Below are 56,910 nucleotides of genomic sequence, written 5' to 3' on the forward strand. Positions count from 1 at the left end.
CAACAACATCTGGTGGCCCCAACGCAGCCTAAAAACGTAGGTGTCAAACAAATTTCGGCACTATCAAGCCATTTCATCCAAACAGGCACTTGGGCCGACAACAAGCGCGAATCCCTAGCAAGGACGACCTGGCCATCGCGGCTTTTATGCGCAGCTGACAACAGCTGTCACTCGATCGTCGAGTCGACGTCAACTCGGCCGCATCGCCCGAATTAACTTGGCAAGAAACGATTCCGGAAACACGCTAGACCGACAGACGACGTCGGCTCTTCACATGCCGGTGATGGTGGTCGATGTACTTCATGAAACGCTGCGCGCCTTACGTGCCCTGCCAATACCGGCCGTCTCATTCATGCGCGGTGCTCGCGTTGACGACCATCCGGGCCTCACTGTGTCCGCTGATATCGTCCCAGTCTCGGTGCAAGCCTGGGCTGCTCCGATTGGAATGGGATAAACAGCCGACCGCGCCGCGCTACGATGGCCCCGTGTCGACGTCGCGGAATAACGGTGACAAACTGCTGGAAGGCGCTCTTTCCTGTCTGCAAGAGCGCGGCTACGCCAACATCACATCCCGTGATATTGCGCGCGCTGCCGGAGTCAACATCGCATCGATCAACTACCACTTCGGCAGCAAAGACGCGCTGATGGACGAGGCACTCACCAAATGCTTCTCGAACTGGAGCGCCCAGGTTCAGCTGGCCTTCGACCAGGCGGCCGCCACCAACCCGCGCGACCAGATCCAAGCCCTGTTCCACGCCACGATTGACTCATTCGATCGAATCCGTCCCACCGTCTACGCCTGCATCGAGTTCCACGCTCCCGCGATGAGATCTGACAAACTCCGTGAGCGACTCGCTTCCTGCTACGCCGGCATGCGTGATCACGCCGTCGATCTGGCACGAACCGCCATGTTGGCCCACGGATTTGAGCCGCCTGAGTCGCTTCACACGGCCGTTTCACTTCTGATGGCGTTGATCGAGGGCTTGATGCTGCAATGGGCCGCCGACCCCTCCGCAGTGCCCGACTCCACGCAGATCACCGACGGACTCGCCGCGCTAGGAGCACTGGCCGTTACTGCAGGCTCGGACTAGCGACGCCTACTCGTCGAGCCCGTGTTCGATGGCGTATCTCGTCAGCTCGACACGATTGCCCAGCTGCAGCTTGCGCAGTGTCGACTGCACATGGTTCTCCACCGTCCGGTGACTGAGTGAGAGCCGAGTGGCGATCTGCTTGGCGCTTAGCCCCTTAGCGACCAGCCGCAGCACTTCGGTTTCCCGGTCGGAGAGCCGTGGCGTGTCGTCCGAGGCGCGCGCTGAATCGCTTGAAATACGCCGAAACTCTCCCAGCACCAGGCCCGCCAGGCCCGGCGTGAACACCGCCTGCCCCTTGGCCGTGGCCTTGACGGCGTCAATGAGCTCGGCGGCGGACGCGCTCTTGACCAGGTATCCGGTGGCACCGGCCTTGACCGCTTCCAGCACGTCCTCGCGTTCGGCGGAGGCCGACAACACCAGGATGTGGCTATGCGGGGACACCGCTAACACCGCGGCGGTGGCTTGCGCGCCATCGCCATCGGTCAGCTGCATATCCATCAGCACCACATCGGGTTTCACCGTCGCGGCGATCCGACCGGCCGAGGCAACGCCGTCGGCCGTCGCGATCACCCACAGCCCGGCCGCCTGCAGGTCACGGGAGACCCCATCCCGCCACATCGGGTGGTCGTCGACCACCATCACCGAAATCTGTTGCAGCTCTTCCGTCATACCCCGACCTCCTGAGATTTGGGCACCGTAATCTCCCATTCGGTCCCTGCGCCGGGCGCCGTCTCCAGCAGGACCGCCCCGCCCAGATCGGCCACCCGCCCCAGAATCGATCGAGACACCCCCATGCGTCCTTCGCGTTCGGCCTGATCCAGCCTGCCATCGGCAATACCGCTACCGTCATCGCGCACCGTGACGACCACCGAGTCTGCCAGATCCTCGATGAGCACGTATGCATGCACTTGCGGTCCTGCGTGCAATCCCACGTTGGACAGCGCGCTACGCACCACGGCGGCCAGTTCGCTGGCCATGTGCTGACCGATGAGCACCGGCGACCCCGGCGCGGACACCGAGACGGCGGTACTGGCCTGAGTGCGCAGGAGCGGACGCAGATCGACCAATTCGTCATCGGCGAGGGCAGTCGGGGCCGCACCCGAAATCAGCTCCCGGAGCGCCACTTCCTGCTCACCCGCGATCTCGGCGAGTTCTGCTGTCGGACCGCCGATCTCGGTACCTCGCCGCTTCACGTACGACAGCACTTGGAGCACCCCGTCGTGCACCTGGCGGGCCAACCGCTCCCGTTCGATCGCGGCGGCCGCCGCTCTTTCCGCGCGCCGCAGTTCATGGAAAGTGCGCTTGGCGGTGGTCGATGCGGCACCGATCGCCAGCCCAACCACCACCAACGCGGGCATCGTCGAGTCGAGCCAGAGCGCGCTGACGGACAGACCACGCGCCGCAATGCTGACCGCGGCGAGAACAAAACCGGATATGACGCCGGCAAGCTGGCCGCGCAGCAGCCCCACCGACACCACCGCGTTGGCCACCCACAGAGTGGTCGGCAACGATTGATGCCCGCTGTACCACTGCACATCGACCACGAGGCGCCCGGCAAGCATCAGCGCAATCACGATTACCTGATCGCATAGCACCAGCTGCCATCGGCGGAACCAATTGCGCGACAGTGTAACCGCTGCGAACCCCGTCCATATCGCCATGCATCCGTACAGTGCCCAGCTCAGCGCCTGTCGGTCGTAGTGGGTATAGCTCGCCAGTTGCGAGGCCAACAGCGCGTACCCGAAACTCGCCAATCGGAACACCTGCGCGGCACGCCACAACGACGCCGTCGGATCGCTACCGCTGACCCATCGAGGGACGGATGTCATACGCGCTGCTACTCCTTGGGCGGCGCCGGGCCCAGTTCCGGCACGCCGTTGCCGGGCCCGGCGTTCACCGCCGCCGGTCCCTGGTTGGGCACCATCTCCGGATCCAGAATCTCCGCTTCCTCTTCTCCTTCAAGGACATACGGATCATCGTCATCATCGGGGTGCAGCAGTGCACGAATAGCCGTGTTGAGCACGGCGACGGTTGGCACCGCCAACAATGCCCCGATAATTCCGCCCAGCACGCCGCCCGCGGCAATGGCGAACACGACCGCCAATGGGTGGATGCGTACGGCGTGGCCCATGATGAGCGGTTGCAGCACATGGCCTTCCACCTGCATCACCACGATGACGATGACCAAGATCATGGCCGCGGTGAAGGCGCCCTTGGTGATCAAGGCGATGAAGACCGCGACGAAACCGGAGATCGCCGCACCGATGATCGGAATGAACGCACCCAGAAAGACCAGCGAGGCCAGCGGAAGGGCGAGTGGCACACTGAAAGCCGCCAGGCCCACGCCAATACCTAGGGCGTCCACCAACGCCACCGCGACGGTGGCGCGTACATAACCGATCAGCGAACCGAAGCCCAGTACACCGGCACGGCGCACCCGCGGCCGAGCCGACGTCGGAAAAATCCGGGTGACGAAATCCCAGATCTCCCTGCCCCCGTACAAGAAGAAGATCACCGTGAAGAAGGTCAGCACGGCACCGGTGATGATCTCGGTGACGGTGGTGGCCGTGGCCAGCGCGCCGCTGGTCACCTTGTCCTGGTTGTTCTTGATGCTGTTGACCAACGCGTCGCCGGCCTTGCCGATCTGGTCTTCGCTGATGTGGAACCGGCTGTGGATCGCCCAGTTCTTCAGCGACTCGATGCTGTCGGTCAACTGCGTCGACAGGTCGGGAAGTCCCTTGATGAACTGGTCGACCACGAACGTCAGGATTCCCACGATTGCCGCGGTGCCGGTCAACAGTACGACCACCACCGCGAGCGAACGCGGAACCTTGTGCCGCTCAAGGAAGTTGACCGGCGGCACCAAAAGCGCCGCCGCCATCAGCGCCAACAGCACGGGGATGGTGATGGTATTCAGGTGCCAGAACAACCACAGCGCTGTGAGCCCGAAGGCAAGCAGCACCAACAGGCGCCAAGCCCAAGCGGCCCCCTTGCGCACATATGGATGAACCGACTCGGCGGCGTCAACGTGCGTCATGCGCCGAGCCTAACCCAGCAACTATCCCTTCGATGCGGGCTCGGCCAGTACTTCCGAGAGCCACTTCACTACGAGCTCGGGCTGCTCATCGACGATGAAGTGACCACAGTTAGGCACCTCCGTGATGTTCAGATCGTCGGTGTGGTCCTTGAAACCCTCGAGCAGCGATGGGTGCACCGCCACATCGTCGAGACCGAACAGCACGCGTACCGGCATGGGTAGCGTGCGGTCGTCGTAGGGGCCGCGCGCTAGGTGGGCGAACTCCTTGCCGACCATGGACCGGTAGATCTTGGACCCCGCCACCCGACGGTCGCGGTCGCGGAAGCAGCTGCGGAAGAAATCCACAGATTCCTTGGGCATGCCGCTGCGCCGGATGAACCACCACAGCGTCGGCGACAGATGCGAGAGCGGCCCGACGACCGGGGCGCCGACCACGAGTTGGTAAGCCAGCTTGTGGGCGTACCTGGCCACGCGGCCCGGCTGCTGCCACACGGGCGGAATATTGAGGATCGCCAGCCGCTGGATGCGCGACGGCGCCTTCAGCGCCACCAGCTGCGCCGTCCAGCCGCCCCAGTCATGCCCGACCAGATCGAAGGATTCCAGGCCTAAGGCATCGGCCGCGGCCAGTACGTCGCTGGCGAACTGCTCCTTCTCGTAGCCCTTCGGAGCGACCTCACTCCAGCCCGCGCCGCGCAGATCCATGGCGTACACCCGGTGCCCGGCGCCGGCCAGCGCCGGAATGACCTTGTGCCACATCCACCAGTTTTCCGGCCAGCCGTGCAGCAGCACCACCGGCCTGCCGCCCTCCGGACCGGCCACGGCGACGTGAATTTTCACATCCCCGGCTTGCACGTATTCGTGGGTCACGCCCTCCAGGAATGGCATGCTGCGCTGCGTCATGCACGGAACATTACCGCGCAGTAGGTTCCGCGGCACCACCCCGTTGGCCCCGCCGCGGAAGCCCGGCCTGGCCATACATCCGCCCTAGAGCAGCAAGAACTGGCATGCTTCGGTTACGTCACAGAAATTGGGGTAGAACTGGAGTAGACCGATCGGAATACCTGGGTGATGGAACGGCTGCGCGAATGGTTTCGGGCCATGCATGTGCTGGGCCCACGGTGGACCGTGTTCGTGGCTTCGATGGTCGGCATCAACTCCGCCACCCTGCTGCTGTTGTTCTACTTTCTGCGTCACTGGATGCCCTTCAAACGGCCGGCGAACGACTGGGTCTTCGAGAACGGCCCGCCACTGTTCTGGGTGCTTTTCGGCCTCATGGTCGTGACGAGCGTGGGATGGGCCCTGCATATGGAGCACCGTCTGGCCCGCTGGTACTGCCGGGGCGGGCCGCCCACCGCACTTGAGCTACGGACCGCACTGACGGCACCGCTGCAGCAGTCCATGGTCCACCTCGGCGGGTGGGTGATCGGTTCGTCGATCTTCGTCGGCGTCGGCGCCGCGCATGACTCCCACTGGACCCTGGCCACCATCATCGGCACCCTGCAAGCCGCGACGGGCAGCTTCGGCCTGACCTACCTGCTCGGCGAGCGCATCCTGCGGCCAATTGCCGCGAAGGCGTTAAGCGCCAGCGAGTTCCATGGACGTTTCGCACCATCGGTGTTCGTGAGGGTGCGGCTGAGTTGGTGGATCGGCACGCTGGCGCCGGCGATCGGCATCCTCGCGCTGTGCGGGATGGCCCTGTGGGATCCCAGCGAATTGACCTCGACCCGCGACCTGGCCCTCACCGTCCTGCTCATCGTCTCCGTCACTCTGTTCGGCAGCTATGGGCTCGCGCTGCTCACCGCCGGACAGCTGGCCGACCCGGTGCGCCAGCTGCGCGCCGCCATCAGCGATGTGGCGCAGGGCGATTTCGAAGCCCGCGTCGACGTGTACGACGGCAGCGAGCTGGGTGTCCTGCAGGCCGGCTTCAACCGGATGATGCAGGTTGGGGAGGAACGCCGTCAGCTGCGTGAGCTGTTCGGTAAGCATGTGGGCGCCGACGTTGCCAGCCAGGCGCTGCAGCTCGGCACCAACCTCGGTGGTGAGAATCGTTATGTCGCAGTGTTCTTCGTGGACATGATCGGGTCGACGTCAATGGCCTCCGACCGGGATCCCGAGGAAGTGCTGACCATCCTCAACGACTTCTTCCGCATCGTGGTGGAGGTAGTCGACAGCCGTGGCGGCTTCGTCAACAAGTTCGTCGGCGACGAGGCGTTGTCGGTCTTCGGCGCACCACTGCACCGCCCGGATGCCACCACCGCCTGTCTGGCCGCCGCACGCGAATTGCGCGAGCGGCTATCCCAAGACTTCCCGCATCCGTTCGAGTTCGCGATCGGCGTCTCGGCCGGGCTGGCGGTGGCCGGAAACGTGGGCGCACCCGAGCGCTACGAGTACTCGGTGATCGGTGACCCCGTGAATGAAGCATCGCGGCTAACTGAGCTCGCCAAACATCGGCCAAGTCGGCTGCTCGCATCCACCAATGCGCTGTATTTCGCCGACACCGATGAACAGAAACACTGGGATCACGGCGACTCTGTGCTGCTCCGGGGCCGCACCAGGGCGACACACCTGGCGTGGCCTGCGGGAACCTGAAAGAAGTGGCCCGCACTCGCCGTTACTGTGGTGCCCGTGCCCGATGACCGCGATCGTCTCTCAGGCGGCGAGACACCGCCTGAGACCAACCCGGACCCCTGTCCGGACGACGACGCCATCACTGCACCTCAACCCGTCATCAAGCGGCGCGGAAAGTACTGGTGGCTGCGCTGGGTCGCCCTCGTCCTCGTCGTGGTGGTGCTCGCGGTCGAGATCGGGTTCGTTTCCGATCAGCTGGCCGCGGCCTGGCGCAGCCTGAAGACCGCCAATCCCTGGTGGGTGCTGGCGGCGGCACTGGCGGCGATGGCCTCGATGCACAGCTTCGCGCAGATCCAGCGGACGCTGCTGCGGTCGGCGGGCGTCAAGATCCGTCAATGGCGCTCGGAGGCGGCCTTCTACGCCGGCAACGCATTGAGCACCACGCTGCCCGGCGGCCCCGTGCTCTCGGCCACCTTCATCTATCGGCAGCAGCGCCTCTGGGGCGCCACACCGGTGGTGGCTTCCTGGCAGCTGGTGATGTCCGGGGTACTGCAGGCGGTGGGGCTCGCGATCCTCGGCCTGGGCGGCGCGTTCCTGCTGGGCGCCAAGACCAACCCGTTCTCGTTGATTTTCAGCATCGGCGGATTGTTGGCCATCCTGGTTCTGGCCCAGGCGGTGGCCTCTCGGCCGGAGATGCTCGACGGCATCGGTGTCCGAATCCTGCGATGGGTCAACGATCTTCGCGGTAAACCCGCCATGATGGGGGTGGCCCGCTGGCGCGAGATCCTCAAGCAGATGGAAGCGGTGACGCTGACCCGCCGGGCGCTCGGCGAGGCCTTCGGTTGGTCGTTGTTCAACTGGATCGCCGACGTGGCCTGCCTGGCCTTCGCCGCCTACGCCGTCGGTAGTCGCCCCTCGCTGGTCGGTGTCATGGTCGCGTATGCCGCGGCCCGCGCCGCCGGCTCGCTCCCGCTGATGCCGGGCGGCCTGCTCGTGGTGGAGGCTTTCCTGGTTCCCGGTCTGGTGTCCTCCGGGATGACGCTGCCCGACGCGATCTCTGCGATGCTCATCTACCGCGCGGTCAGCTGGATCTTCATTTCCGCGATCGGCTGGGTCATCTTCTTCTTCATGTTCCGCAATGAGAGTCAGATCGACCCCGATGCCGCCGCGGCAACGGACGCGAACAAAGACCTGGAATCCCGCGCGGGCCCCCCTTCGGGCGATTCACAGAAAAATTCTTCAGACCCCCCGAAATAAACCGGACCATAGTCCGGTTGGCATGAGTGTCTCACCCCCAATCGAGGAGCACTCATGACCACGACCACCCCCGTACTCGCCGCCGGAACCTGGACCATCGACCCGGTCCACTCCGATGTCACCTTCTCCGTTCGCCATCTGGGCGTCTCGAAGGTGCGCGGCTCCTTTATCGATTTCAGTGGACACATCGTCATCGCCGAAGACGGAGCCCCATCTGTCAACGCCGATATCGACGTCGCCTCCCTGAGCACTCGTAACGAGCAGCGCGATGGCCACGTGCGGTCGGCCGATTTCTTTGACACCGACAACTACCCCACCGCCACCTACCGGTCCACAGCCGTCCGTGCCGACGGCGACGACTACATCGTCGATGGCGAACTGACCCTGCACGGCGTCACCAAGCCCGTCTCACTCAGCCTGTCCTTGGAGGGTGTCGGCCCCGGCCCGCAGGGCGGTACCGTCGCCGGCTTCGAGGCCAGCGCCCAGCTCAACCGCGGCGACTTCGGCATTAACGGCGGCGCCGGACTCGTCGGCGAGAAGGTCACGCTGACCTTCAACATCGAAGCCGGCCACCCGGAGGCACCCTCCAACTGAGCACCGCACGGCACCCGCTACGGTCGGGGAATGCCCAGCGCGCAACAGAATTCACGCACGCAGAAGCCGGCGGCATCCGTACTGTTTTCACTGGTACTGGATGCCGTCGGCATCTTCGTTTTCTGCACCATCGGCCAAATCAGTCACAGCGAGGGCATCACGCTGCCGGGTGTGTGGCATACGGCCTGGCCGTTCCTGTCCGGCGCCGGCATCGGCTGGCTCCTGAGCCGGGGGTGGTCGCGCCCGACATCGGTCGCCCACACCGGGATCGCAGTCTGGGTCAGCACCGTACTTTTCGGGATGATCCTGCGGACGCTGAGCCACCAGGGTGTGCAGTTCAGCTTCATCGTCGTGGCGTCACTGTTTACGGCGATGTTCCTGCTGGGGTGGCGGGTCATCGCGTCACGGCTGATCCGTAGTTCGTCAAAAAAATAGCGAGCCGCCGTCAGGATCTCGTCAACGGGCTTGGATCCACGCCCGCGGACCGCGCAAGCTGGCCGCATGGAAGGTCTCGCCGCTGTGCTGGTGCCCCTCGCTGGTTATGCCGCGGTATTGCTGTCCGTGCGCTACCTGAACCGTCACGACGACATCGCACCCACCGGACCCGACGCTCTATCCCATTAGCCCCAAAACGCCGAGTGCGAGCCTGACGCGGAAATCTCGTGGAAGATCCGCGTCAAGCTCGCACTCGTTTCGGTCTGTGTCCTGACTAGACGCGCGGTCCGGGGGCCGGACCGGTCCCGACCGGGCCGGCAGGAGCCGCAGCGGTAGCGCCCGGCGCGGGGCCGGGGGCCGGACCGGGTCCCTGCGGGAAGTTGGCGGGTGCCTGAGCCGGATTCTGGATGGCAGCCTGCACGGCTGGGTTCTGCACGAGCGCCTGCGCCGCCGGGTTCTGCGCCACCTGCTGCGCGGCCGGGTTCTGCGACAGCGCGGTCAGCAGTGCCGGGTTCACACCCATCGCGGCAGGATTCAATCCACCACCGTTGACGACCTGTGCCAGGTCCAGCGGCAGACCACATTTGGTGCGCAGATCATTCAGCGGCGCGGCGATACCACCCATGGAGGCCGCCACATCGGGCCTCGACACCAGATAACTCTGCGTCTTAGTGGCGATCTGGTCCTGCGGCGCGGCCTTGATCTCGGTAAACGCCGCATCGACGTCCGGATGCGCCTCCAGGTAGCTCGCCGCGTTCTGCACCACACCGCCGACGGTCTTGGTCATCTTGCTGGCCTGGCACCCGTCCGGCGTAGATGTGTCAGGAGTCACCGTTGCCGCGGCCGGTGCGGCAGCATTCGGGGTGGGCGCTGGTGCAGCGGGGGCCGCCGGAGCCGGGGCCGGCGTCGGGGGGACTGGCTCGGCCGCGGCAATCGGTGCCAGGGCGCTCATCGCGAGCCCGCCAGCGAGAACACCTGCGCTCAGCAAGCCGTAGGCCGCGCGCCGCGAGGTTGTGGCTGACATGAAATCATCTCCTGGAGGGTCCTAGTGGTTCTGGGGATTACAGCCAAGGTATCGAAATTCGGCAGCAATTCGATACACGGACTCGCGTAGTCGCCAGAGAGTTACCGACTCTTTATCTTCGGCCGGATTCTGAAATTCAAGATCCCAATCGAGAGCCAACGCAACGTTGCCAGGGAACGCGAAAGGCACGTCCGGATGCCCCTCGTTTTTCGCCAAGGCAGGCTGTTAGTAACCACGTCATCGCAGGTTGTCGGGATAAATACAGACGGCACGCGCGGTTAGTCGCGTTGCTGTAGCATCACGACCACGCCACAGGAGACTGCGTGCGTCACACCGAACGACAGGGATCATCGTGCAGTCAGTCATGATGCGCACCAGCGACTACCTTCGCAGGTATCGATGGCTGACCATCGCCGTCTGGCTGATTCTTATTGTCGCCGCGGTAGGCCTGGTAATGGGCCGCGGCGAAAAGCTCACCGGTGGAGGTTTCGAGGTCGCCGGATCGCAATCGCTGATAGTGCACGACGCGATGGAGACCGGATTCCGCGAGCAGGGCGCCTCGCCGCTGGCCTTGGTCGCCGCGCCACGAGCCGACGCGACCGTCGCCGATATGACCGCCGCCGTCGATTACCTCAAGCAGATAGCGGCCCAGATCCCCCAGGTTTCGGTCGAACCCATTCCCCCGCAGCTGACGCCGCAGCCGGATCGGCCGTTCGTCGTCACCCTGCGGATCGGCTTCGACAACACCGGAGCCACCGATATCGCCAAGGATCTCCGCAAGAAGCTGGACATCCGTGGCGGCCAGCCCGGCCAGATCGCCGGTGGTCGAGTGTCGCTCTACGTGATCGGACAGGGCGCGCTGGGTGCGGCGATGACCGAGCAGATCGCCGGTGACATCAAACAGGCCGAGAAATGGAACATCCCGGTCATCCTCGTCGTGCTGATCGCGGCCTTCGGTTCCCTTGCCGCGGCCTCCCTGCCGCTGCTACTGGGTGTGTGCACGGTGGCGTTGAGTGTCGCGCTCGTTCTTGCGCTGTCCAATGTCACCACCATGTCGGTGTTCGCCCTGCCGACGGTGACCATGATCGGTCTTGCCGTCGCGGTCGACTACTCCCTCTTCATCCTCATGCGATACCGCGAGGAGCTGAACTCGGGAAAGAACCGGCAAGAGGCCATCGCCGCGGCCATGGCCACATCGGGGCTCACGGTCACGCTCTCGGGCCTGACGGTGATCGCCGCGCTCGCCGGTATTTACCTGATCGGGACCCCCGCGCTGGCGTCCATGGCGTCGGGCGCCATCATCGTCGTCGCCATCGCCGTCCTCACCTCCACCACGCTGATGCCCGCACTACTCGCCCTGTTCGGCAAGGCCGCGGCCAACCAGTCTCGCTTCTTGCGGGCCTCTCCGCTGCGCAAGCATTCGATCCCGTTCTGGCGCAAGTGGACCCAAGAGGTAATGCGTCGGCCGTGGCTCTCCGCACTGGGCGCTTCGGTGCTCCTGCTGATACTCGCAGCGCCGAGCCTGCACATGCAAGTCTCCAATAGCATGTTGCGCCAATTCGATTCGTCTCACGAGATTCGGCGGGGTATCGATGCCGCCGCCGTCGCCATGGGACCGGGCGCACTCGGGCCGGTGCAGGTACTGCTGACCTTCGACGGCGAGAATGGCAATGCGCAGGATCCGCAGCACGCGACGGCGCTGGAGACCGCGAAGGAAACGATCGCGCAGGCCCCCAACATTGCCGGGGTTTCCGACCCCGTCTTCTCTACCGGCGGCCACGAGGCGCTCATCTCGGCGGTGCTGTCCGTGGATCCCGAGGCAACGGCGGCGCGCCACACCGTCAGCTGGCTGCGCACCAATGTTCCCGATGCACTCAAGAATTCAGGGGCCGAGGTCAACGTGGGCGGGCCGACAGCCCTGCTGTTCGACTACGACAATCGTGTCGAACACTCCCTGTGGGCTGTGTTCGCGTTCGTCTGCGTGCTCGCGTTCGTGATGCTGCTGGCCACCCTGCGCTCACCGGTACTGGCCCTCAAGGGCGTGGTGATGACGGTGCTGTCGGTCGCCGCCGCGTACGGCAGCCTGGTGATCGTCTTCCAATGGGGATGGCTGGAATTCCTGGGCTTCCACAAGGCAAATATCGACAGCAGCATCCCACCGTTGGCCTTGGCGCTGACCTTTGGTCTCACCATGGATTACGAGATCTTCCTGCTGGCCCGTGTCCGCGAGCGGTACCTGCGCACGGGAGACTGCGGTGACGCTGTCTCGTACGGGGTGCGCACCAGTGCACGCACCATCACCAGCGCTGCGCTGATCATGATTGCGGTGTTCATCGGATTCGCCTTTGCCGGAATGCCATTGGTGGCACAGCTGGGCGTGGCCTGCGCGGTGGCGATCGCCGTCGACGCGACGGTGGTGCGTCTGGTGCTGGTGCCGGCGCTGATGGCGATGTTCAACAAGCGCAACTGGTGGTTGCCCGGCTGGCTGGACCGCGTGCTACCCACCGTCGACTTCGAAACCCCCTGTGTGGACGAGCTTCCGGGCCCGCACACCGAGAGCGCGCTCCGGCTACAGGGCTCCGGATTCGAAGAACCGCGCATCGACTACCACGCCATCGCCGTCTCGGCGGCCAGACTTAAGCGCCTCGCCGACGGTGGCACGGTCACCGCGCCCGATAACGAGTCGGTGCTCGCGGATCGTTGGCGCGACAACTTGACCGTGGCCCTGGAATCCTTGCAGGCCGGCAAAAACGGAACGCACACCGACGCAATCGAAATGCCCGGCCCCCTGTCCCGGCTGACGCCAGTGGAGATCACCCAGGTGAAGTTGCCAACGGGACAGAAATGCGTCGTCCCCACCGATGCCGAAGCGCTACGCATGCAGGGACTGTTGTTGATGCGCCGCAACGCCGAACGCGATTACACCGAGTTCGCCCGCCTGGCTTCACTAATGGAGCCACAGACGGCGGCGAAGGTCCTCACCGGGATCGATCAGCATTACTGTGTACAGTCCAATCAGCGGTGGGTTTCCAGCCAGTTGGTGCGTCGGCTGGCTGATCCGAAGCCCGGCGATGGCGCGATTGAAAGCCCCACGGTGCGCAGACAGTGCCTGTCCGTGGCGGTGGCAATGTTGGAGGATGCGAGGTGACGGTCACGAGCGACGCGCCAGCCGTCTCCCCCGAAGTGCCCGATGAGCCTTCGGGTTCCGATGCCACCGACACCAGCACCGAGCAGGCCGCCCAGTCACAGCGCAGCCCGGTGTCACATTGGACCACCGCGGAAGTTCTCAATGCCCTGCAAAGTGGCGATCTGTCCGATTGGCAGGCGATCGTCCACGCGCTGAAGCGCGATCCGTTCGGCAGAACCGCACGTCAGATCGAAGAAGTGGTCGGTGCCGATGAGCTGTACGGCATTTCGACCGCGCTGCAAGAGATCATCGCCCGTGCCCGGGACAACCTTGCCGAAAGCGAACGGCGCGAGGCGGCCAACGAGATCAATCTATTGTTCGAGGCCTCCGGTCTGCGCGAGGCCGAGTTTGCCTCGCGTATAGGCGTTTCGAACACCGAGCTGTCCGCGTACCTGGCTGGGACCAGCCTTCCCTCGGTCGCCATGTTGGTCCGGATGCGCCGCGTGGCCCGCCGGTTCGGACGCACCCGCCCCCGCGGCTAACTGTATTCAGCCTCAAGTTCCATCCGCGGTACCTGCGTAACCCATGTCAGTTTCCTCCGAAGCATCCGATCGCTATGGCAGCCCGTCTGAAATCGGCCTAACCTCGTGCCATGACCGACGAGACGAGTACCGACACACCTACCACCCCCTCAACGCCTCCACCTGCACCGACGTCCCCTGGCGGACCACCCAAGCCCCCACCCACCAATGTCGGCTGGGCCGTGGCGGCCGTTGTCTTCTTCTGGCCGTTGGCCTTCAGCGCTTTCACCAATGCCCTGAACGTCACCCAGTTCTGGCTCACCGGGCAGTACGACCGCGCCCAGGAATCCTCCGATCGTGCCAAGCTGCTCGGCAAGATCGCCCTGCTGACCGGCCTGGTACTGCTCTTCCTGTTCATCGCCGCGCGTATCGCCTGCGCCATCTGGTGGCACACACACGGTGGTGGTGGCGGTGGCGGACACCACGGCTGGGACCGCAGCGGTGACGACTGGGACGGCCCCGGCATGATGGGCCGCCCCGGCCGCGGCGACTAGAAGTCGTCGGGCGCACTCGGTGCGACGGGCCAGCCGAACGCGATGGCGGCCCGTTGCACCGAGCCTGCCCGCAATTCGGTGACCAGACCGGCACTGACCAGTACCTGCAGGCTGACGCCGCCCATGTAGATGGCGCCCAGATCGCGCACGGTCAACGCGATATCGGCTGCCTCCGTGGTGATTTCACAACGGGCATCGGTCAAACCACCACGCAGCCGGTACCGTCCGGAGTTCTCCGGCAAGAATTCGTCGGTCACCTCGAACACCAGGTCGACCTCGGCGGAGTATCGCCGCTGTGACAACGCCCGCGGAATGTCGAGCAAGCGCACCTGAATCGCGTCGCTCACCGCGCATTCCAGTGCCGAGTGGTTGGCCACCAGGTAGCGCAGCTCCTCATCGACGGCCGCCCCGTGATACTTGACCTTGCGAACCAGGTCCATATCCAACAAGTAGCGCCAGGTCCGTGCGTAGGCGCGGGGATTCGTCGCCAGCACCTCCTGCACATGCAGCTCGCTGTTGGGGCCGGTGCCACCCCACTCGTGCTTCGGTCTGTAGATGGCGAATCCGCTGACGCTGCCATCGGATTCGTAATGCAGGACGAAGCGGATCTTGCCCGAGTCCTTCTGTCGTTCCTCGTTGTCGAAGGTCCATGCATCCCACCACTCGCGCGAGCGCGACATCTGACCGGGCAGCGCCACAATCACCGCGTCGTAGACGGCCGGGGCCGTCGCCAGGAAGGTCTCCGAATCCACCTCCTCGAGCACGCCATCACCCAGGTCCACCCCGGGACGGAAGGCAAGCTCGCGCACCTGCCCGGATAGGGAGGCAGCCTCAATCGCAATGCCGTAACCAAATCGCCCGTAGATCAAGGCCTCCGATGCGAACAGCATCGCGAGTGCCTCACCGCGCAGGCGGATGTCGTCGAGCTGGTGACGCATCATCGCGGTCAAGAGCCCCTTGCGGCGATGGGTCGGCAACACCGTGACCGCGGTGACGGCAGCCACCGGTACGACGGCGCCGCCGGGCAGCACCACCTGACGGCTGAACGCACCCGCCGTCGACACCCACCGTTTTCCGTTGTGGAAGCCGATCATGCGGTCCAGCTCGGTGAACTTGCGGGTGACCGCGATGTCGTCCTTCTGCAGGTCCTGCAGGAATACGGAATACGACGAGGTCATGTACGACTCGTAGTCGTCCTCATCTTGAATGGTGCGTAGGGTCAGTTCAGACACATACCCATGTCTACCGTGCCATGCCGAGTGCTGTCACTTGAGTTTTCGGTGTGCTGTGTTCGACGAGAGAGGAACCTCGGTGTGGACTGCCCCCGATGACGCCGCCATCACCCGGATTCTGCGCGAGACCAAGAGCATTGCCATCGTGGGCATCTCGGCCAATCCGGACCGGCCGAGCAACGGCGTCTACCGGTACCTCGCTGCACACAGCTCCTATCGCATTTTCCTGGTGAATCCGACCATCTCGGAACTGGACGGCCAGACCGTCTACCCCAGCCTCGAGGCGCTGCCGGAAACACCCGATCTGGTGGATGTGTTCCGTCGCCGCGAAGAACTGGCGGGTATCACTCGGGAGGCCATCGACATCGGCGCGCGCACGCTCTGGTTCCAGCTCGACCTCGTCGACATCGAGGCAGCCGACAAGGCGGCCGACGCCGGTCTGCAGGTCGTCATGGACCGGTGCACCGAGATCGAATTCGCGCGTATCAGTTCGCACTAGCTTTCGGTGGCCCGCGCGCCGATGCGGTCGATCGGCGCGATGTTGTCGACGAGCCAGCGGCCGTCTCGCTTAGCAAGCGTCATCCGCAGCGCCAAGATCGCGTCCGCTGGTTGCGTCTTCGCTGCGGTGCTCGTGCGCCGCACCAGAGTGGCCGCGACCGCGGACTCGGGACCCATCGCCTCCAAGCCCACCGAGATGATCTCGCCCTTCTGCGAGATCCCCTTGGCCTTCAGTTCGGCGGTGGCCCGGTCGAAATCACGGCTGAAGGACTGGGCCTGCCCCGGGGTCATCTGCTCGGTGGCCTTACGCACATAGGTATCCGGGCTGTCGGGGGTGTAGTTCACCACCGCCTCGGCCACCGTCCCAACGACATCGGTCACGGCCGATCGATCCGAGTTCCCCGCGCGATCAGGCACCGTCCAGTCTTGGTATCCCACGATCGCGACGGCCACCACGGCAGCGGTCGCCAGGGCCGCGATTCCGGTACGCAGGCCCGGACCATCGTCATCCGTGCCGACGGTGACCGAATCACGGCGGGCCAGGTAGGCGTTCACCGCGACACCCTGGGCGATTAGCAGACACGCGGCCGTACACACCACCACCCACCAGGTCGGCCAGCCCAGGATCACCCCGAGCGCCACGATCCCGAGCACAGTCACCAACGGAGCCAGTACGTCAAAGAGGATGACGCGCACAACATTCCGGCTCATCAGAAACCACGCTCTTCGCGCAAGCGGCTCATCGCAGAATCTCCAGCCCCGTGACCAGCAGCTGGTCGCCCACCTTGGACACCGCAAGCCGCAGGTACCACGGGTTGACCTTCGCGGGCGCCTTCGCGGCTCGGGTCACCGAGGTTGCCACCACCATCACACGGTCGGTCCGCTCCGCCGACGGCAGGTCCACATCAGCATCCCCATCCGGTCGCCGCTCCGCACTCTGCCTTTCCAACGCCACTGAGTCGATCTCGCCAGCGGCCTCGGTGTCGAGGGCCCGCGCCAACTGCACGAATCCGGCGATGGTCTGCCCCAGCTCATCGCTAAGCCGGCCAGCCGCGCCGTCCCGCAAGGTCTGGACGCTGGCCTCGACATTGCCCTTGTTCATATTGATCAAGGTGTTGACCCAGCTCACAGCGGTATCGAGTACACGTGAGTCGTACCGATCCCGGACCACCTGGCTGCGATGCCCGGTGACGATCAGAACCGAAAGCACCAGCGCGACAACCGCGATCACCCCGAGAAGCGCCGACATCAGGCCGTAGCGAGAGATGACGGGGCCGTCTTGCGGCACCGGGGCGTCTTTGCTCACGGCCCTCACCCTAGCGACCCATGCCACCATGGACGGGTGACGACAGAATCAGTGCTGCCAAAATCCGGGATCGACCTGGGCTACCGCGACGAATCCATCCGCCCGCAGGATGACCTGTTCGGCCACGTCAACGGACGCTGGCTCGCCGACTACGCCATTCCGGCCGACCGTGCCGTCGATGGGGCGTTCCGGACCCTGTTTGACCGCGCCGAGGAGCAGGTGCGCGAGATCATCACCGAGACGGCCGAGTCGGGCGCACCAGAGGGCACCGAGTCGCAGAAGATCGGTGACCTGTTCGCCAGCTTCATGGACACCGAAACCGTGGCGCGCGTCGGCCTGGCACCGCTGCAGGAGGAGCTGAACCGGATCGTCTCGGCGCCGGACGCCACGGCCCTGGCCGCCGTCATGGGCGCACTTCAGCGGGCCGGGGTCGGCAGCGGCGTGGCCTGCTACGTGGACACCGACGCCAAAAACTCCTCGCGCTATCTGCTGCACGTCAGCCAGTCCGGCCTCGGACTGCCCGACGAGTCGTACTACCGCGAGGAGCAGCATGCGGCGACGCGGGATGCCTACCGCGCCCACATCGCGGCCATGCTCACGCTGGTCTACGGCGACGAGGACCACGCCGATGCCTCCGCGCGGATCGTGGCGCTGGAAACCAAAATTGCGGCGGCGCACTGGGACGTGGTGAAGAGGCGCGACGCCGAGCTGAGCTACAACTTGGTGAAGTTCGTCGAACTGGAGCACACCGCACCCGGGTTTGATTGGGACGGCTGGATTTCCGGGCTCGGTGCCACCACCGGCCAAGTCACCGAACTGGTGGTGCGGCAGCCCGATTATCTGACCGCGTTCGCCGGACTCTGGGCATCAGAGTCGTTGAGCGACTGGAAGCAGTGGGCCAGCTGGCGGTTGGTGTGTGCCCGTGCGCCATACCTCACCGAACCATTAGTGGCCGAGAACTTTGATTTCTACGGCCGCGCACTGTCGGGTACCGAGCAGATCCGTGACCGCTGGAAACGCGGTGTCGCGGTGGTCGAGTCGCTACTCGGCGAGGCCGTGGGACAGCTCTATGTCACGCGCCACTTCCCACCGAACGCCAAGGCGCGCATGGAGGTTCTCGTCGAGAACCTACGCGAGGCCTATCGCGTCAGCATCACCGACTTGGCGTGGATGACGCCGGAGACCCGCGAGCGGGCCCTGCAGAAACTCGATAAGTTCACCCCGAAGATCGGCTACCCGGCGACCTGGCGTGACTACTCGACGATCGCCATCCGCCGCGGCGACCTCTTGGGCAATGTCCGGCGCTCCACGGCCGCCGAATGCGACCGCGGCCTCGCCAAGCTCGCCGGTCCGGTCGATCGCGACGAGTGGTTCATGACCCCGCAGACGGTCAACGCCTACTACAACCCCGGCATGAACGAAATAGTGTTCCCGGCAGCCATCTTGCAGCCGCCGTTCTTCGACGCCGACGCCGACGACGCCGCCAACTACGGAGGCATCGGCGCCGTCATCGGCCATGAGATCGGCCACGGCTTCGACGACCAGGGCTCCAAGTACGACGGTGACGGCAATCTGGTCAACTGGTGGACCGACACTGACCGCGACGAATTCGGGCTACGGACAAAGGCTTTGATCAAGCAGTACGACGAGTTCGTGCCCCGCGAGTTGTCCGATCAGCATGTCAACGGCGCGTTCACCGTGGGCGAGAACATCGGCGATCTGGGCGGTCTCTCGATCGCCCTACTCGCCTACGAGATCTCGTTGGGCGGCAAGCCCGCTCCGGTAATCGACGGGCTTACCGGAGCGCAACGCGTGTTCTTCGGCTGGGCGCAGGTGTGGCGAACGAAAGCCCGTGAAGCTGAGGCTATTCGTCGCCTGTCGGTGGATCCGCACTCACCACCGGAGTTCCGCTGCAACGGTGTGGTGCGCAACATCGACGCGTTCTACAAGGCCTTTGAGCTCACCGCCGAGGATGAGCTGTTCCTGGAAGCCGATCAGCGCGTACGCATCTGGAGTTGATCTCTCGCAACGAGAAAACCCCCGGCCATCGGTCGGGGGTTTTCTCGTACTGCGCCGGAGTTTAGAAGCGCTGCCAGTCGTCGTATCCGTCGTAGTCCTTGTACGGACCGCCGGGCGAATTCTTCACGATCACCGGGTCACCGGGATGTGACTGGTTGAAGTACCACGTGGCGTTGTCGGTGCTCAGGTTGATGCAGCCATGGCTGGTATCACTTTTACCCTGCTGGCCGACTGACCACGGCGCACCGTGGACAAAGATGCCCGAGTTGGACAACCGGGTAGCCCAGTAGACATCGAGCTTGTAGCCCTCGGCCGAATTGACGGGCACCCCATAGGTCGACGAGTCCATCACCATCTTCTGGAACTTCTCGCTGACGTAATACGTGCCGTTCTTGGTCTCGTGCTTCTTATCGTGCTTGCCCATCGACATAGGCATGGTGCGCTCCACGACGCCGTTGCGCGTCACCGTCATCGTGTAGGTGGCATCGTCGACGGTGGACACGAAGGCATCACCGACCTTGAAGCTCCACTTGGTCCCACCGGCATTCACGTTCACATCGGTGTTCGCGGGCCAGAACTGTGTGGGCTTCCAGCGCAGCTGCTGGTCGGTGTACCAGTAGAAGTATCCCGGCACGGCCTTCGAGGTGGTGATCTTCACGGCGGCCTCGGCGGCCTTCTTGTCCGTCACCGGAGCAGCGAAGACAATCGTCACCGGTTGGGCCACACCGACGACGTCACCATTGTTGGGCGAGTTCTTGAGAAGCCCCACCGGCAGCGGCGGTACATCTCCGGTGGGAGGTGCCCCAGCCCCGGGCGGCGGGGTTGTCGGTGCCGGCGGAGCAGGCGGAACCTCGCCGGGAGGCGGAGCGTCCGGCGGCGGCAGTTCCCACGGCGGCGGCGGGGGCGGCGGAAGTTCGACGGGTGGGGGCGGTGGGGGCGCCGGCTCTTCAATACCCGGATTGCCTGGATCATCCGGGTCTGCGAGCGCAGGAACTACTCCGGCACCCAAGAGTCCAACGACACAGACGCCGCTGACGAGGGCGCGCCTGGACCAACGAGTTACGAGATGCATGCTCACTCCTGTAGACACGACACATCCAGTGTGTCATAGGCTCCGTCGCCACCAGGCAACTCAATGTTTCATCGGTTCGCGAAAATCGCCCTTGACCAGGCGTTATCGGCGTTGATTAGAAATGGTCACATTCATAACCCCGTGGGGGTACCTGCCACTACGAGCCTTCCAGCGGAGTGCCAGGGGATTCCCAGGTCACCCACTCAGCTAAGTACTCGTGCCAGGTTACCGGCTCAGCGAACGGGCAATGAGCATGAGCTGCACCTCGCTCGTACCCTCGCCGATCTCCAGGATCTTGCTGTCGCGGTATTGGCGGGCGACCGGCGACTCGTTCATAAATCCCGCTCCCCCGAAAATCTGGGTGGCATCGCGGGCGTTATCCATGGCGGCCTCACTGGCCATCAGTTTGGCGATCGAGGCCTCGGTCTTGAACGATTTTCCGGCCAGCAGCAGGGCAGCCGCGTGGTAGTAGGCCAGCCGGGCGGCGTGTGCGCGGGCCTGCATCCTGGCGATCTTGAACGAGACCGACTGGTAGTCGATGATCGCGCTGCCGAAGGCCGGGCGGTTGCGTGCATACCGCAGGCTCTCGTCGACGCATCCCTGAGCGGCACCGGTTGCGACCGCCGCGATGGCGATCCGCCCCTCGTCGAGGATCCGAAGGAATCCCGCGTATCCACGGCCTCGCTCCCCCAACAGATTCTCATAGGGCACCCGCACGTCGTCGAAGCTCAGCGGATGCGTGTCCGAGGCATGCCATCCGACCTTGTCGTAGCCCGGCTCGACCGTGAATCCCGGTGTGCCGCTGGGTACGTGAATGATAGAGATCTCGGGCGACCCATCCGCGGCGCGCCCGGTCACCGCCGCGACACCCACCACGGCGGTGATGTCGGTCCCCGAGTTGGTGATGAATGCTTTGGAGCCGTTGATCACCCAGCTGTCGTCGTCCTCGACGGCACGGGTGCGAATCGACCCCGGTATGTCGGTACCTCCACCGGCTTCGGTCAAACCGAAGGCGGCCAGCCGGTTTCCGGTTGTCAGCTCGGGAAGCCAGCGCTGCTTCTGCTCCTCGCTCCCGAATCTGTAGATCGGCATGGTGCCCAGCGAGACGCCCGCCTCCAGGGTGATCGCCACACTCTGATCGACCCGGGCCAGTTCCTCCAAGGTCAGGCAGAGGGCAAAGTAGTCGCCACCCATGCCGCCGTACTCCTCGGGGAAGGGCAGACCGAACAGCCCCATCTCGCCCATCTGGGCCACCACCGCATACGGGAAGGTCTTGGTTGCGTCGTGGTGCGCGGCGACCGGGGCCACTACCGAATTGGCAAATTCCTCAACGGTTTTGCGTAGCGAGTTGTACTCATCGGGTAGTTCTGCGGTACTAAATGTCATGGTTTCGCCTCCTCGGGAGGAATGATGGGGTGGATGGTGGCCAGCAGTTGGTCGACGGCCACTTGGTCGCCGACGGCCACTGAGACGGTCACGGTTCCGGCGATCGGTGCACGCAAGGTGTGTTCCATCTTCATCGCCTCGACCACCACGACCGGGTCGTCGCGCTCCACGAGAGTTCCCGTGCTCACCGATACGACGCGCACGACTCCGGGCATGGAGCTGCGGATTTCGCCGTCCTCGTCCTCACCGTCGTGGTGACGTAGCCGCGGCTCGGGTGCGATATCCGCATGCCAGGTGCCCGCCTCGGTCGCAATCCAGGCCGTTGCACCGGTACGCGCGGCATCCGCGCGATGTAGCTGACCGGCGAATTCGACGCTCACCTGCGATGCCTTGCAGTGCGACCGGCTGGGCACCCGTTCACCGTCTCCGACGCTGGACTCGGCCACCGGGTCGCCCCAGAGCCGGACGAGTTCGGTCGATTCACCGATGCGCAGCCGATACGACCGCGGTGCATGCTCGCCAACACGCCACCCGGACTTACTGTTCCAGAGTTCCCCGGAGCCGGATACACCATCCATGAGTGTCGCGGCGGCCACCCACACCCACGGCGGCGGCACCGTCGGATGATATCCGGACGCGATCGTATCGAGCAGGGCTGTATCGATATCACCCGATACCACAACGGGATTCGTCAGCAAGGCACGAAGAAAGTCGATGTTGGTGCCCACGCCGAGGATTCGCGTCTCAGCGAGTGCCTGGTCAGCATCCGCGAGCGCGGTCTCGCGGTCGACCGCATGCACGATGACCTTGGCCAGCATCGGATCGAATCGAGAACCCACCACGGACCCCGATGCCAGCGCGGAATCGGTGCGGGCCGTGCTCGAATAGTGTGCCAGTGCCACGGTTCCGCCGGTCGGCAAGAATTCGCGTGCGGGGTCCTCGGCGTAGACGCGAGCTTCGACCGCATGGCCGGTTAGGCTGATCTGCCCCTGACTGAGCGGCAGGTACTCGCCGGCCGCCACACCAATCTGCCACTGCACCAAGTCGATTCCCGTCACCATCTCGGTGACCGGATGTTCCACCTGCAGCCGGGTGTTCATCTCCATGAAGTAGAAGGACTCCGGATCGTCCGAGTCCACGATGAATTCGACGGTGCCTGCACCGAAATATCCGACACTGCGAGCAATCTGACAGGCCGCCTCACCCATTGCGGCGCGCAGCGCGGGTGTCAGCAGCGGCGACGGCGCTTCCTCGATCACCTTCTGGTGCCGGCGCTGCAGACTGCATTCGCGCTCGCCCAGATGCACCACATTGCCGTGGGTGTCGCCGAACACCTGGATCTCGATGTGGCGGGGACGTGCGAGATAGCGCTCGACCAGCAAGGTGTCGTCGCCGAAGATTGCGGCGCCCGCGCGCCGGGATGCGGTCAGCGCATCGGGCAGCTCACCCAGGTCATGCACTACCCGCATGCCCTTGCCGCCGCCGCCCGCGGACGGCTTGATGATCAGCGGGGTTCCGATCCGCTCGGCCGTAGCAAGCAGCTCGGCATCCGGCAGTGCGCCAACACTTCCGGGCACCACCGGAACGCCGGCGGCAGCCACGGTGTCCTTCGCCCGGATCTTGTCGCCCATCGCGTCCATCGCCTCAGCGGGCGGACCGACGAAGATGATTCCGGCCGACTGGCATGCCCGCACAAAGTCCGCGTTCTCCGAGACGAATCCGTACCCGGGGTGGATGGCCTCGGCCCCGGTCTGCTTGGCGGCGCTGATAATCGAATCGATATCTAGGTACCCCGAGGAGTCGGCACCAAGGCGCACCGCGGTATCGCACACACTCAGGTGGTCGGTGTCTCCATCGGTGTAGACCGCGACGGATCGAATTCCCATGGCCCGCAGGGTGGAGGCGATCCGGACCGCGATCTCGCCGCGGTTGGCGATTAAGACTGATTTGATGGACCTCATTGGGGACCTCTGTTCTTCGCGCAAGCGCTCATCACCGTCACATCCTGAAGACGCCGTAGGAAACCGGTTCCAGTGGTGCATTGGCGCAGGCGCCCAGCGCCAGTCCGAGCACCGTGCGGGTGTCGGCGGGATCGATGATCCCGTCATCCCACAGGCGCGCCGTTGAGTAGTACGGATTACCTTGTCGCTCATACTGTTCACGAATCGGCGCCTTGAACGTCTCTTGCTCTTCGGCGGTGAACTCCTGTCCGGAGGCCTCGCGCTGATCGGCGCGCACGGTGGCCAGCACGGAAGCGGCCTGCTCGCCACCCATCACCGAGATACGAGCGTTCGGCCACATCCACAGGAATCGTGGCGAGTAGGCCCGTCCACACATCGAGTAGTTGCCGGCTCCGTACGAGCCACCGATGACCACGGTCAGCTTCGGCACCCGCGCGCACGCTACGGCGGTCACCATCTTGGCCCCATGTTTGGCGATGCCGGCGGCCTCGTAGTCGCGTCCCACCATGAATCCGGAGATGTTCTGCAAGAACACCAGCGGTATCTTCCGCTGGTCGCACAGCTCGATGAAATGCGCGGCCTTCATGGCACTTTCGGAGAAGAGCACACCGTTGTTCGCGATGATTCCCACGGGGTGCCCGTGCAGCCGCGCGATACCCGTCACCACTGATTTGCCGTACTCGGCCTTGAACTCGGTGAAAGTGCCGCCATCGACCAATCGGACGATCACCTCGTGCACGTCGTAAGGGATGCGCGGGTCGGTGGGTACCACGTCATACAAAGTTCCTGGATCACGTTCCGGGGCAATCGTTTCGACCACCGGCCATGGCGACTTCTCCTTGGGAGCCAACGTAGATACGATCCGGCGCACGGTACGCAGAGCGTCCTTGTCGTCGGCGGCCAGGTGGTCCGTTACCCCCGAGGTCCGTGAATGCAGATCGCCACCGCCGAGCTCCTCGGCCGTCACCACCTCTCCCGTCGCGGCCTTCACCAACGGCGGTCCGCCCAGGAAAATCGTGCCCTGCTTGCGCACGATCACGGCCTCGTCGCTCATTGCCGGGACGTAGGCGCCGCCCGCGGTGCAGCTGCCCAAAACCGCCGCAATCTGCGGAATTCCCTTGGCGCTCATGGTTGCTTGGTTGTAGAAGATCCGGCCGAAGTGCTCACGATCGGGGAACACCTCGTCCTGCATCGGCAGGAACGCGCCACCGGAATCCACCAGGTAGATGCAGGGCAGCCGGTTCTGCAGCGCGACTTCCTGCGCGCGCAGATGCTTTTTCACCGTCATGGGGTAGTAGGTGCCGCCCTTGACCGTCGCGTCGTTGGCGGCGATCACGCATTCGCGCCCCGACACGCGTCCGACGCCGGCGATGATGCTCGCCCCTGGGGCGTCGTCGTCGTACATGCCGTTGGCCGCCAGCGGCGACAACTCCAGGAATGGACTACCCGGGTCCAGCAGCGCGTCTATGCGGTCGCGCGGCAAGAGCTTGCCCCGGTCCACATGACGCTGCCGGGACTGTTCGTTGCCACCGAGGGCCGCACGTGCGAGCCGCTCCCGCAGCTCGGCGACCAGCCGGGCATGTTCTGCCCTGTTCTCCTCAACCACCAGAGTCATACCCAGCTCCGAAGTTCGAATAATTCAGTTAATGAAGATTAACTGTGTTTAGGCTAATCTCGATTAACTGATTTGTCTAGGGCGGGCCATTACGGAGGTTTGATGACCAACCTGATACCTGCGTCCGAGTCCCCGAACAAACGCGAACGCGCCAAGGCTGATCGGCGCGATCAGCTGCTGCAGGCCGCCGCCCGGCTGGTGGCGATGCGCGGGTATGCACGGGTGCGATTGGAGGACCTCGGCTCCGCAGTCGGAATCAGCGGCCCGGCGATCTACCGACACTTCCCCAACAAGGAAGCCCTGCTGGTGGACCTGCTGGCCGACGTCAGCCGTCGGCTCCTCGAAGGAGGAACCAACGTAGAGGAAAGCGCCGAGACCGCGCGCGACGCGCTTGAGGGTCTCATCGATTTTCATCTCGACTTCGCCCTCAACGAAAGCGATCTGATTCGCGTACAGGACCGCGACCTCGACTCGCTCCCCGAAGCCGCCCGCCGTCAAGTGCGCCAATACCAGCGCCGCTATGTGGAGGTCTGGGTTCAGGTGCTCTGCCGGATCGATGACGACCTCGACGAATCCGACGCGCGGATCAAGGCACACGCAGCCTTCGGCCTATTGAACTCGACGCCCTACAGCGCAGGTCGATCAGCTCCTGCTCAGACGCGGGCTGTGCTGCGGCAGATGGTGGTCGCCGCGCTCAGCTCCTAGGCGCGAGTGCGCACCTATGAATGCGTGCATAACCGCACACTCGGCGACCAGCCGAAGGTTAGGAACGCACCAGCCGAGCGATCGCCGCAGAGGCCTCCGCGAGCTTCTCATCGGCGTCCGCACCGCCGGAGGCGACGGCGTTGGTGACGCAATGACCGAGATGCTCGTCGAGTAGCCCGAGTGCCACCGACCGCAGCGCGCTCTGCGCGGCACTGATCTGGGTCAGCACGTCGATGCAGTACTTGTCCTCATCGATCATCTTCGCGATACCACGCACCTGGCCCTCGATACGTAGGAGCCGCTTGGCGTAGTCATCCTTCTTCAGCGAGTAACCGTGTCCGGTTGAAACATTGGTGCTCATATCCATTATCCCTTGAGAAGGCCTTGCATCGTGTCGATCTCAGGCTGCTGATTGTCGATGATCTGTTGCGCCAACTGCTTTGCTGCAGGGTACTGGCCTCCGGACAGTTCCGCATTCGCCATGGCAATGGCGCCCTGGTGATGGGCGATCATCGACTGCAGCCACAGCTGATCGAAGGCCTCGCCGTTGAGGGTCTTCATCCCGTCCAAGACGGGCGTGTCCACCATGCCAGGCATGTGCCCCGCCGGGTCGTGCCCCTCGGGCATAACCGGCTTGCCCCAGTTCTTGAGCCACTCGGTGAAGGTGTCGATCTCGGGCTGCTGCGCTGTCTCGATGTTCTTCGCGAGATCCAGCACCACCGGATTGGCGGTCCGCCCCTCTGTCAATTTGGACATTTCGACGGCCTGCTGGTGATGCATGATCATCTGCTGCGCGAAGGTCACATCGGCGTCGTTGTGATCCGACGGCGATGCCGTTGCGGTGTTGGTATCCAGGGTGGTCGACATTCCGGAGTGGCCCGCGTGGTCGGAACCGGCATCGTCCTTTTTGCCTTCATTTCCCGAGCTACACGCTGACAGAATCAGCACAGCAGCAGCAGCGCCGGCGAGGATCGCAGTCCGAGTTCGATTTCGCATGCCCCTATCGTAGCCCAGATACCCCCATAGGGTACGATAGGGGCATCTTGCATACCCCTTGTGGGTACGAAACATCAGGCGACGGACTCCTCCAATTGCACGAGAGCCTCCTCCAGGTGGCTCAGGATGCGCTGTAGGTGCGGCACGCTTGTGCGACATCCGGTCAGACCGAAATGCATCGACGATCCGCTGCTGGTGCAGGTGATATTCAGCGCCACTCCATCGATCGGGATGGATGCCGGGTAACACCCGTCCATCTCGAATCCGTTCCAGAACATATCGGTGCGCGGGCCGGGAACATTGGAAATAATCACGTTGAATGCAGGGGTGGCCCGGTCCACCAATCCGGGAACAGCAGCACTGAGAGCGGGTGCCCCGTTGAGCGCTCCGACCAGCATGCGCTGCGCCGGCGTCATCTCCGAAAGCACAGACTTGGCGGCCTGCACCGAGTCCCGGATCGCACTGAACCGTTCCAGCGGGTCAGGCTTGTCCGTGGCCAAGTTGGCCAGTAGCGCAGTGACCGAGTTCCCCGCGTTCTGGTCGCCTTCCGCTCGGATCGACACCGGACACATGGCGATCAGCGGCTTGTCGGGCAACGCGTTCCGCTCTTCCAGGTAGGTCCGCAACGCGCCCGAGCACATGGCCAGCACCACATCGTTGACGGTGCCGCCCAGTGCCTTGCCGGCCTCCTTGATTCGCTCCATCGACCAGGTCTGTGCGGCGAATCGCCGCGCGCCCCCGATCGAGACGTTCAGCATGGTGTGCGGCGCCGACAGCGGCCTCACCAGCTGCGGATCAGACAGCGCGTGCCGCCCGTACTTGAGCAGACCGGGGGGAATCGACACGATCTGTTTCACCGCGCCGGCCGCTCCCCTGACGAGATCCAGCGCCGAAGTGTTCGTGGTACTCACAATGCTGCTCTTGGCACGCTTCTTCGCCGGGGCCCAGACCGCTTGGCAGTCACGCGCATCGGGGTCGTCAGATAACGAGCGCATCATCATGCGCAACGCCCCGACACCGTCGATCACGGCATGGTGCATCTTGGTGTAAACGGCCAAGCGACCGTCTGAAAGCCCTTCCACCACATGCATTTCCCAGAGTGGCCGGTGCCTGTCGAGCGGTGCGCTGTGCCAGCGGGAGGTGACTGCGAGCAGCTCGCGCACCCGGGCCGGGCTGGGCAACGCCTCGCGGCGCACGTGGTATTCGAAGTCGATCTCGTCGTCGATGATCCAGGTGAGGTTGCCCATGACCGCCAGCGGTTGTCCGGGTCGTTTGCGGAAATCCGAAGACACCTCGGTGGTGGCCATCAACTGCTCGTAGAACACCTCCGCGTAATCGCGGCCGATATCGGCGGGCGGTTTGAACAGTTGGAGGCCACCGACGTGGAACGGATGCTCACGCGTCTCCCCAATGAGGAACATCGAGTCGCTGACCGGCATAAATGGCATGGCGGCCATGCTGCCACTTTGCTCAAGATCCGGAGGCGGAATCCGCTTTGACCGGCTAACTAACCGACGGGGATACTAAGGCACATGTCAGCCCACGACGCACCGTCCGATGATCTTCGCGCGAGCGGCTCATCACCCGACATCAAGCCCCGTAGCCGCGACGTCACCGACGGCCTGGAGAAGACCGCCGCCCGCGGGATGCTCCGCGCGGTAGGCATGGGCGACGACGATTGGGTCAAGCCGCAGATCGGCGTCGGCTCGTCGTGGAACGAGATCACCCCGTGCAACATGTCGCTGCAGCGGCTGGCCCAGTCGGTCAAGGGGGGTGTGCATGCGGCTGGCGGCTACCCGCTGGAGTTCGGCACCATCTCGGTGTCCGACGGCATCTCGATGGGTCACGAGGGCATGCACTTCTCGCTGGTGTCCCGCGAGGTCATCGCCGACAGCGTCGAGACCGTGATGCAGGCCGAGCGGCTGGATGGCTCCGTGCTACTGGCCGGGTGTGACAAGTCCATTCCCGGAATGCTCATGGCCGCAGCACGTTTGGATCTCGCCTCGGTGTTCTTCTACAACGGCTCGATCATGCCTGGCAAGGCCAAGCTGACAGACGGCACCGAGAAGGAAGTGACCATCATCGACGCCTTCGAGGCCGTCGGTGCCTGCGCGCGTGGCCTGATGTCGCGTGAGGACGTGGACATCATCGAACGCGCCATCTGTCCCGGCGAAGGCGCCTGTGGCGGCATGTACACCGCCAACACCATGGCCAGTGCCGCCGAGGCTCTCGGAATGTCGTTGCCGGGCAGCGCCTCTCCCCTCGCCGTGGATAGGCGGCGCGAGGATTACGCGCGCCGCAGCGGCGAGGCCGTCGTCGAGATGCTGCGCCGCGGGATCACCGCACGCGACATCCTCACCAAGGAGGCCTTCGAGAATGCCATCGCCGTGGTGATGGCATTCGGCGGGTCCACCAACGCGGTGCTGCACCTGCTCGCCATCGCCAAGGAGGCAGAGGTCGAACTGTCGCTGGACGACTTCACCCGCGTCGGGAAGAAGGTTCCGCACCTGGCAGACGTGAAACCATTTGGCCGCCACGTCATGAAGGACGTCGATGAGATCGGCGGTGTGCCGGTGGTGATGCGCGCGCTGCTGGATGCCGGCCTGCTGCACGGTGATTGCCTCACTGTCACCGGACAGACCATGGCCGAGAACCTCGCGCACATCGCGCCGCCCGATCCGGACGGCAAGGTGCTGCGCGCCATGAACAACCCGATTCACCCGACGGGCGGCATCACCATCCTGCACGGGTCGCTGGCACCGGAGGGAGCCGTCGTCAAGTCTGCAGGCTTCGAGTCCGATGTATTCGAGGGCACCGCAAGGGTTTTCGAGCGGGAACGCGCGGCACTCGATGCCCTGGAGGACGGCACCATCACTCACGGCGACGTCGTGGTCATCCGCTACGAGGGCCCCAAGGGCGGTCCCGGTATGCGCGAGATGCTGGCCATCACCGGTGCCATCAAGGGTGCCGGGCTCGGCAAGGACGTGCTGTTGATGACCGACGGACGTTTCTCCGGTGGTACCACCGGACTCTGCGTTGGGCATATCGCGCCGGAAGCCGTGGACGGTGGCCCCATCGCCTTCGTTGAGGACGGCGACAGGATCCGTCTCGACGTCGCCAACGGCACGCTGGATCTGCTGATTGATGAGGCCGAACTCGCCACCCGCCGTGAGGGATTCGAGCCGCTGCCGCCGCGGTACAAGACAGGTGTGCTGGCCAAGTACACGAAGTTGGTCCAATCGGCCGCCGTAGGCGCGATCTGCGGCTAGCTGAACTTCCCGCCGATTGTCGACTTTTCGTGCCGACTACCCGCACTTTCGCGCGAAAAGTCGACAATCGCGCTCAAGAAACGCGCCCGGGATCGCGATAGTGCTCTGCCGTACGTGCGATCTCTGCCGGGGAGGGCAGCGACTCGTCGCACTCCAAATAGACTCCACCCACCCGTAAATTGTCATCGACGATGAGCCAGATTCGCCTGACCAGATCATCGATCAACCGCTCCTGGGAGGTTCCCCCCGGTTGATCGAGCCAATAACTCACCGAGGTCTCGGCCATCCCGACGATGCCCATCGCCAACAGCTCGGTATCACTCTCGACTCCGAACGCGGCCAAGTACACCGCGAATACGTGCGAAAGATGTTTTCCGGTCGACAGTTTGATATCCGCGATCGCATCGGGCGTGTCAGAGCCCTCCGAGAGCGAGCATCTCGCCAAGTACCGGTACAAGTTGCGGTGCCCGACGAGGAAACGCACATACGCGCCGATACCCGCCCCGATGATCTGTGCCATCGATCCGTGTGGCTGCCACACCGGTTCGAGTTCGGCAATGATCATCTCGCTCGCCCGCTGGGCCACCGCGCGCTGTAAGTCCGCCGCATCGGTGAAGTGCCGGTAGAGCTTGGTTCGGGTGACCCCAACGTGCACCGCAATCTGCTCAGTCGAGGTCTGCGGGCCGTGCTCGGCGATCGCCGCAAGGGCGGCCTCGACGAACTCAGCGCGCCGGCGTTCGCGCTGGCCACTCCACCTGCCCGCCGAGGATTCTTGGCCATTGGGCTGCACGGATCTCACTCTAGCCAATCAGCTGGTACGTCGCGTACCATCTGCGCTATTAGGAGCACCATTCGACAGAGCGTGAGCTGACAAATATGACCGACGTGCAGATCGAATCCCCGGTTGACCAGGCCCTGCAGGACCTGGTCGCAGGCGAAAAAGCCTGGGCTAAAACCTCTTTGGCGGATCGGCTGCGGCTATTGGCCGACGCCCGCCAGGCCCTGATCGACAACGCCGAGCAGTGGGTGCACGCCGCCGCATTCCAGATCAAGAAGCTCGATCCGGACTCTCCGTTGGTCGGCGAGGAATGGATTTCGGGTCCTTACGCCGTCGCCGGAGGCATCGCCGCCCTCACCGCCAGCCTGGAGCAGCTCCAAGCCGGGCACAGTCCGCTGCGTGACGCTAAGTTCGGCGTCACGCCCGGTGGCCGCACCACCATTTCGGTATTGCCGCTCAACATCTTCGACAGCCTGCTGCTGTCCGGATTCAGTGCCGAGCTGTGGTTGCAGCCCGGCGTGGATCGGTCCGAGGCGTTGCGCACCGCCGGCCTGGCACAGCGCGATCCCAGTAACACCCACGGGGTCGGCGCGGTGCTCGGCGCGGGCAACATCACCTCGATCGCACCGCTAGACACGCTGTACGAGCTGTTCGCCAACAACCGCGTGGTGGCGCTGAAGTTGAACCCCATCACCGATCCGCTGCTGGCGGTGTTCACCAAAGTGCTGCAACCGTTCATCGCGATCGGTGCGGTGCGGATCCTGACCGGCGGCGCCGATGTCGGCACCTACCTGGTGCATCACCAGCTGGTGGATCACGTCCACATGACCGGCAGCTCTGTCACCCACGACGCCATCGTGTTCGGCACCGGAGAGGAGGGCGCGCGCCGCAAAGCTGCAGAGGCGCCCGTATTGGATAAGGCCATCACCAGTGAGCTCGGCGGCGTTTCGCCGACCATCGTGGTTCCGGGCAAATGGAGCTCCTCGGATATCGAATTCCAGGCTCGCCACATCGCCACCCAACGGCTGCACAACAACGGCTACAACTGCATCGCGTCGCAGGTCGTGGTGTTGTCGAAGACGTGGCCGCAGCGCGACGAGTTCCTCGCCGCACTGCGCAAGGCCATCGATGAGGCACCGGCCCGGCCCGCCTACTACCCCGGTTCGGATGACCGAATCGCAGGCGCGCAGCGGTCCTATCCCGACGCCGAGCGTCTCGGGCAGAACGGTGCCCGCGTGCTGGTTGTTGATCCCGAGGATCGCACCGCCCTGCTACGTACCGAGTACTTCGGACCCGTACTTGGCGTGATCGAGCTGAATGCGGACGGCACCGGCTTCCTACAGGAAGCAGCACGGGTTACCAACGACGAATTCGTCGGAACCCTCGGCGTGAACATCGTCGCGCACCCTGACTCGATCAAGCAGCTCGGCGCGAACTTTGACACGCTGGTCGAGGATCTTCGGTACGGCACGGTGGCCATCAACGCCTGGACAGCCGTGGGTTACCTCACTGCCACCGCCACCTGGGGAGCGTTCCCCGGCCATGCCCTCAATGACGTGCAGAGCGGAATCGGCGTGGTGCACAACGGCTTCCTGGTCGAGAAGCCGGAACGCACCGTCGTACGCGGACCTTTCCGGCCGTTCCCGCGGTCCGTGGTGCACGGGGAATGGGCGCTGTCCCCGAAACCGCCGTGGTTCGTGAGCAATGCCACCGCGGCGGGCACCGGCGAACTCCTGGTCGATTTCGCCAGTAAGCCCAGCCTGCTGAAGGTCCCCCGGATTTTCATCTCCGCGCTGCGGGGCTGATGCGCACCTGAGGCTCAACACCCAGGAATCAGGCGTACCCTCGCGGAAGTGACTCTCTCCCAATCAGTGTGGACCGACACCGACAACTATCTGGAGCGCACCGTCGCACCCGATGTATCCGAACTGGACCATATTCGGCAGGCGCAGGAGGACGGTGGCCTGCCCGACATCGCGGTATCGGCGACACAAGGCAAATTCCTGTACCTGCTGGCCACCATCGCGAAGGCACGCCGGGTGTTGGAGATAGGCACGCTCGGCGGGTACAGCACCGCATGGCTCGCCAAGGCGGTCGGACCCGAAGGCGCCGTTGTGACGCTCGAGTATGAGCCCAAGCATGCCGCCGTCGCTCAGGCGAGTTTGGAGCGTGCCGGGCTCTCCGAACACGTCGAGATCCTGGTGGGTAGCGCCCTCGACAATCTTCCGTCGGTCCAGGGGCCGTTCGATCTAGTCTTCATCGACGCCGACAAAGCCAACAACCCGAACTATCTGGGCTGGGCACTACGCCTGACCACACCGGGATCGGTCATCGTGGTGGACAACGTGATTCGTTGGATCTCCGAGGATGGACCGAACGCCGAGGGTACGCGGGACGCACTGGAACTACTGGGATCCAATCCAAAGCTTGATGCGACCGCGCTGCAGACCGTCGGCGTCAAGGGCTGGGACGGATTGGCCATCGCAGTGGTGCGCTAACGCGCACCCTCGCGCGCGTAGACGGAACGCAGGATGAACTCCACCTCGGGACCCATCGCCAGCCCTGCCAGCTCCGGGTAGAGCCCAACGAAATCGTGCCCATGCGCAGGGGCGTCCGGCGGGCACAGGTGGTGCGCCACCTCGTGCAGAATCACCAATTCGCGCATGGCCCATAATCTTCCGTCACGATCGTCGGGCACAGCAATAGCTGCCCGATTTCCGTCGCGTTCGTAGTGTGCCGCTGTGGCGCCGCGTCGGGCGCGCACCGTGATGGGTCCCGCGGACCATCTGCCCCCGACGAGCGCCAGCACCTCATCGACGTACCGCTGCACGGATTCGACGGACGCGAAGCGGGCCTCGGGCGGGAGTGTCAGGTTCGTTCCGAAGAAGTCGATATCGCGCTGGCTATGAGTCGCCCGCTCAAAGATCGCGCGGACGAACTCCTCTGCGGCGTAGACCTTGGCGCGCTGGGAATCACGGGGGCGCGGCTGGTCGCTCAGTGTTTATCCAATGCTCTTCGGGCACCGGAAAACTCGGCGCTATTGCCGAGACGGGCGCGTCGGCCGGCACGATCGCCCGCGCGCCGAGCATGCGAAGAGTAGCCCGCCTGAGCACTCACCGCCCGCCAGCGCCCACGTGCCGTCGAGCTGCCCTTGTAGAAGTCGCGTAGTTCGATTTCCTTGTCACGCAACACCAATTCGGTGCCGGTGCCGAGCTTCTCGGTTTTGACCGCTTCGGCGCGCGCCTCCTGCCGGGCGTCCGCCAGCCGCTGGCCGACCCGTGTCCCGAATGCCAACTGGAAGTTGAGGCGGGCCGTGATGGTGGGGGTGGGCCGGTGCGCCCCGGAGCCGATGTAGGAGTCCGACGCCCTGACCATCTGGACGACCAGGCTGGCGTAGAGGGCGTGAACGGCATCGATGTCTTCGGCGAAGCCATACGCGAACACGTAGGTGGAGTTGGAGGCCACATCGCACGTGACGTCATTAGCGCCGGCAATCAACGCGAACAGGTTGACGTAGGTCCGCAGGCCGCGGGTGCCCGCCTCACCGATGGTGATGGTGCGTTGGACGGGCCGGGCCTGGGCGTCTCGCTTCGCCGAATGCGCGCGCGCAACCGCCAGGTCAATCGAGGTCGCGGTCGCCAGCCGCTGCGCCGCCGCCATGAAGGCCTCGGCTTCGTGCGCGTTATCGGTGCCCTCGGCCTGACGGAGCAGTGCGGCGATCCGCGAGAGCTGCTTGTCCTCTGTCACGAAGGCCAGGTTAGGCGAGACCGGCGACAGATCAGCGACCGCAAGCGCACACGCATTCTGACAACGAATGTTGTCATACTGTTCGGCTTGTGATTCGATGACCACACCCCAGACATCCGGATCAGATGGAGGCAGCGTGACCGTTTCAGGAAATGCCGTGCTACCTGCGGCATACGCGGAGAATCTTGCTCATCCCGCACCGATGCACGCTCGAGTACGGACAGCCGTTCGTCGGCTCACCGGGTTCGACCTCAACCCGTCAGACGAAGTGGTGCGCCGATACGGAGCGGGTCTGTGGGTCACCGATCCGGTCGCTGAACGCTTCGTCGAAGAGGTGTACTACGGCGATATCGGCCCGGAACGCGGGCGGATGCTGCTCGACCACGCGCTCATTGAGGGAATCGACGCCGTGGACGACGCACCGGAATCCATGCGGGCCTTGTTCGCCGAGTTCGATGCGCTGCCGTCCTGGGCCGACCCCGAGCTGATCGAGGCCGGCGCCGCGGTGTGGAGGCGATGGGGTTACGACATGGGCTCCATCGCCAACGCGGGCACCATGGACACCTATACCGAGGGCTGGCTCGCCACCCCGCTCTCGCTCGCAGGCGGCTATGCAGGACAAGGCGCCATGCACCGACACCTCGAGACCAGCCGCTGGTGGCTGGAGTGCGCGCGGCCGGGCGCCGCCCTGGATCGGTATTCCGTTGCCCGACAGATCACCTTGAAGATCCGCGTCATGCACGTCTCGGTGCGTCGCGGGGTACGCCAACATCCCGAATGGCACCGCGAGCAATGGGGCGAGCCCATAAGCCAATCAGAGATGCTGCTGACACTCATCGCGGGCAGTGTCGCGCCCGGCCTCGGACTATGGACGGTCGGCTATCTCACCACGTCATCGGAAATGGTTGCCGCCCTGCATTTCTGCCGATATCTGGGCTACCTGCTCGGCGTGCAGTGCGACGACATCTACCCCCGCACGATCGGCGACGCGGTACGGATTCTGTATCACTTCGACGCCACCCGCGCCTACGACGGCGGCAACGCCGCACGGGAGCTCGTCGAGTCGTTTGTCCCGTCGTTCACGCCGGATCCCGGCTCATCACAAGCCAACCGGCTGCGCGGGCTGTTTCACCTACAGCTTCAGGCGGGATTCACTCGGCTCTTCATGCTGCCGTGGAACAGAAGGCGCTATCGAATTCCAGGCGGTTGGCTCGGGACCGCGGTGCTTGTCGCGCGTGCACCGTTCATTGTCGCAGTGGAGCTTGCCCGCCACGCCGCGCCCGCGGTGGACCGGCGCTGGCAGGCGGGCAAGATGCGGCGGTGGGAACGCTGGATCGACTGGCAGTCCGGTGCACACATCCACGAATTCCGCGACCTCTCGGCCATGCGCCGATAACCCCACTCATCTCGTCGACACTCCGCCTGATGGCGTAAACGTGCGAGACGAAACCGCCACGACGCGGCGTGTCGGCGTAATGCCGAAAGCGTCAGAGTCGAGCGTCGATCCAGCCCACGACCTCGTCGAGCACGAGTTCCTTCTCGATCTCGTTGAAGATCTCGTGGTAGAGGCCCTTCCAGATCTTCAGCGTCGCATCGGGTGCCGACTCGGACAGCCACAGGCTCCCCTCGGGCGCGGTGAGTCGGTCATCCCCGCCGTGCATCGTGAGCACCGGACGCTTCAGGCCCGCGGCCCGCTGTCGCATCGTCTTCCCCACACCCAGCAGTGCCCGGCCGATACCCGCGGGCACGCGGCCGTGATGCACCAACGGGTCGGCGTTGTACGCGGCGATGATCGCCGGGTCATGTGAGATCGCGTTGACATCGAGCTTCTGGACCGGCAACCCGGGTGCCAGGCGTCCTACCACCGGCGCCACCAGCGTCAGCACGTACGGCAGCCCCACCTGCGCGGCAATCGCCGGCCCGGAGAGCACCATCAGGTCGTACCGGTCCTGGTGGTCCACGCCGTAGGCGAAGACGATGCCGCCGCCCATGCTGTGGCCCAGCACTATCAGTTTTAGGTCGGGGTATTCGCGCGCCGCGATATCCACCAGCGTTCCGAAGTCGTCGGTGTACTCGGAGATGTCTCGCAGGTAGACGCGTTTGCCTCCCGAGCGGCCGTGCCCGCGATGATCCAGGGCGTACACCAGGTATCCGGCGTCATTGAATCGCTTGGCGACGTGGTCGTACCGGCGCGCGTGTTCACCGAATCCGTGGGACAGCACCACCACCGCGCGCGGTGTCCCCGCCGGCGTCCAGGTGTCGTAGACGATCCGTACGTTATCGGCGCCGTCGAAGGCGCGCTGCACCCGAGATCCGCTCACGCTGGAAACTCTACGGAACTGCCGAACCCACCAACATCAACTAGAACACGTTCTAGTGTGTGCGCATGGGATTCCTCAAGCCCACGCTGCCCGTCGTCGATATCGCCGAATGGAGCACGGGCACTCGCGCCGAGAAAATCCGTCCGATGGCCCGGCACTGGGCCGAGGTGGGCTTCGGGACACCCGTCGCCTTGCACCTGTTCTATGTGCTCAAGATCGGCCTGTACATCCTGGGCGGCTGGCTGTTCGCCATGGTGGCGACCGGCGTCTCCGACTGGTCCGAACCTGTCGTCTTCCAGAAGGTGGTGCTCTACACCATGTTGTTCGAGGTCATTGGCCTCGGCTGCGGGTTTGGACCGCTCAACAACAGGTTCTTCCCACCCCTGGGGTCCATCCTGTACTGGTTGCGCCCCAATACTATTCGGCTACCACCATGGCCCCGCATCCCGCTCACCAAGGGCTCCGGCAGGACTCCTGTCGATATCGCGCTGTACGCGGCGTTCCTGGGCATGGTCCTGTTCGCTCTGTTGTCCAAGCCCACCGAGACGGGGCTGCTGCCCACCTGGCAGATCGCCGCCGTCCTCGGGCTACTCGCCGTCTCAGGTCTTCGCGACAAGGTGATCTTCCTGGCGGCCCGCGGCGAGGTGTATGGGGCCCTCACCGTCACCTTCCTATTCGCGGAAGCCGACATGATCGTCGCCGCCAAGCTCATCTTCATGGTCATCTGGGTCGGTGCGGCCACGTCAAAGCTCAACCACCACTTCCCTTTTGTCATCTCGACGATGATGTCTAACAACCCGCTCATCCGTGCCCGACGGCTCAAGCGGGCGTTCTTCGAGGACTTTCCGGACGATCTGCGGCCCGGACGGCTCTCCCGCTTCGTCGCACATCTGAGCACCGCAGTCGAAGGGCTGATCCCCATCGCGCTGTTCTTCAGCCACGGCGGCTGGGTCACCACGGTCGCGGCCATCGTGATGGTGTGCTTCCACCTGGGCATCCTCACCGCCATTCCGATGGGTGTACCCCTGGAGTGGAACGTGTTCATGATCTTCGGAGTGCTGTCGCTGTTCGTCACACACGCGAGCATTGGCCTCCAAGACATGAAGCACCCGGTGCCCGTGCTGCTGTTGTTCGCCGTGAGCGCCGGCGTTGTCATTGCCGGAAACCTGTTGCCCCGCAAGATTTCCTTCCTGCCCGGTATGCGGTACTACGCGGGCAACTGGGACACCACGCTGTGGTGCATCAAGCCGTCGGCCAGCGAGAAGATCGACAAGGGCATCGTCGCCATCGCGAGCATGCCGCAGGCGCAGATGGAGCGCTATTACGGCACCGAACAAGCGCCACTACTGATGTACATCGGCTATGCGTTCCGTGCCATGAACACCCACGGGCGGGCGATGTTCACGCTCGCACACCGGGCCATGTCCGGGCAGGAGGAGAGTGACTACGTCATCACCGACGGCGAGCGGATCTGCAGCACCGCTATCGGCTGGAACTTCGGCGACGGACACATGCACAACGAGCAGCTAATCGCCGCGATGCAGGAACGCTGCCACTTCGAACCGGGTGAGGTACGCGTCGTGCTGCTCGATGCGCAACCCATCCATCGGCAGACGCAGCAATACCGGCTCGTCGACGCTGCCACCGGAGAGTTCGAAAGCGGCTACGTGCGGGTGGCCGACATGGTGAACCGGCAGCCGTGGGATGACGAGCTGCCCGTGCACGTCAACCCGAGGTAACAACCTGACAGATGTCGGTGGACGCGACTATCCTCGCGCCCGTGACGGCACAAGCCATCGAGGATGAATTCCTTTCGCATACCGAACAGTTTCGGCGCGAGATTCTGGCCCATTGCTACCGAATGACGGGGTCCATCCACGACGCCGAGGACCTGGTGCAGGAGACCTATCTGCGCGGCTGGAAGGCCTATGACCGGTTCGAGGGCAAGTCCTCGGTACGGACTTGGCTGTATCGCATTGCCACCAACACCTGTCTGACAGCGCTGGAAGGCAAGCAGCGCCGGCCCCTACCGACAGGTCTGGGCGCCCCTAGCGCCAACCCGCTCGACGAATTGGACGAGCGCGCCGAGATCCCGTGGCTGGAGCCGCTGCCCGATGACGCCACCGACCCCGCCAGCATCGTGGGTTCACGCGAGTCGGTGCGCTTGGCGTTCGTCGCGGCGTTGCAGCATCTGCCCGCCAAGCAGCGCGCCGTGCTGGTACTGCGTGAGGTGCTGCAGTGGAAGGCGCAGGAGGTCGCCGAGGCGATCGGCTCCACCACTGCCGCGGTGAACAGCCTGCTGCAGCGGGCACGCGCTCAGCTCCAGGAGGTTTCCCCGCGGGAGGAAACCCTGCTGGAACCCGAGGACCCGATGCTCCGAGAGCAGCTGCGCCAATACATCGACGCGTTCGAGCGGTACGACGTCGACGCGATCGCGAAAATGTTTACCACCGAGGCGATTTGGGAGATGCCGCCGTTCACTGGTTGGTACCAGGGCGGACAAAGCATCGCCACCCTCATCAAGGAACAGTGCCCGGCCGAACATGCCGGAGACATGCGACTACTCGAAACCACCGCCAACGGCCAGCCCGCGATCGGCCTCTATATGCGCGAGGGCGACGGGGTGCACCGCCCATTCCAGATGCACGTCCTGGACGTCACGCAGGACGGCGTGGCCCACGTGGTGTGCTTCTTCGACATCTCGCTGTTCGAGAAGTTCGGTCTCCCCGCCACCTTGTGACGCCGAAACCTAGGTTGTGGCGGATTCGTCTCGCATTTCTTCGCCACAACCTCGGTCTCGGCGCAACGGGTCAGCGCTGCGCGAGGCTCCCCGGGAACAGATACTGATCGGCGGGCCGGGTCACGCTGTGAAACCACGCGATGAAGAAGCCCGACAGATCCTTGCCGGTGACCTTCTGCACGTACGCCTCGAACTGCGGCCAGGTGGCGTTGCCCCACTTGTGCTCCGACGGCCATGACTTCAAGATCTCCAGGAACGCCTTGTCGCCGATCGTCCGTCGCAGCGCATGCAGCGCCAGCGGCCCCTTGCCGTAGACGCCACGGGGGTTGAACACCTCGTCGGCGCTACATTCCGCGCCGCCTGGGCACATGTCGTAGAGCAGATTTCCCCAGACCTTGTCCTCGTCCCAGATCTTCTCGACGGTCTCGCGGTAGTCCTTGTCGATGGACTTGCCTTCCTTCTCCTCCGCCCACATCCACGGCAGGTAGGAGGCGAAGCACTCGTTAAGGCAGATATCGCGCCACTGCTCCACCGACACCACATCGCCGTACCACTCATGGGTGTTCTCGTGCACCACCACCGAGAGTCGCTTGTCCTCTTCGACGTCTCGACTGAAGGTGTAGTACGGGCGGGTCTGAGTTTCCAAGGCGCTGAACGCAATGTCCTCGCGAATCGGGTCGGCGAAAATGCCGCCGGCGGCTACATGCGGATACTTGCCGAGCTTCGATTCCAGAAAGCTCAGCACCTCGGGCAGCCGCGCCTCGGCACTGCCGGAACCGGCGTCGGGCGCAAACGCACTCACCACGGGAGTCCCACTAGGGAGCGTGGATCGGAATACCGAGAAGTGGTCGACGGCGAACGGAACCAGGTACATGGCAACGGGATTCGGTTCGTTCCAGGTAGTAGTGGTCCAGCCGCCCGATTCGGTGGCCTTCCCTTCTCGGCCGCCGCCCACCGCGACCCAGGATGACGGCACTGTCGCGGTCAGCTTGAACGGAGCCTTGTTCACCGGCGTGTTGTTCGACGGATACCAGTTCTCGGCGCCGTCGGGCTCGCCGCCCTTGGCATAGCCGCCACTGGTGCTGCGTACCCAACCGGGTAGCGCACCCAACCCGCGCTGCTGCGCCTCCTGCAGCTCGTTGAATGCGTAGGTGACGGTGGTGCTGAAGGCGCTCCCGGAGCGGATGCCCTTGTCCGGGGTGACGGTCATTTCGTGCTCACCACCGAAGGCGGTGGTGGCTGCTCGTCCGTCCACTGAGGCCGACACGGTTCCCAGGTCCGAGTAGTCCAGGTTGAAGCTCGACAGGTTCTGGGTGGCGACCGCGCGGATCACCATGGTGCCGTTCACGTCCGTGGTCTCGGGGTCCAGGCGCAGCGTCAGGTCGTACTGGGTGACGCGATAGCCGCCGTTACCGTCCTGCGGGAAATAACTGTCGATCCCGTTGGGTGATCCGGGGGTGAAGGTATCGATGGCCTGCGCGGGTGCGGCCATGATGCCACCGACGACCATGAGTGCCGTCAGCGCAGCGGGAATCCCGAGAATCCTGTGTGTCATGTGACCCTTACGTAGAGCGAGTCCGTGCGACTCCAGATAAGGACTCTACGTAAGGGGTCAGCAATCGTGCGTCCCTACTGCAGGTGCGCCGGATCCATCCAGCTGACTTCCCACACATGACCATCGAGATCACGGAACGACCGGCCGTACATGAAACCAAGTTCCTGCGCCGGCATCCAATCCACCCCACCAGCGGCGAGCGCCGCATCGGTCAGCTCGTCGACCCCTTCGCGGCTGTCGGCCGAAACACACAGCAGCACTTCGCGGTTCTTCGAGGTGTCGGCGATATCGTCGGCGATGAATCCGCGGAACCTGTCTTCCTCCAGCATCATCACCCAGGTCTGGTCGTTGATCACCATACAAAGGGTGTTCTCGTCGCAGAACTGGTCATTGAACGAAAAGCCCAGGTGGTCGAAGAACTTCCGGCTGGCCGCGGCGTTGGCGACGGGGATGTTGACGAACAGCATGCGAGACATCGGTGCGCTCCTTCTAGGGGTGTCTTTCTCGGCGGCATTCCGCCGTTCACCGATACCGACAATCCTCGCGGCCGAAACTCATCGTCTGCCCCACACGAACGAGGGCACCGATGCCAACGTGTCCGAGAGGAACTGCAACCGCTCCGCGATCAGACCTGCATTGAGATCCCCGGATTGCCATGTCCACAACCACGGCCCGTCGAACCGGAACGGCACCTCGGCGTACCGCGGATCCTTCAGCATCCGTTCCATGTTCTGCGGGCTGAGCACGTCGTAGGCGAATCGAACGTCCTGCGCCACCACCCGGAAGCGACGGTTGAAATCGGCCGATTCGAAGGTGATGTCGTTGAGGGCCTTGGTGAGCACGTTCTCCGGATACACCTGCAGCCACGGCACGGAGCCGGGCGCTCCCAAGGCCACCACCGCCATCCGCTTCACCTCGTTCGCCTCCTCGGCCGCGACACGTTCGGCCTTGGAGTAGGCCTCGAACGCCACAAAGGGAGCGCCGTTGTGCCGTCCGCGCACTACGTTGCACGCACCGGGAAACGGCACCGCGATCAGAGAGTTCGTGTATCCCACCTGGCTCAGCACGCCGTCGTCGTCCGGGACGAAATGCCAGCCCTGGCTGGCCGCATGTTCGGCCAACGGAGGATGGGCGAGATCCTTCTTCCCGAAGAGCCGGCGGAAAAGCAGACCAAAACCCAACAGCGGCATGATCACCGAGAAGGCGGCGCCAATGTATCCACCGATCGCGCTCGCACTCATCGCCTGTCCCAGGCGTACTCGGGTACCTCGCGCAGGATGTCAATGAGGTACCGGGCATGCGGTTCAACCCATTCGGGCTTCAATGCTTCCCACCGCCACGTGATGAGGTTTGATTTGTCGAACCGCATGGGCAACTGGAACCGCCGGTCGGTGAGCATCCGCTGCATCGTCGTGGGACTTAACACATCGTAGGCAAACCGGTCGCTGTTGGTCCGAACCTGGAAGCGGCGGTTGAAGTCCTCCGACTCGAGCTTGAGGTCCCCGAGCCCCATCGCGTCCATCAGACCGGACAATGCGCCTTCGGGGGTAACCAGCAGCATGTTCGGCGACGGTGGTGTGCGCACGCAGGTCGCCATGAGCGTGTGGACGGTTTCGGTGTTGTCGGACGAACTGCCCGTCCGATAGGTGTACGTGAACGACACAAAGGGAACGCCATCCAGCACTCCACGGATCACGTCGGTCGCGGATTGACTGTGCCCCATGCCGAAGAGCCCGACCAGCCCGGGTTCCGTCTCGGTGAACATCCATCCTCGGCTGGCCGCAAAGGAATACAGCCAGGCCGACCGTCTTCGGCGATTCTCGCGTGCCCATCTGAACAAATACACGAACAGCAGCGCAATACCGACGACACAGGCAATGACGATGCCTACAGCGAAGAGCCCCAGGACGATACTCAAAGCTACTGCTGTGGTGGCGGGTTCAAACGATCGAACGCTCCACGGATGTTGGGTACCTTGCGCGCCTCCGGATCGTCAAGCTCGAAGTACTCGGCTTCGGTGAACCCGAACCATCCCGCGACAAGGTTCGAGGGCACTGTCTGGACCTTGGTGTTGAGGGCACGTACGTTGCCGTTGTAGAAGCGCCGACCTGCGGCGATGCGGTCCTCGGTATTGGACAGCTCGGTCTGCAGCGCAACAAAGTTCTGGATCGACTGCAGCTGCGGGTAGCTCTCGGCGATCGCGAAGAACCGCCCCAACGCGCCGGTGAGCTGCTGTTCGGCCTGTGCCTGGGCCGCGACGCCCTGGTGAGTGGCGGCGGCATCGCGAGCAAGGTTACGCGCCGACGTCACCTGCTGCAGCGTGTCCCGTTCGAACTGTGCTGCAGCGCTGGCCGTTTCGATGAGGTTGGGGATGAGATCGTGCCGGCGTTGCAACTCGACGTCGATCTGCTTCCATGCCTCTTGTACCAGGTTGCGGATCCTGACGAAGCCGTTGTAGGTCGTCAGGAGCCAGAGCCCGACTATCAGGGCGATGAATGCGACGATGACAATCACGATCACAACTGGGGTCATTCTTCTTCTCCTAGTGTTGTTCCCACGCGAACTCCGACACCCGCGAGCTCCCGCTCCGGGCCAACGCGCAGCCAGTGCCTGGACCGCGGGATGCGGACGCTGGTCACCATGTTGTTGTGGGTCTCGGTGTAGTAGCCGTTGCCCACGGAGCGTCTCACCTCGTAGGTGTAGTCAAATGCCACGAAGTCGTGGCCCTCGACCGTGACCATCGTGCCGGCCGTCACCGCACCTCCCAGGCGTACGCGGGGACGGGTTCAAGAGTATCGATCAGATACTTGACGTCGCTGGAAATTCTTGCCTCATCGAGCTTTCCGGTCCGCCAGGTGAGCAGCCGCCCATTCTCGAAACGCAGTGGCTGCGAGTACCTTTCGTCGGCCAACATCCGCTCCATGGTGCGCGGGTTGAGCACGTCATACGCGAACCGCTCGGGATTGGCCTTGACGTTGAACCTCTTGTTGAACTCGTCGGACTCAAATTCCAGATCAGTGAACCCGACGGCACGAGCGAGACCCGCGAGTGCGCCCTCGCGCTTTATCTGCAGCATGTAGGGCGAGGGAGGCGTGACGACGCACGTCACCATGAAGTAGTAGGTCTCGGTATGGCTGTCCTTGCCGGAGCTCCTGGTCACCTTGTACGAGTACTGGAACGACACGAATTCGTGACCATCGATCGTGCCGTTTAAGGCATCCTGGGCCGTGCGGCTGTGGCCCTGCCCAAACGGCTCTTCGTGCGACAGCTCCAACAGGCTCTGGTCGTCGGGCGTGTACGTCCAACCGTGAACCTTGGCCCACGACGTCAGCTTGGCGATCCGCTTCTTGCGCATGACGCTGGTGACGTACCAAATCAGCGCAAAGACCAGCGCAAAGATCACGACCCCCACCCACCACGGCAAACCTGACATCGACTCCCCCTCGCCCGCTGTTGCCCCTGCCTCCATGTTAGCGGGACCCTGCGGGTTGCCTGTTAGCTCGACGAATTTCGCCCCCGAAATGGGGCCGCAGCGGCAGGATCGGGGTATGCAATTCACTCAGTGGCTGCACCGCGCGCTACAGCAGGACCCGAACCGCCCCATCACCATTCATCAGGGCCGCCAACACAGCGTGGAGCAGTTCGCCGATCGGGTGGCCCGCTTGGCCGGCGGCCTGCGAGACCTCGGCGTCCAGCCGGGTGATCGAGTGGGCATGCTGTCGCTGAACTCGGACCGCTACATCGAATATCTCAGCGCCGTGCCGTGGCTGGGGGCAGCATTGAATGCCGTCAACATTCGCTGGAGCTTGGCCGAGATCGGCTACTCGCTGCGGGAATCCGACACCCGAGTGCTGCTGGTGGACGATGCGTTCAAGGCCGCTCCCGAGCCGCTGCGCGCGGCGTGCGCGTGCCTGACCACGGTCATCCATTGCGGCGACGGACCGACGCCCGAGGGCGCGATCGGATACGAAGACCTCATCGCCGCGCATGACCCCGTCGAGGACACCCGCGCCGGGGGTGACAGCCTACTGGGAGTCTTCTACACCGGAGGAACCACCGGAAATCCCAAGGGCGTCATGCTGTCTCACAACAATGTGCTCGCTTCAGCCATGGGATCGCTCTCCACCGGAAACTTTCTCACCCGCGGAGGCCGGCTGCTGCACTCGGCGCCGATGTTCCACATGGCCGACTTCACCTCGGTGCTCGCCGGAAACCTATCGAACGTGACGCACGTAATCCTCCCGTCGTTCACCCCACAAGGAGTGCTGGATGCGATCGTCGAGCACGACGTACAGGATATGTTGTTGGTGCCCACCATGATTCAGATGGTGGTCGATCATCCGGCGGCTGTTCAGCTCGACCTTTCCGGCATCCACCACATCGCCTACGGGGCTTCCGTCATCTCCGAGGCCGTGCTGCAACGCGCCCAGCGCGTATTCCCCAATGTGCGATTCACTCAGGCCTACGGCATGACCGAGGTGTCACCCGTGGCGACACTGTTGCTTCCCGACGATCACGACGATCCCTCACTGCTCCGATCTGCGGGACGGGCGGCTCCGCACTGCGAGGTGCGGATCGTCGATCCGGACGACAACGAGGTGCCCCGAGGCGAGATCGGCGAGGTAGTCGTCAAGGGCGACAACGTCATGCTCGGCTACTGGGAACTGCCCGATGAGACAGCATCAGCCATACGAAGCGGATGGATGCACACCGGAGACGCCGGACGGATGGACGAGCGCGGCTACGTCTACATCGTTGACCGCATCAAGGACATGGTGGTGACGGGCGGCGAGAACGTCTACTCGGCAGAGGTGGAGAACGCGCTGGCCAAGCACCCGGCGGTGGCCGCCTGCGCGGTGATCGGAGTCCCCGACGAACGATGGGGTGAACGCGTACACGCCGTCATCGTCAAACAGTCCGAATCCGACTGCTGCGGGGACGACCTACAGGAGCACTGCCGCGAGCACATCGCCAACTACAAGGTGCCCCGCAGCTTCGAGTTCGTCGACGAACTCCCCCTATCCGGCGCCGGAAAGATCCTCAAGCGGGTGCTCCGCCAGAAGTACTGGGACACCCGCGACGCCGGCGTCTCCTAATCGGGGACGTGCTCGGCCACCGTGAGCCGGAATCGGCACCGGCTCATCGCACAGCCGGCGGACAGACGAGACCTCATAACCGTGCATAGGTAGTCGTCAGAGGCACTGTTGACCCGCTGACCACGCACTTTTAGAACGCGTTTCACTTTTTCGGCAAAGCGGCTATCCTCGTCCGGGAGAGTGACCTGTTTCACGTGTATCTGGAAGGACTAGCCAGTCAATGAAGACAAAAGGCGCGCTGATTCGCGAGCTCAACAAGCCGATCGTCGTCGAGGAAATTACCTTCGGCGACCCGGCCGAGGGCGAAGTCCAGGTTCAGCTGCACGCCGCGGGCATGTGCCACTCCGACTACCACGTGCTGACCGGCGCCACCCCGATGGAGCTCCCGGTGCTGCCCGGCCACGAGGGCGCGGGCATCGTCACCAAGGTAGGCAAGGGCGTCACCTCCGTCCAGGAAGGTGACCACGTCATCTTCGCGTTCATCCCGGCCTGCGGTAAGTGCCCGCCGTGTATGCGCGGATACCGCTCCCTGTGCGACCGCGGGGCAATCCTGCTGAGCGGCAAGGCAATTGCCGATGGCACCAACCGCATCCACGCCGGCAACACCCCCGTCTCGGCCATGAACCTGCTCGGGACCTTCTCCCCCTACGCGGTGGTGCACGAGGATTCCGTCGTCAAAATCGACTCGGACGTGCCGTTCGAGTCTGCGGCACTGCTCGGTTGCGCCGTACCCACCGGTTTTGGATCGTCCACCAACATCGCCGAGGTCAAGCCCGGTGAGGACGTCATCATCGTCGGTGTCGGCGGTATCGGCATGAGCGCCCTGCAGGGTGCCGTCGTGTCCGGCGCCCGGTACGTCATCGCAATCGACCCGGTGCCGTGGAAGCGCGAACAGGCCCTCAAGTTCGGCGCTACCCACGTCTACGCATCCATGGCCGAGGCGATCATGCCGGTCATGGATGTGACCTGGGGCATCATGGCCCAGAAGACCATCATCACCGTCGGTGAGATGAAGGGTGAGTACATCGAAGAGGCCATGATCCTCACCGCCAAGACGGGCACCTGCGTGGTGACAGGCATGGGCGCGATGGTGGACGTGGACGTCAAGTTCAACCTGTTCCTGTTCACCATGTTGCAGAAAACCCTCAAGGGCAACATCTTTGGTGGCGGAACCACGCACACCGAGACCCCGCGTCTGGTCGGCCTGTACAAGCAGGGCCTGCTGAAGATCGACGAGATGGTCACCACCACGTACAGCCTGGAGCAGATCAACGAGGGCTACCAGGACATGCTGGACGGCAAGAACATCCGCGGCGTCATCAAGTACACCGAAGCGGACTGGTAAGCCGGTAGCTTTTCGCCGACAGTAAACGCCACGCAGGTCTTTCCGACGGATTACCTGCGTGGCGTTACTGTCGTTCTATGGGTATCGACGTCCGGCGCGCGAGTGATCGGCTCGCGACCAAGATCTCTTGGCTGGACTCCAAACATTCTTTTTCATTCGGCGAGCACTACGACCCCCACAACACCCACCATGGGCTGCTGCTGGTCAACAACGACGACACGGTGCTGCCGGGCGCCGGATTCGAGACACATCCGCATCGCGATATGGAGATCGTCACCTGGGTGCTGCAGGGATCGTTGGTGCACCAAGATTCCGAAGGCAACTCCGGAGTGATCTATCCCGGTCTGGCGCAACGGATGTCGGCGGGTTCCGGGATTCTGCATTCGGAGAAGAACGACTCGTGGCGGCTGGCGGGCGAGCGTCACTCAGATCCGGTTCGTTTCATCCAGATGTGGGTCGCACCCGACGAGTCGGGAATCGATCCCGGCTATCAACAGCTGGAGATCGCCAACGAACTGCTCCGCGGCGGGCTGGTGACCGTCGCCTCGGGGATACCCCAGCACCGGGACCGGACGGCGATCACCATCGGCCAGAAGAACGCAGCGCTGCATGCCGCGCGCACCGTCGCCGGGGAGAGCGTCGAGCTGCCGGCGGCGCCATTCGTCCATCTCTTCGTGGCCCACGGAGCGGTCACCGTTGAGGCTGTCGGCGAGCTCGCCGAGGGGGATGCCGTGCGGCTCATCGATACCGGCGCCCTGCGGGTCACCGCGACGACCGACGCGGAGATCCTGGTGTGGGAAATGCACACCCACTTAGGGGGATAGCGCGGATTTCGCGACGCTGCCGATTCCCTATCGATCCCCACTTGTTACCAAAGTTGACTGAGTTGCTGCTGTGATTATCGTTGACTGATCAAGATCACCACAGGAGGGACCGCCGTGGGCATTTCACGCTTTTCGCGCCTTCGGCGGCCCGCTTCCGCACGTCGCCTGATCACCGCCGCCTTCGGCATGATGCTGGTGGCGGCATTGCCCATTCCGACCACCCACAACACCGCGCGCGCCGAGGCCGCCCACGACGCGGTGCTGTCGGCGATCGCCAACACCAAGGGCACCTTCCTGGTCTACAACTTCGGCGGCGGCAACCCGGCTCCGTTCCGTAATGCCGCCGGCAATGAGTACACGCTGGACAACGGCGGCCACCTCATGGTGATCAAGAGCGCATCGTCGCGCCTTCGCGCAAACCTGTTGGTGGACAACCATTCCGGCTACCAGTCCCGGTGCGAACGCGATGCCCGCGCACGCACCGCCGAGGGGCTGTGGCAGGCCTCGGAGACGTACAAGCCGTTGGCCGCGTGGGTCACCATGGGCAAGCCCACCCTCATCATCAACGCCAACTTCTTTGACGTCCGCGGCCAAAAGGGGGGCAACTGGAAGAGCACCGGGTGTAGCTCACCGCTCGGCGCTTACGTCGATACCGCCAACGGCAGCGCCAACTCCAACAAGCAGGTCACCGGAACCCGGGTATACGCCGGCAAGCAGGCGCTCTCGGGCGGGGACGAAGTGTGGACGGCGTTGGCCACCATGGTCTTTCCGCATGGATCACCTCCAGAAGTTATCGCCTCATCGGGGCCGAAGGACTACGGTTACGCCACCGGACCGCTAGAAGGCTTGATGGACAAGGGAGTTCAGTTCGTTGCGGTCAGTGGGCTGAAGTTGTTGCTTCCGGGATTCACCGAGCAGCTGAACGATCCCGGACCGGCCGCCGCCCGGACCGCCCTCGGGTACAAGTCCGCGACCGACGAGCTCATGGTCTTCCAGGGCGGCAGCTACACCCCCGACAATCTTCAAGACCTGTACCGCGGGCTGGGCGTCGACAAGGCCATCGCCCTCGACGGCGGCGGATCCTCAGCCATTGTGCTGCGCCGCGACGCGGGCGGCATGTGGGCGGGATATGGTTCGCCCAAGGGCAATTGCGACACGACCTACACCCTGTGCGACGCCGCGGGCGGCGTCGGTCGGGCACTGCCCAGCTGGCTGGGCTTCAGCTAGACGCTACTTCGGCGGCGCAATTGGGAGCGTCGGACCGCCGTACGGGGTGGGAATGGTAAAGCGTCCCTTGGGCGTCGGGTCGGCCAACTTGCCAAGGTCGGCACCCTGTGGTGGGCCGGCCGTATCGTCTCCGGCCGGCCGCGGCGCGTTCTTCGCACCGCGAACCAAGACTGCCGGATCGTCGTCGCGGCAATACCCCGCATACAAGGACGGTTCCGGGTAGTCGGCGGCCGACACTGCCGAACGCTGAGTTCCATAGTCGCAGGTGTACCGAGGATAAATATCGGCGATGGCCCAGACACCATGGTCATAGAAGGTATTGCCGACCGCCTCGATCACCGATCCGCGGTACGAGGGGAACAACGCATTGAGTGCCGGCACCCGCACGTACGACAACTGCGCCACCGTGGTGAGGTTCCCCAGAAGCTGCGCCATGGTGTCGGAATTGTCGGCGAAAACGGCATCGGTTGTGGCCAACGGCCCGGGAACCCTATCGATCAGTGTGCGGAAGCCGCCGTCCATCCGCGCCACACCGTTCAGGGACCTGTTCAGACCCTGTGTGGCGATGGCGAGACCCTTGTTCATCTCCGCGACCGAGGACAACGTGACCCGGCTGTTCTTCAGGGTGCTCACCGTCTCCGGCAACACAGAATCCAGTGTGGACAAAAGGAATACACCGCCGTCGATGATTTCGGTCATTTTGCGCGGCGCCTCACGCGAGAGATGCAGTTCCTTCTTGATGATCTCCAGCTTCTTCGGATCCGCCTGCGCCAGTGCGCCGTCCGCGTCGGCAAGCAATCTCGATAGTGTCACCGGCACCGTCGCCTGACCACGGGCGATGACGCTGCCGTTACCCAAGTACGGGCCTGTGGTCGTCACCGGCGCGAAATCAACGTACTGTTCCCCTCCAGCCGAGAGGCCGGACACCCGTACCGGGGATCCCACCGGAATCTTCACCGCCGATTCGATGTGCATCACCGCAACCGGCCCGCGGGGCGACGGAGTCACCGAGTCAACTCGGCCAATCCGCAAACCACGCAGTGCCACATCCTGGTTGGGGATCAATCCGCCGGATTCGGGTAGCTCTAGCGATACCTGGTAGGTCGACGTGAAGGTCCTGGCTCGCAACGCACCCACCATCAGGTACGCGACTGCCACTAGCAGGGTCGCGGCGAGCGCGAGTCCGGACAACCACATGCGCTGTCGGTGTCCTGCTCGCACCGTGCCCACCACCGCGTTCGCCAGCGAGTTGATCATCGCGGCGGCCCCTGTTGGACCGGAACTGCGCCCGGTATCGGTTCGATGGCACCCGGCTCGGTCGGGCTGGGCCGCACCGGAATCGACGGAGCATCCGGCCCCTGCCCCACGACACGTTCCTGTAGGCGCCACAGGGTGTACTTGAACGAGCCGACGAGTTTGGCCCAGTCATATCGCTTCGGTCCGTGGAAGCCCGGGTCGCCCTTGTAGCCGATATCGGGGATGGAGCCGAGCGCAAGCTTGTCGATCGAGACTCGGGCGGCAAATGCCGAACCCGCCATCATCTTGACGACAGGGGGCATCAGTCGATTGAGCGCGGCCAGACTGGTATCGGGACTCACCGTGATGTCGTTGAAAGACCGCGACAGGGTATTGAAGTCGGCGATGACACTGCGACCACTGGTATCGGTGCCAGCGATCGAGGGGAACTTGGAGAGCTGTTTGGTCACCGCACCGACCTGATCAGCGAGGTCGGCTATATGCGTCGCATTAACCGATAACGTGTCTGTCGCAGGCGCGGCGGCCGTCAACAATTCGGAAATCGTCTGGTGCCGCGTATCGAGTTCAGCGGCAAGCTGCGCGGTGTCCCGCAATGCGGAATCCAGTTGTCCGGAACGCGCATTGAGCGTACCGAGTAGCCGATTCGACTTCCCGATCAGATCTCCGAACGCCTCGCCGTTGGGCCCGGTCGCTCGACCGAGACCGTTGATCGTGCCGGTGAGGTTGCGTACCGCACCGCCGTTGACGATGATCGCTGCCGAACTCAGGAGCGCCTCCACAGTGGCGGCAGCCGTGGTTGATTCGAGACGAAAGGTGTCTCCATCACGCAAGAGTGCTGCCCCGGGGACGGACGGTCGCGGGGGCTTCAGTGCAACGAAGACATCACCCAACGGCGTCGCGGTCCGCAACTCCACCGTGGTCCCCGTGGGGATTTCCACATCCGAACGGATCCTCATGGTGACCACGGCGGTGTAGTTGGTGGTACTCATCGAGTCGACCTCGCCGATATCGGCGCCACCCAGTTTCACCTTGGCGCGCGACGGCAGGTTCAAGATGTTGGTGAAGATCGCTGTCAAACCATAGGAACCGCCGGACATGCCTGGCGCCGGAAGCGGAAGGCTGGCAAGGCCGTTGGTGCTGCATCCGCTCGTCAGCAACAAAGCGATAGCCACGGCGGGTCCCGCGAATCTCCGTACCGCGTTCATTTCTGCCCCATCGCCGCAAGACCGTCGAGCACATAGGTCAACCCGAAATCAGGTCCATAGTCCTGCAGGGTGCCCGTGCTGCAGCCGAGTTGTCGCAGCCCCATGAGATTGCAGATCTCCTTGCCGAACTGGGTATCGAATAGCAGTCTGTCGACGGGCGCATGCGCACGCACCACATTGTTGATTGGGTCCACCGTGTTGTAGACGTTGTCCGCCATCAGCGGAAGCAGGTCGAACCCTTCTGATAGTTCTCGCCGGTTGTCGTACACCGCCTGGGCGATTTGGTTGGAGTTGCCCACCGAGTCCTTGATGGCGTCGCGGTTCTGCTCGAGCAGTGAACCGGCTTGCAACAGAATGCTGTTCAGCTGCTTGCCAGTGGTTCCGGTGCCCAGCTGCTCGTCATCGAGAACCTGGGAAAGTTGGCGAACCGTCGATGAGAACTCTCGGATGTTCTGATCGTTGCGCTTCGTGGCGTCGAAGAGCGAACTGATGCGGGTGATGATCTTGGTCAGTTGATCACGAGTCATGGCGCCACCATCGGCACTCAAACGAAGCGCCTTGGACAATTCATCCAGTGAGGACCTCATCAACTCACCGTTTCCAGACAGCGCATTGGCGCTGCTGTTGACGACGTCCGCCAAGGGCCCGCCGCCCTTGCCGTCGCCCTTCATAGCCTTCGAGAGCCTGTCGATCATGGCCAGGACCCTGTCGAACTCCACCGGAGTCCTCGTGCGGTCCAACCCAATAACGTCGCCACTCTTGAGTGTCGGCCCCCCGCGATACACCGGTGTCAGTTCGATGTGGCGGTCGGTCAGAATCGAAGTGGACACCGTGACGGCCTTGGCGTCGGCCGGCACCTTGACCTTGGAGTCGACCGTGAACTCAACCTCCATATAGGTGCCACGCGAGGTGATCTTGGTGACCTTGCCGATCGGCATGCCCAGCACCGACACCTTGTTGTCGGGGTAGAGGCCTGATACCGATTCGAATTGCGCAGTGAGGGTGAGCCTGTCATGCCGCTCGCGTAGATAGGTCCAGCCAACCACGCCAATCGTGATAGCGACCACCGCCACCAGCGCTCCAGCGATCCAGAAGATCCTGTGTTTTCTTGTGCGGATCGTTGTACTCATTGGCAGTCCTTGAAGTACTCGATCATGTTGAACTGCTTGGCTCTTCCGCTGATCGCGCACAACCACGAATCGGGGATGACGCCGCTGGGTGCGGTCAATTCGATCGAGTTGCCGTATCCGGTGAGGTTTGTGACGTTCCGCGCTGCGACCGCCGTCACTTGCAGCAGACTTCGGAACAGGTCGTCATGGCCGCCTATTAACTTGCTGAAGGTCTTCACATCGGCAATGAGCGCATCGACCGCGCGCCTATCCTTGACCACAATCTTATTCAAGACGTTCACCAGCTCGGTCAACGCCTGCATCATCGAGTGGAAACTTGCACGCCGCGAAACGAATTCACCGAGCAGATCACGTCCCTGTACGATCAACTTCCCGATATCGCCCTGCTGTCGATGCAGAGTGCCCGTCACCATTTCGGTGCTTGCTAGCAGCGTTCCGATCTGGTCGCGGCGGCGCGAGATCACCGAGGCTAGCGTTTGAATGTTTTCCATCGCCTTGGGCAGGACCGCGGGTAGGCCCTCAAGTTGTTTACCCAGAATCGCCGTTGACTCTGCGATCTTGTCGGCGTCGACCTGCTCGAAAGTGGAGGTGGCGTCTTGGAGCGTGGCCTGCAGATCGTAGGGAACATCGGTGTGCGCGAGATCGATTCGACGGCTGGCCAGCTTCCCTTCGCCGCCGTTGCGGAGTTCCACGTATTGATTGCCGAGGATCGTGGTGATCTTGATCGATGCCTTGGCGTCCTTGCGCAACGTGACGTCATCACGGACCCGGAGACCGACCTCGATCCGGTCACCGACTAACTCGACGCTGGTGACGTTCCCTACCGGCACGCCCGCATACGACACATTGGCACCCGGTTGCAGCGACGCCGCTTGTAAGAATTCCGCGGTGTAGTGGCTATAACCCACGCCGATCGCCTTTACCAGGAGCATCGCTCCCACGAGCGAACCGATCACCGCGAGCGCGATCGCACCCAACCACGTCTTGTTATATGTCTCGACGGAACGTCGCGAAATACGCTGCCACATAATATTTTTAGCCATCAGCTAGGTTCCTGCATTTCGGGGTGTACTTGGCCTTATTGCCGGGGGTGGCCGCGTTCACAATGATCGGAACGACGTCGTTGAGCCCGGGGAAGAAACCGGTGAGGTTGAGGTCGCACACATATCCGTTAATAAAGGCGCCCTGTTGCGTGGTCCTCGCCACTCCCTTGAGGAGCAACGGCAGATTGGCCCCCGTGAACGCAAGCTGCGGTTCGATGCTGTTCAGATGACTGACGAATCCCGGCTCGCGATAGAGCACTTCATTAAGCTGCGGATACACCGTGTCCGAGATCTTCGACAAACGGCGCACCGCGAAAGCCGTTGAACCTACCGAATCCACCAGCCCCGCGCGGCGATTGTCGAGAATCGTCACCATCTCGCGGGTATGCGTCAGCACGGTGTCCAGATTTTTGTTCTGCCCGGCAAGCGTTTTCACCACGTTATTGAGATTGGTAATCAACCCGTCGAGAACCTGGTCCCGACCGGCAAAAGTATCGGCTAGCTGTGATGTCTGGTCGATCAGCCCAACGATCGAACCGCTATCCCCTTGCAAGGACTTGACGACACCATCGGTGAGGTTGTCGACCTGGGTTGGATCGAGGACGCTGAACAAGGGTTCGAATCCGTGTAGCAGCATGCCGATGTCGAAGGACGGCTCGGTCTGTCCCACCGGGATCACGCTCCCCGGCTTGAGCTGGTCGGTGCTGCCGGTCTTACCCAACGACAGTCCGAGATAGCGCTGACCGACGATGTTTTGGTAGGTGATTGTGGCAATAGTGTTGCCGTACAGCGGTTGCTCGGTCTGTACCCGGAACTCCACCTTGGCCAGATCACCGTCGATCGCGACGGATTCGACACGGCCCACCCGCACACCCGCGACGCGAACGTCATCACCGTCGTGCAACCCGGTGACATCCGTGAACATCGCGGCGTACGTGTTGGTCGACCCCGAAACCTCGCGCCGCAGGGTCGCGTACACCAGCCATGTCATGGCCAGCGCGATCACCATGAACACCGAAAGCCCAATCAGGGGTCCGCGAAACTTCATCGCTGACCTCCCGCCGAAGACTGCTGGGCAATAACAGGTTTAGTACCGCGCGCAACCGGGCCCAGCAGCAGCTGAGTGGACGAGTTCGCCCCGGTTCCGGTGATCATGCCCAGTTGGTCGCGTTCTGTCGCGCTACCGACCGGTCCAACGTCCCCGCCGAACGAGGCCGGAGCGGTGGCCGCGGCTGGGCCCCCAGGCGGAGGCGGTGGCGGTGCATCATCCGGATCGACGGTGCCGGGCACCCGCGGCGACGGGTTCGGCTGCCACCAGGGCAGTGGCGGATTGGGGTCTGCCAGGTTCGGCTGCGGGTTGTACAGCGGAGGCCCGGTGACGATCAGATTCCCATCAGGCCCGACCTCAGTCCCCGGCGGCGGCGCAAGGTCGGGCGGTGGCTTGTAGTTCTGCGGTAGCAGCACCTCGGGGAGATCGGGACGCACGACCAGTTCGGGCGCGGTAAAACAGCTCGGTCCCTTCATCTCTCCGTACTGCGGGCAATCGGCGCGGGTGTACATCGTGGACGGCGTGAACGACGCGATCGCGCGGATGTTCACCACGTCTCTTTCAGAATCCCAGACGTCGCTAAAGAACTTGTCCGAGAACACCTTCAGCCGCGCCGCGATCGGCAAGAAGTGTACGGAGTTCTGAGCGAGCACGCCGACGACCGGAGTGAGCTTTGTCGTGATATCGATCATCCGGTCGGTCTGGTTGTCCAACGACTCTCGGACGGTACCCATCGTGTGCAACCCGGCGTTGAGTAGAGCCTGCAGCTGCTCACGCTTCTCTGCCAGGGTTTGCATGGGCTTGACGGCTTGGTGCAGCGCGTCCACAAGTTCCGGGGCCGTCGACTGCAGCCCCTTCGTCGCATTGAGGAGCGCCGAAAGCGTCGACGGTCCGGTATCGGTGGCGACGATGTCATTGAGCTGATCGATGAGCCGGGACAGCTGTCCGGCCGCGCTCAGCAGCGTGGCCCGGCGGCCCTCCGTTGCCCCCGCGATCACGGCGAAGATACCCACCGAATCGTCATCGCGACCGCGCCCATTGGCCGCAAGGATGTCGCGCAGCTTGCTAATGGTCGTCTGGAACAGCACCGTCGGCAGCTCGGTCTCTTCACTGATGACCGTTCCGCCGGTGATCGCCGCGCCAGGTCCATGATCGACCAGCTCCACCGAGGAGACCGCGAACACGTTGCTCGGAACCACCCTCGCGGTCACCGTTCGCGGAACCGTAGGCGCCAGCTCAGATTTCAGATCGATATGCACGACATTCGGCCTGCCGCGCTGAGAGGGCGTCAGATCGGTCACCGAACCGACGAGTACTCCCTGGAATT

At 63.8% G+C, this 56,910-nt stretch carries 55 protein-coding genes (2 of these 55 running past the window's edge); 23 read left to right on the forward strand and 32 right to left on the reverse strand.

The window, feature by feature from the left end:
- On the forward strand, positions 1–40 hold the final stretch of the coding sequence (locus FZI91_RS07310) for an MMPL family transporter (protein ID WP_155938589.1). The gene continues 3,011 nt to the left of window position 1, outside the view; the window shows 40 of its 3,051 coding nt (coding positions 3,012–3,051); the start codon falls outside the window, past its left edge; its stop codon occupies positions 38–40.
- A gap of 445 nt (positions 41–485) precedes the next feature.
- Positions 486–1,091, forward strand: coding sequence for a TetR/AcrR family transcriptional regulator (locus tag FZI91_RS07315; RefSeq protein WP_309224174.1), 606 nt, complete (start codon positions 486–488; stop codon positions 1,089–1,091).
- 6 nt (positions 1,092–1,097) lie between these two features.
- Here FZI91_RS07315 and FZI91_RS07320 read toward each other — a convergent pair whose 3' ends face one another.
- The 4 genes from FZI91_RS07320 to FZI91_RS07335 are packed head-to-tail and all read right to left on the reverse strand — an operon-like array spanning position 1,098 to position 5,028.
- Positions 1,098–1,730: a response regulator transcription factor gene (locus FZI91_RS07320; protein WP_162526549.1), complete on the reverse strand. Its 633-nt coding sequence runs from the start codon at positions 1,728–1,730 to the stop codon at positions 1,098–1,100.
- A gap of 26 nt (positions 1,731–1,756) precedes the next feature.
- Positions 1,757–2,920 (reverse strand): MacS family sensor histidine kinase, encoded by a 1,164-nt coding sequence (gene macS / locus FZI91_RS07325; protein ID WP_155938152.1) that lies wholly within the window; start codon positions 2,918–2,920, stop codon positions 1,757–1,759.
- 8 nt (positions 2,921–2,928) lie between these two features.
- Positions 2,929–4,128, reverse strand: a complete 1,200-nt coding sequence (locus FZI91_RS07330) for an AI-2E family transporter (protein ID WP_155938153.1) — start codon at positions 4,126–4,128, stop codon at positions 2,929–2,931.
- 21 nt (positions 4,129–4,149) lie between these two features.
- On the reverse strand, positions 4,150–5,028 hold the full coding sequence (locus tag FZI91_RS07335; RefSeq protein WP_155938154.1) for an alpha/beta fold hydrolase: 879 nt from the start codon (positions 5,026–5,028) through the stop codon (positions 4,150–4,152).
- Positions 5,029–5,193: 165 nt separating this feature from the next.
- Between FZI91_RS07335 and FZI91_RS07340 the strand changes: the two genes are divergently transcribed.
- From FZI91_RS07340 to FZI91_RS24085, 5 genes are all read left to right on the forward strand, one after another.
- Positions 5,194–6,717, forward strand: coding sequence for an adenylate/guanylate cyclase domain-containing protein (locus FZI91_RS07340; RefSeq protein ID WP_162526491.1), 1,524 nt, complete (start codon positions 5,194–5,196; stop codon positions 6,715–6,717).
- A gap of 27 nt (positions 6,718–6,744) precedes the next feature.
- A complete protein-coding gene (locus tag FZI91_RS07345; protein ID WP_162526492.1) occupies positions 6,745–7,953 on the forward strand; it encodes a YbhN family protein in 1,209 nt (402 codons plus the stop codon).
- 54 nt (positions 7,954–8,007) lie between these two features.
- Positions 8,008–8,547 carry a YceI family protein gene (locus tag FZI91_RS07350; RefSeq protein ID WP_155938156.1) on the forward strand — a complete coding sequence of 180 codons (540 nt, stop codon included), beginning with the start codon at positions 8,008–8,010 and terminating at the stop codon, positions 8,545–8,547.
- A gap of 30 nt (positions 8,548–8,577) precedes the next feature.
- Positions 8,578–8,982, forward strand: coding sequence for a DUF3054 domain-containing protein (locus FZI91_RS07355; protein ID WP_155938157.1), 405 nt, complete (start codon positions 8,578–8,580; stop codon positions 8,980–8,982).
- 66 nt (positions 8,983–9,048) lie between these two features.
- Positions 9,049–9,171: a hypothetical protein gene (locus tag FZI91_RS24085; RefSeq protein ID WP_255455893.1), complete on the forward strand. Its 123-nt coding sequence runs from the start codon at positions 9,049–9,051 to the stop codon at positions 9,169–9,171.
- 85 nt (positions 9,172–9,256) lie between these two features.
- Here FZI91_RS24085 and FZI91_RS07360 read toward each other — a convergent pair whose 3' ends face one another.
- Positions 9,257–10,006 (reverse strand): hemophore-related protein, encoded by a 750-nt coding sequence (locus tag FZI91_RS07360; protein ID WP_155938158.1) that lies wholly within the window; start codon positions 10,004–10,006, stop codon positions 9,257–9,259.
- Positions 10,007–10,370: 364 nt separating this feature from the next.
- On the opposite strand from FZI91_RS07360, the gene FZI91_RS07365 reads away from it, so the two are divergent.
- The 3 genes from FZI91_RS07365 to FZI91_RS07375 all read left to right on the forward strand — a co-directional run bounded on the left by FZI91_RS07365 (position 10,371) and on the right by FZI91_RS07375 (position 14,208).
- Positions 10,371–13,154 (forward strand): MMPL family transporter, encoded by a 2,784-nt coding sequence (locus FZI91_RS07365; RefSeq protein ID WP_155938591.1) that lies wholly within the window; start codon positions 10,371–10,373, stop codon positions 13,152–13,154.
- Positions 13,151–13,675: a helix-turn-helix transcriptional regulator gene (locus FZI91_RS07370; protein WP_162526493.1), complete on the forward strand. Its 525-nt coding sequence runs from the start codon at positions 13,151–13,153 to the stop codon at positions 13,673–13,675. The genes FZI91_RS07365 and FZI91_RS07370 overlap by 4 nt, the downstream gene beginning before the upstream one ends.
- Positions 13,676–13,785: 110 nt before the next feature.
- On the forward strand, positions 13,786–14,208 hold the full coding sequence (locus FZI91_RS07375) for a CD225/dispanin family protein (RefSeq protein WP_155938159.1): 423 nt from the start codon (positions 13,786–13,788) through the stop codon (positions 14,206–14,208).
- On the opposite strand, the gene FZI91_RS07380 is transcribed toward FZI91_RS07375, so the two are convergent.
- The gene (locus FZI91_RS07380; RefSeq protein ID WP_162526494.1) at positions 14,205–15,440 is read right to left on the reverse strand and encodes a GNAT family N-acetyltransferase; all 1,236 of its coding nucleotides are present in this window, start codon (positions 15,438–15,440) and stop codon (positions 14,205–14,207) included. The two genes, FZI91_RS07375 and FZI91_RS07380, sit on opposite strands and share 4 nt — an antisense overlap.
- 79 nt (positions 15,441–15,519) lie before the next feature.
- On the opposite strand from FZI91_RS07380, the gene FZI91_RS07385 reads away from it, so the two are divergent.
- A complete protein-coding gene (locus FZI91_RS07385; protein WP_162526550.1) occupies positions 15,520–15,939 on the forward strand; it encodes a CoA-binding protein in 420 nt (139 codons plus the stop codon).
- Here FZI91_RS07385 and FZI91_RS07390 read toward each other — a convergent pair.
- Entirely contained in the window at positions 15,936–16,649 is a 714-nt protein-coding gene (locus FZI91_RS07390) for a hypothetical protein (protein ID WP_155938161.1), read from the reverse strand. The two genes, FZI91_RS07385 and FZI91_RS07390, sit on opposite strands and share 4 nt — an antisense overlap.
- A gap of 28 nt (positions 16,650–16,677) precedes the next feature.
- Positions 16,678–17,169 (reverse strand): hypothetical protein, encoded by a 492-nt coding sequence (locus tag FZI91_RS07395; RefSeq protein ID WP_162526551.1) that lies wholly within the window; start codon positions 17,167–17,169, stop codon positions 16,678–16,680.
- A gap of 111 nt (positions 17,170–17,280) precedes the next feature.
- Here FZI91_RS07395 and FZI91_RS07400 point away from each other — a divergent pair, with 111 nt between their 5' ends.
- On the forward strand, positions 17,281–19,263 hold the full coding sequence (locus FZI91_RS07400) for a M13 family metallopeptidase (protein WP_162526495.1): 1,983 nt from the start codon (positions 17,281–17,283) through the stop codon (positions 19,261–19,263).
- Positions 19,264–19,324: 61 nt separating this feature from the next.
- Here FZI91_RS07400 and FZI91_RS07405 read toward each other — a convergent pair whose 3' ends face one another.
- The 4 genes from FZI91_RS07405 to FZI91_RS07420 form a co-directional block, all read right to left on the reverse strand.
- Positions 19,325–20,335: a L,D-transpeptidase family protein gene (locus tag FZI91_RS07405; RefSeq protein ID WP_155938162.1), complete on the reverse strand. Its 1,011-nt coding sequence runs from the start codon at positions 20,333–20,335 to the stop codon at positions 19,325–19,327.
- 225 nt (positions 20,336–20,560) lie between these two features.
- A complete protein-coding gene (locus FZI91_RS07410) occupies positions 20,561–21,721 on the reverse strand; it encodes an acyl-CoA dehydrogenase family protein (RefSeq protein WP_155938163.1) in 1,161 nt (386 codons plus the stop codon).
- Positions 21,718–23,682: a biotin carboxylase N-terminal domain-containing protein gene (locus FZI91_RS07415; protein ID WP_155938164.1), complete on the reverse strand. Its 1,965-nt coding sequence runs from the start codon at positions 23,680–23,682 to the stop codon at positions 21,718–21,720. The genes FZI91_RS07410 and FZI91_RS07415 overlap by 4 nt, the downstream gene beginning before the upstream one ends.
- Positions 23,683–23,719: 37 nt before the next feature.
- A complete protein-coding gene (locus FZI91_RS07420; RefSeq protein ID WP_155938165.1) occupies positions 23,720–25,297 on the reverse strand; it encodes a carboxyl transferase domain-containing protein in 1,578 nt (525 codons plus the stop codon).
- A gap of 102 nt (positions 25,298–25,399) precedes the next feature.
- Here FZI91_RS07420 and FZI91_RS07425 point away from each other — a divergent pair, with 102 nt between their 5' ends.
- The gene (locus FZI91_RS07425) at positions 25,400–26,002 is read left to right on the forward strand and encodes a TetR/AcrR family transcriptional regulator (RefSeq protein ID WP_155938166.1); all 603 of its coding nucleotides are present in this window, start codon (positions 25,400–25,402) and stop codon (positions 26,000–26,002) included.
- A gap of 58 nt (positions 26,003–26,060) precedes the next feature.
- Here the strand turns inward: FZI91_RS07425 and FZI91_RS07430 are convergent, their stop codons facing one another.
- The 3 genes from FZI91_RS07430 to FZI91_RS07440 form a co-directional block, all read right to left on the reverse strand.
- On the reverse strand, positions 26,061–26,363 hold the full coding sequence (locus tag FZI91_RS07430; RefSeq protein WP_155938167.1) for a metal-sensitive transcriptional regulator: 303 nt from the start codon (positions 26,361–26,363) through the stop codon (positions 26,061–26,063).
- A gap of 5 nt (positions 26,364–26,368) precedes the next feature.
- Complete coding sequence (locus FZI91_RS07435; protein WP_155938168.1) at positions 26,369–26,998, reverse strand: DUF305 domain-containing protein; 630 nt, start codon at positions 26,996–26,998, stop codon at positions 26,369–26,371.
- 74 nt (positions 26,999–27,072) lie between these two features.
- Positions 27,073–28,455 (reverse strand): wax ester/triacylglycerol synthase family O-acyltransferase, encoded by a 1,383-nt coding sequence (locus FZI91_RS07440; RefSeq protein WP_162526496.1) that lies wholly within the window; start codon positions 28,453–28,455, stop codon positions 27,073–27,075.
- A gap of 75 nt (positions 28,456–28,530) precedes the next feature.
- Between FZI91_RS07440 and ilvD the strand changes: the two genes are divergently transcribed.
- Positions 28,531–30,267 (forward strand): dihydroxy-acid dehydratase, encoded by a 1,737-nt coding sequence (ilvD, locus tag FZI91_RS07445; RefSeq protein ID WP_155938169.1) that lies wholly within the window; start codon positions 28,531–28,533, stop codon positions 30,265–30,267.
- A gap of 73 nt (positions 30,268–30,340) precedes the next feature.
- On the opposite strand, the gene FZI91_RS07450 is transcribed toward ilvD, so the two are convergent.
- Positions 30,341–31,066 (reverse strand): TetR/AcrR family transcriptional regulator, encoded by a 726-nt coding sequence (locus FZI91_RS07450; protein WP_162526497.1) that lies wholly within the window; start codon positions 31,064–31,066, stop codon positions 30,341–30,343.
- Positions 31,067–31,143: 77 nt separating this feature from the next.
- Here FZI91_RS07450 and FZI91_RS07455 point away from each other — a divergent pair, with 77 nt between their 5' ends.
- The gene (locus FZI91_RS07455; protein WP_155938171.1) at positions 31,144–32,850 is read left to right on the forward strand and encodes an aldehyde dehydrogenase family protein; all 1,707 of its coding nucleotides are present in this window, start codon (positions 31,144–31,146) and stop codon (positions 32,848–32,850) included.
- Between the two features lie 48 nt (positions 32,851–32,898).
- The gene (locus FZI91_RS07460) at positions 32,899–33,543 is read left to right on the forward strand and encodes an O-methyltransferase (protein WP_162526498.1); all 645 of its coding nucleotides are present in this window, start codon (positions 32,899–32,901) and stop codon (positions 33,541–33,543) included.
- Here FZI91_RS07460 and FZI91_RS07465 read toward each other — a convergent pair.
- Positions 33,540–34,043, reverse strand: coding sequence for a TIGR04338 family metallohydrolase (locus FZI91_RS07465; RefSeq protein ID WP_155938172.1), 504 nt, complete (start codon positions 34,041–34,043; stop codon positions 33,540–33,542). The genes FZI91_RS07460 and FZI91_RS07465 overlap by 4 nt on opposite strands.
- Entirely contained in the window at positions 34,040–34,792 is a 753-nt protein-coding gene (locus tag FZI91_RS07470; RefSeq protein ID WP_162526499.1) for a DUF2786 domain-containing protein, read from the reverse strand. Before FZI91_RS07470 ends, FZI91_RS07465 begins: the two co-directional genes overlap by 4 nt.
- Before the next feature lie 136 nt (positions 34,793–34,928).
- On the opposite strand from FZI91_RS07470, the gene FZI91_RS07475 reads away from it, so the two are divergent.
- A complete protein-coding gene (locus tag FZI91_RS07475) occupies positions 34,929–36,188 on the forward strand; it encodes an oxygenase MpaB family protein (protein WP_375234384.1) in 1,260 nt (419 codons plus the stop codon).
- 91 nt (positions 36,189–36,279) lie between these two features.
- Here the strand turns inward: FZI91_RS07475 and FZI91_RS07480 are convergent, their stop codons facing one another.
- Positions 36,280–37,098, reverse strand: coding sequence for an alpha/beta hydrolase (locus FZI91_RS07480; protein WP_162526552.1), 819 nt, complete (start codon positions 37,096–37,098; stop codon positions 36,280–36,282).
- A gap of 80 nt (positions 37,099–37,178) precedes the next feature.
- Between FZI91_RS07480 and FZI91_RS07485 the strand changes: the two genes are divergently transcribed.
- Both FZI91_RS07485 and FZI91_RS07490 read left to right on the forward strand, forming a co-directional pair.
- Positions 37,179–38,852 carry a DUF3556 domain-containing protein gene (locus tag FZI91_RS07485; RefSeq protein ID WP_155938173.1) on the forward strand — a complete coding sequence of 558 codons (1,674 nt, stop codon included), beginning with the start codon at positions 37,179–37,181 and terminating at the stop codon, positions 38,850–38,852.
- A gap of 41 nt (positions 38,853–38,893) precedes the next feature.
- Positions 38,894–39,853 carry a sigma-70 family RNA polymerase sigma factor gene (locus tag FZI91_RS07490; protein WP_162526500.1) on the forward strand — a complete coding sequence of 320 codons (960 nt, stop codon included), beginning with the start codon at positions 38,894–38,896 and terminating at the stop codon, positions 39,851–39,853.
- A 70-nt stretch (positions 39,854–39,923) separates the two neighbouring features.
- Here the strand turns inward: FZI91_RS07490 and FZI91_RS07495 are convergent, their stop codons facing one another.
- The 7 genes from FZI91_RS07495 to FZI91_RS07525 form a co-directional block, all read right to left on the reverse strand.
- The gene (locus FZI91_RS07495; RefSeq protein ID WP_155938175.1) at positions 39,924–41,408 is read right to left on the reverse strand and encodes a M1 family metallopeptidase; all 1,485 of its coding nucleotides are present in this window, start codon (positions 41,406–41,408) and stop codon (positions 39,924–39,926) included.
- 74 nt (positions 41,409–41,482) lie between these two features.
- Positions 41,483–41,884, reverse strand: coding sequence for a VOC family protein (locus FZI91_RS07500; protein WP_155938176.1), 402 nt, complete (start codon positions 41,882–41,884; stop codon positions 41,483–41,485).
- 78 nt (positions 41,885–41,962) lie between these two features.
- The gene (locus FZI91_RS07505) at positions 41,963–42,649 is read right to left on the reverse strand and encodes a DUF3137 domain-containing protein (RefSeq protein WP_155938177.1); all 687 of its coding nucleotides are present in this window, start codon (positions 42,647–42,649) and stop codon (positions 41,963–41,965) included.
- Complete coding sequence (locus FZI91_RS07510; protein ID WP_155938178.1) at positions 42,646–43,326, reverse strand: DUF3137 domain-containing protein; 681 nt, start codon at positions 43,324–43,326, stop codon at positions 42,646–42,648. The genes FZI91_RS07505 and FZI91_RS07510 overlap by 4 nt, the downstream gene beginning before the upstream one ends.
- 2 nt (positions 43,327–43,328) lie before the next feature.
- Complete coding sequence (locus FZI91_RS07515; protein WP_155938179.1) at positions 43,329–43,940, reverse strand: LemA family protein; 612 nt, start codon at positions 43,938–43,940, stop codon at positions 43,329–43,331.
- The gene (locus tag FZI91_RS07520; protein WP_155938180.1) at positions 43,937–44,164 is read right to left on the reverse strand and encodes a hypothetical protein; all 228 of its coding nucleotides are present in this window, start codon (positions 44,162–44,164) and stop codon (positions 43,937–43,939) included. The genes FZI91_RS07515 and FZI91_RS07520 overlap by 4 nt, the downstream gene beginning before the upstream one ends.
- Positions 44,161–44,841, reverse strand: a complete 681-nt coding sequence (locus FZI91_RS07525; protein WP_155938181.1) for a DUF3137 domain-containing protein — start codon at positions 44,839–44,841, stop codon at positions 44,161–44,163. Before FZI91_RS07525 ends, FZI91_RS07520 begins: the two co-directional genes overlap by 4 nt.
- Positions 44,842–44,956: 115 nt before the next feature.
- Here FZI91_RS07525 and FZI91_RS07530 point away from each other — a divergent pair, with 115 nt between their 5' ends.
- From FZI91_RS07530 to FZI91_RS07545, 4 genes are all read left to right on the forward strand, one after another.
- Positions 44,957–46,504 (forward strand): long-chain-fatty-acid--CoA ligase, encoded by a 1,548-nt coding sequence (locus FZI91_RS07530; RefSeq protein ID WP_155938182.1) that lies wholly within the window; start codon positions 44,957–44,959, stop codon positions 46,502–46,504.
- A gap of 220 nt (positions 46,505–46,724) precedes the next feature.
- Positions 46,725–47,849 (forward strand): NDMA-dependent alcohol dehydrogenase, encoded by a 1,125-nt coding sequence (locus FZI91_RS07535; protein ID WP_155938183.1) that lies wholly within the window; start codon positions 46,725–46,727, stop codon positions 47,847–47,849.
- A gap of 77 nt (positions 47,850–47,926) precedes the next feature.
- On the forward strand, positions 47,927–48,673 hold the full coding sequence (locus FZI91_RS07540) for a pirin-like bicupin family protein (protein ID WP_155938184.1): 747 nt from the start codon (positions 47,927–47,929) through the stop codon (positions 48,671–48,673).
- Between the two features lie 114 nt (positions 48,674–48,787).
- Positions 48,788–49,900 carry a phosphodiester glycosidase family protein gene (locus FZI91_RS07545; protein WP_162526501.1) on the forward strand — a complete coding sequence of 371 codons (1,113 nt, stop codon included), beginning with the start codon at positions 48,788–48,790 and terminating at the stop codon, positions 49,898–49,900.
- A gap of 3 nt (positions 49,901–49,903) precedes the next feature.
- On the opposite strand, the gene FZI91_RS07550 is transcribed toward FZI91_RS07545, so the two are convergent.
- The 6 genes in view from FZI91_RS07550 to FZI91_RS07575 are tightly spaced (each overlapping or abutting the next) and all read right to left on the reverse strand, a layout consistent with a single transcriptional unit that may run on beyond the window.
- Positions 49,904–51,157 carry an MlaD family protein gene (locus FZI91_RS07550; protein WP_155938186.1) on the reverse strand — a complete coding sequence of 418 codons (1,254 nt, stop codon included), beginning with the start codon at positions 51,155–51,157 and terminating at the stop codon, positions 49,904–49,906.
- Positions 51,154–52,362 (reverse strand): MlaD family protein, encoded by a 1,209-nt coding sequence (locus FZI91_RS07555; RefSeq protein WP_155938187.1) that lies wholly within the window; start codon positions 52,360–52,362, stop codon positions 51,154–51,156. Before FZI91_RS07555 ends, FZI91_RS07550 begins: the two co-directional genes overlap by 4 nt.
- Positions 52,359–53,492 (reverse strand): MCE family protein, encoded by a 1,134-nt coding sequence (locus tag FZI91_RS07560; RefSeq protein ID WP_155938188.1) that lies wholly within the window; start codon positions 53,490–53,492, stop codon positions 52,359–52,361. The genes FZI91_RS07555 and FZI91_RS07560 overlap by 4 nt, the downstream gene beginning before the upstream one ends.
- Positions 53,489–54,535: an MlaD family protein gene (locus tag FZI91_RS07565; protein WP_155938189.1), complete on the reverse strand. Its 1,047-nt coding sequence runs from the start codon at positions 54,533–54,535 to the stop codon at positions 53,489–53,491. Before FZI91_RS07565 ends, FZI91_RS07560 begins: the two co-directional genes overlap by 4 nt.
- Positions 54,528–55,583, reverse strand: a complete 1,056-nt coding sequence (locus tag FZI91_RS07570) for an MCE family protein (protein WP_155938190.1) — start codon at positions 55,581–55,583, stop codon at positions 54,528–54,530. Before FZI91_RS07570 ends, FZI91_RS07565 begins: the two co-directional genes overlap by 8 nt.
- A protein-coding gene (locus FZI91_RS07575; RefSeq protein ID WP_162526502.1) for an MlaD family protein crosses the window boundary here: on the reverse strand, positions 55,580–56,910 show its 3' portion. 199 nt of this gene lie beyond the right edge of the window; 1,331 of the gene's 1,530 nt are visible here — the last part of the coding sequence; its start codon lies off the right edge, out of view — the gene reads right to left on this strand; its stop codon occupies positions 55,580–55,582. The genes FZI91_RS07570 and FZI91_RS07575 overlap by 4 nt, the downstream gene beginning before the upstream one ends.

This window comes from Mycobacteroides sp. CBMA 271, assembly GCF_009729205.1.
Taxonomy (GTDB): domain Bacteria; phylum Actinomycetota; class Actinomycetes; order Mycobacteriales; family Mycobacteriaceae; genus Mycobacterium.

Excerpts from the sequence above, each read along its gene's own strand:
- FZI91_RS07320 (WP_162526549.1), bottom strand. The coding sequence starts at position 1,730 with ATGGTGGTCGACGACCACCCGATGTGGCGGGATGGGGTCTCCCGTGAC.
- macS (WP_155938152.1), bottom strand. The coding sequence starts at position 2,920 with ATGACATCCGTCCCTCGATGGGTCAGCGGTAGCGATCCGACGGCGTCG.
- FZI91_RS07330 (WP_155938153.1), bottom strand. The coding sequence starts at position 4,128 with ATGACGCACGTTGACGCCGCCGAGTCGGTTCATCCATATGTGCGCAAG.
- FZI91_RS07335 (WP_155938154.1), bottom strand. The coding sequence starts at position 5,028 with ATGACGCAGCGCAGCATGCCATTCCTGGAGGGCGTGACCCACGAATAC.
- FZI91_RS07350 (WP_155938156.1), top strand. The coding sequence starts at position 8,008 with ATGACCACGACCACCCCCGTACTCGCCGCCGGAACCTGGACCATCGAC.
- FZI91_RS07355 (WP_155938157.1), top strand. The coding sequence starts at position 8,578 with ATGCCCAGCGCGCAACAGAATTCACGCACGCAGAAGCCGGCGGCATCC.
- FZI91_RS24085 (WP_255455893.1), top strand. The coding sequence starts at position 9,049 with ATGGAAGGTCTCGCCGCTGTGCTGGTGCCCCTCGCTGGTTATGCCGCG.
- FZI91_RS07360 (WP_155938158.1), bottom strand. The coding sequence starts at position 10,006 with ATGTCAGCCACAACCTCGCGGCGCGCGGCCTACGGCTTGCTGAGCGCA.
- FZI91_RS07365 (WP_155938591.1), top strand. The coding sequence starts at position 10,371 with ATGATGCGCACCAGCGACTACCTTCGCAGGTATCGATGGCTGACCATC.
- FZI91_RS07375 (WP_155938159.1), top strand. The coding sequence starts at position 13,786 with ATGACCGACGAGACGAGTACCGACACACCTACCACCCCCTCAACGCCT.
- FZI91_RS07390 (WP_155938161.1), bottom strand. The coding sequence starts at position 16,649 with ATGAGCCGGAATGTTGTGCGCGTCATCCTCTTTGACGTACTGGCTCCG.
- FZI91_RS07405 (WP_155938162.1), bottom strand. The coding sequence starts at position 20,335 with ATGCATCTCGTAACTCGTTGGTCCAGGCGCGCCCTCGTCAGCGGCGTC.
- FZI91_RS07410 (WP_155938163.1), bottom strand. The coding sequence starts at position 21,721 with ATGACATTTAGTACCGCAGAACTACCCGATGAGTACAACTCGCTACGC.
- FZI91_RS07415 (WP_155938164.1), bottom strand. The coding sequence starts at position 23,682 with ATGAGGTCCATCAAATCAGTCTTAATCGCCAACCGCGGCGAGATCGCG.
- FZI91_RS07420 (WP_155938165.1), bottom strand. The coding sequence starts at position 25,297 with ATGACTCTGGTGGTTGAGGAGAACAGGGCAGAACATGCCCGGCTGGTC.
- FZI91_RS07425 (WP_155938166.1), top strand. The coding sequence starts at position 25,400 with ATGACCAACCTGATACCTGCGTCCGAGTCCCCGAACAAACGCGAACGC.
- FZI91_RS07430 (WP_155938167.1), bottom strand. The coding sequence starts at position 26,363 with ATGAGCACCAATGTTTCAACCGGACACGGTTACTCGCTGAAGAAGGAT.
- FZI91_RS07435 (WP_155938168.1), bottom strand. The coding sequence starts at position 26,998 with ATGCGAAATCGAACTCGGACTGCGATCCTCGCCGGCGCTGCTGCTGCT.
- FZI91_RS07440 (WP_162526496.1), bottom strand. The coding sequence starts at position 28,455 with ATGGCCGCCATGCCATTTATGCCGGTCAGCGACTCGATGTTCCTCATT.
- ilvD (WP_155938169.1), top strand. The coding sequence starts at position 28,531 with ATGTCAGCCCACGACGCACCGTCCGATGATCTTCGCGCGAGCGGCTCA.
- FZI91_RS07455 (WP_155938171.1), top strand. The coding sequence starts at position 31,144 with ATGACCGACGTGCAGATCGAATCCCCGGTTGACCAGGCCCTGCAGGAC.
- FZI91_RS07485 (WP_155938173.1), top strand. The coding sequence starts at position 37,179 with ATGGGATTCCTCAAGCCCACGCTGCCCGTCGTCGATATCGCCGAATGG.
- FZI91_RS07495 (WP_155938175.1), bottom strand. The coding sequence starts at position 41,408 with ATGACACACAGGATTCTCGGGATTCCCGCTGCGCTGACGGCACTCATG.
- FZI91_RS07500 (WP_155938176.1), bottom strand. The coding sequence starts at position 41,884 with ATGTCTCGCATGCTGTTCGTCAACATCCCCGTCGCCAACGCCGCGGCC.
- FZI91_RS07505 (WP_155938177.1), bottom strand. The coding sequence starts at position 42,649 with ATGAGTGCGAGCGCGATCGGTGGATACATTGGCGCCGCCTTCTCGGTG.
- FZI91_RS07515 (WP_155938179.1), bottom strand. The coding sequence starts at position 43,940 with ATGACCCCAGTTGTGATCGTGATTGTCATCGTCGCATTCATCGCCCTG.
- FZI91_RS07525 (WP_155938181.1), bottom strand. The coding sequence starts at position 44,841 with ATGTCAGGTTTGCCGTGGTGGGTGGGGGTCGTGATCTTTGCGCTGGTC.
- FZI91_RS07530 (WP_155938182.1), top strand. The coding sequence starts at position 44,957 with ATGCAATTCACTCAGTGGCTGCACCGCGCGCTACAGCAGGACCCGAAC.
- FZI91_RS07535 (WP_155938183.1), top strand. The coding sequence starts at position 46,725 with ATGAAGACAAAAGGCGCGCTGATTCGCGAGCTCAACAAGCCGATCGTC.
- FZI91_RS07540 (WP_155938184.1), top strand. The coding sequence starts at position 47,927 with ATGGGTATCGACGTCCGGCGCGCGAGTGATCGGCTCGCGACCAAGATC.
- FZI91_RS07550 (WP_155938186.1), bottom strand. The coding sequence starts at position 51,157 with ATGATCAACTCGCTGGCGAACGCGGTGGTGGGCACGGTGCGAGCAGGA.
- FZI91_RS07555 (WP_155938187.1), bottom strand. The coding sequence starts at position 52,362 with ATGAACGCGGTACGGAGATTCGCGGGACCCGCCGTGGCTATCGCTTTG.
- FZI91_RS07560 (WP_155938188.1), bottom strand. The coding sequence starts at position 53,492 with ATGAGTACAACGATCCGCACAAGAAAACACAGGATCTTCTGGATCGCT.
- FZI91_RS07565 (WP_155938189.1), bottom strand. The coding sequence starts at position 54,535 with ATGGCTAAAAATATTATGTGGCAGCGTATTTCGCGACGTTCCGTCGAG.
- FZI91_RS07570 (WP_155938190.1), bottom strand. The coding sequence starts at position 55,583 with ATGAAGTTTCGCGGACCCCTGATTGGGCTTTCGGTGTTCATGGTGATC.